Annotated in this window: 51 protein-coding genes, 3 tRNA genes and 2 pseudogenes (1 of these 56 running past the window's edge); 20 read left to right on the forward strand and 36 right to left on the reverse strand. The window is 53.9% G+C overall.

Annotated elements, in window-relative coordinates; genetic code table 11:
- From ACQE3Y_RS18830 to ACQE3Y_RS18985, 32 genes and pseudogenes are all read right to left on the reverse strand, one after another.
- A pseudogene (locus ACQE3Y_RS18830) lies at positions 1 to 214 on the reverse strand (type VI secretion system Vgr family protein); the annotation flags it as partial.
- Between the two features lie 110 nt (positions 215 to 324).
- Entirely contained in the window at positions 325 to 1,233 is a 909-nt protein-coding gene (locus ACQE3Y_RS18835) for a DUF3829 domain-containing protein (RefSeq protein ID WP_426982267.1), read from the reverse strand.
- A 70-nt stretch (positions 1,234 to 1,303) separates the two neighbouring features.
- A complete protein-coding gene (locus tag ACQE3Y_RS18840; protein WP_426982268.1) occupies positions 1,304 to 2,749 on the reverse strand; it encodes a serine/threonine protein kinase in 1,446 nt (481 codons plus the stop codon).
- A gap of 27 nt (positions 2,750 to 2,776) precedes the next feature.
- The gene (gene tssH / locus ACQE3Y_RS18845) at positions 2,777 to 5,389 is read right to left on the reverse strand and encodes a type VI secretion system ATPase TssH (protein ID WP_426982269.1); all 2,613 of its coding nucleotides are present in this window, start codon (positions 5,387 to 5,389) and stop codon (positions 2,777 to 2,779) included.
- Between the two features lie 152 nt (positions 5,390 to 5,541).
- The gene (locus tag ACQE3Y_RS18850; protein ID WP_426982270.1) at positions 5,542 to 5,859 is read right to left on the reverse strand and encodes a hypothetical protein; all 318 of its coding nucleotides are present in this window, start codon (positions 5,857 to 5,859) and stop codon (positions 5,542 to 5,544) included.
- A 1-nt stretch (position 5,860) separates the two neighbouring features.
- On the reverse strand, positions 5,861 to 6,613 hold the full coding sequence (locus ACQE3Y_RS18855) for a DUF4225 domain-containing protein (RefSeq protein WP_426982271.1): 753 nt from the start codon (positions 6,611 to 6,613) through the stop codon (positions 5,861 to 5,863).
- A 33-nt stretch (positions 6,614 to 6,646) separates the two neighbouring features.
- Entirely contained in the window at positions 6,647 to 7,672 is a 1,026-nt protein-coding gene (gene tssG / locus ACQE3Y_RS18860) for a type VI secretion system baseplate subunit TssG (protein WP_426975130.1), read from the reverse strand.
- The gene (tssF, locus tag ACQE3Y_RS18865; protein ID WP_426975131.1) at positions 7,669 to 9,543 is read right to left on the reverse strand and encodes a type VI secretion system baseplate subunit TssF; all 1,875 of its coding nucleotides are present in this window, start codon (positions 9,541 to 9,543) and stop codon (positions 7,669 to 7,671) included. The genes tssG and tssF overlap by 4 nt, the downstream gene beginning before the upstream one ends.
- Positions 9,544 to 9,545: 2 nt before the next feature.
- The gene (tssE, locus tag ACQE3Y_RS18870) at positions 9,546 to 10,115 is read right to left on the reverse strand and encodes a type VI secretion system baseplate subunit TssE (RefSeq protein WP_250651743.1); all 570 of its coding nucleotides are present in this window, start codon (positions 10,113 to 10,115) and stop codon (positions 9,546 to 9,548) included.
- The gene (locus tag ACQE3Y_RS18875) at positions 10,108 to 10,938 is read right to left on the reverse strand and encodes a type VI secretion system accessory protein TagJ (RefSeq protein ID WP_426975132.1); all 831 of its coding nucleotides are present in this window, start codon (positions 10,936 to 10,938) and stop codon (positions 10,108 to 10,110) included. Before ACQE3Y_RS18875 ends, tssE begins: the two co-directional genes overlap by 8 nt.
- Before the next feature lie 19 nt (positions 10,939 to 10,957).
- The gene (locus ACQE3Y_RS18880) at positions 10,958 to 11,938 is read right to left on the reverse strand and encodes a hypothetical protein (protein WP_426982273.1); all 981 of its coding nucleotides are present in this window, start codon (positions 11,936 to 11,938) and stop codon (positions 10,958 to 10,960) included.
- A gap of 20 nt (positions 11,939 to 11,958) precedes the next feature.
- Entirely contained in the window at positions 11,959 to 12,753 is a 795-nt protein-coding gene (locus ACQE3Y_RS18885; protein ID WP_426975134.1) for a PP2C family protein-serine/threonine phosphatase, read from the reverse strand.
- Entirely contained in the window at positions 12,753 to 14,735 is a 1,983-nt protein-coding gene (gene tagH / locus ACQE3Y_RS18890; protein ID WP_426982274.1) for a type VI secretion system-associated FHA domain protein TagH, read from the reverse strand. The genes ACQE3Y_RS18885 and tagH overlap by 1 nt, the downstream gene beginning before the upstream one ends.
- Before the next feature lie 219 nt (positions 14,736 to 14,954).
- Complete coding sequence (locus ACQE3Y_RS18895) at positions 14,955 to 15,770, reverse strand: lysozyme inhibitor LprI family protein (RefSeq protein WP_426975136.1); 816 nt, start codon at positions 15,768 to 15,770, stop codon at positions 14,955 to 14,957.
- A gap of 163 nt (positions 15,771 to 15,933) precedes the next feature.
- Positions 15,934 to 16,332 carry a putative T6SS immunity periplasmic lipoprotein gene (locus tag ACQE3Y_RS18900; RefSeq protein ID WP_426982275.1) on the reverse strand — a complete coding sequence of 133 codons (399 nt, stop codon included), beginning with the start codon at positions 16,330 to 16,332 and terminating at the stop codon, positions 15,934 to 15,936.
- A 147-nt stretch (positions 16,333 to 16,479) separates the two neighbouring features.
- Positions 16,480 to 16,809, reverse strand: a complete 330-nt coding sequence (locus tag ACQE3Y_RS18905) for a T6SS amidase immunity protein Tai4 family protein (RefSeq protein ID WP_426975195.1) — start codon at positions 16,807 to 16,809, stop codon at positions 16,480 to 16,482.
- 105 nt (positions 16,810 to 16,914) lie between these two features.
- The gene (locus ACQE3Y_RS18910; protein ID WP_250651736.1) at positions 16,915 to 17,397 is read right to left on the reverse strand and encodes an Hcp family type VI secretion system effector; all 483 of its coding nucleotides are present in this window, start codon (positions 17,395 to 17,397) and stop codon (positions 16,915 to 16,917) included.
- A gap of 922 nt (positions 17,398 to 18,319) precedes the next feature.
- Positions 18,320 to 18,553: a hypothetical protein gene (locus ACQE3Y_RS18915; protein ID WP_426982276.1), complete on the reverse strand. Its 234-nt coding sequence runs from the start codon at positions 18,551 to 18,553 to the stop codon at positions 18,320 to 18,322.
- Positions 18,554 to 18,801: 248 nt separating this feature from the next.
- Positions 18,802 to 19,212: a hypothetical protein gene (locus ACQE3Y_RS18920; protein WP_426982277.1), complete on the reverse strand. Its 411-nt coding sequence runs from the start codon at positions 19,210 to 19,212 to the stop codon at positions 18,802 to 18,804.
- A gap of 6 nt (positions 19,213 to 19,218) precedes the next feature.
- On the reverse strand, positions 19,219 to 20,238 hold the full coding sequence (locus tag ACQE3Y_RS18925) for a hypothetical protein (protein WP_426975140.1): 1,020 nt from the start codon (positions 20,236 to 20,238) through the stop codon (positions 19,219 to 19,221).
- A 282-nt stretch (positions 20,239 to 20,520) separates the two neighbouring features.
- The gene (gene tssC / locus ACQE3Y_RS18930; protein ID WP_250651731.1) at positions 20,521 to 22,020 is read right to left on the reverse strand and encodes a type VI secretion system contractile sheath large subunit; all 1,500 of its coding nucleotides are present in this window, start codon (positions 22,018 to 22,020) and stop codon (positions 20,521 to 20,523) included.
- Positions 22,021 to 22,022: 2 nt separating this feature from the next.
- Complete coding sequence (gene tssB, locus ACQE3Y_RS18935) at positions 22,023 to 22,547, reverse strand: type VI secretion system contractile sheath small subunit (RefSeq protein ID WP_085068116.1); 525 nt, start codon at positions 22,545 to 22,547, stop codon at positions 22,023 to 22,025.
- Positions 22,548 to 22,615: 68 nt separating this feature from the next.
- Positions 22,616 to 23,632 (reverse strand): type VI secretion system protein TssA, encoded by a 1,017-nt coding sequence (gene tssA, locus ACQE3Y_RS18940; RefSeq protein ID WP_426982278.1) that lies wholly within the window; start codon positions 23,630 to 23,632, stop codon positions 22,616 to 22,618.
- Positions 23,633 to 23,653: 21 nt separating this feature from the next.
- A complete protein-coding gene (gene tagF / locus ACQE3Y_RS18945) occupies positions 23,654 to 24,367 on the reverse strand; it encodes a type VI secretion system-associated protein TagF (RefSeq protein ID WP_426975142.1) in 714 nt (237 codons plus the stop codon).
- Between the two features lie 16 nt (positions 24,368 to 24,383).
- Positions 24,384 to 28,007: a type VI secretion system membrane subunit TssM gene (gene tssM, locus ACQE3Y_RS18950; protein ID WP_426982279.1), complete on the reverse strand. Its 3,624-nt coding sequence runs from the start codon at positions 28,005 to 28,007 to the stop codon at positions 24,384 to 24,386.
- A 3-nt stretch (positions 28,008 to 28,010) separates the two neighbouring features.
- Positions 28,011 to 29,249: a DotU family type VI secretion system protein gene (locus ACQE3Y_RS18955; protein ID WP_426982280.1), complete on the reverse strand. Its 1,239-nt coding sequence runs from the start codon at positions 29,247 to 29,249 to the stop codon at positions 28,011 to 28,013.
- Between the two features lie 21 nt (positions 29,250 to 29,270).
- Positions 29,271 to 30,614 carry a type VI secretion system baseplate subunit TssK gene (gene tssK / locus ACQE3Y_RS18960; protein WP_426975145.1) on the reverse strand — a complete coding sequence of 448 codons (1,344 nt, stop codon included), beginning with the start codon at positions 30,612 to 30,614 and terminating at the stop codon, positions 29,271 to 29,273.
- A 12-nt stretch (positions 30,615 to 30,626) separates the two neighbouring features.
- A complete protein-coding gene (tssJ, locus tag ACQE3Y_RS18965; protein WP_426975146.1) occupies positions 30,627 to 31,151 on the reverse strand; it encodes a type VI secretion system lipoprotein TssJ in 525 nt (174 codons plus the stop codon).
- A gap of 23 nt (positions 31,152 to 31,174) precedes the next feature.
- Positions 31,175 to 31,681 carry an SH3 domain-containing protein gene (locus ACQE3Y_RS18970; protein WP_250651725.1) on the reverse strand — a complete coding sequence of 169 codons (507 nt, stop codon included), beginning with the start codon at positions 31,679 to 31,681 and terminating at the stop codon, positions 31,175 to 31,177.
- Between the two features lie 921 nt (positions 31,682 to 32,602).
- Positions 32,603 to 33,283 carry a pyrimidine 5'-nucleotidase gene (gene yjjG, locus ACQE3Y_RS18975; RefSeq protein ID WP_426975148.1) on the reverse strand — a complete coding sequence of 227 codons (681 nt, stop codon included), beginning with the start codon at positions 33,281 to 33,283 and terminating at the stop codon, positions 32,603 to 32,605.
- 47 nt (positions 33,284 to 33,330) lie between these two features.
- Complete coding sequence (gene rimI / locus ACQE3Y_RS18980; protein ID WP_426975149.1) at positions 33,331 to 33,771, reverse strand: ribosomal protein S18-alanine N-acetyltransferase; 441 nt, start codon at positions 33,769 to 33,771, stop codon at positions 33,331 to 33,333.
- Entirely contained in the window at positions 33,740 to 34,153 is a 414-nt protein-coding gene (locus ACQE3Y_RS18985; RefSeq protein WP_426982281.1) for a DNA polymerase III subunit psi, read from the reverse strand. Before ACQE3Y_RS18985 ends, rimI begins: the two co-directional genes overlap by 32 nt.
- A 107-nt stretch (positions 34,154 to 34,260) precedes the next feature.
- Here ACQE3Y_RS18985 and rsmC point away from each other — a divergent pair, with 107 nt between their 5' ends.
- From rsmC to ACQE3Y_RS19005, 4 genes are all read left to right on the forward strand, one after another.
- Entirely contained in the window at positions 34,261 to 35,313 is a 1,053-nt protein-coding gene (gene rsmC, locus ACQE3Y_RS18990; RefSeq protein WP_426975151.1) for a 16S rRNA (guanine(1207)-N(2))-methyltransferase RsmC, read from the forward strand.
- Between the two features lie 132 nt (positions 35,314 to 35,445).
- Positions 35,446 to 35,532: transfer RNA gene (locus tag ACQE3Y_RS18995), tRNA-Leu, on the forward strand.
- Positions 35,533 to 35,566: 34 nt separating this feature from the next.
- A tRNA-Leu gene (locus ACQE3Y_RS19000) sits at positions 35,567 to 35,653 on the forward strand.
- Between the two features lie 27 nt (positions 35,654 to 35,680).
- Positions 35,681 to 35,767 (forward strand) — tRNA-Leu (locus ACQE3Y_RS19005).
- 196 nt (positions 35,768 to 35,963) lie between these two features.
- On the opposite strand, the gene ACQE3Y_RS19010 is transcribed toward ACQE3Y_RS19005, so the two are convergent.
- Positions 35,964 to 36,248: a DUF1435 domain-containing protein gene (locus ACQE3Y_RS19010; protein ID WP_426982282.1), complete on the reverse strand. Its 285-nt coding sequence runs from the start codon at positions 36,246 to 36,248 to the stop codon at positions 35,964 to 35,966.
- A 239-nt stretch (positions 36,249 to 36,487) separates the two neighbouring features.
- On the opposite strand from ACQE3Y_RS19010, the gene ACQE3Y_RS19015 reads away from it, so the two are divergent.
- From ACQE3Y_RS19015 to ACQE3Y_RS19040, 6 genes are all read left to right on the forward strand, one after another.
- The gene (locus ACQE3Y_RS19015; protein ID WP_426982284.1) at positions 36,488 to 37,576 is read left to right on the forward strand and encodes a diguanylate cyclase domain-containing protein; all 1,089 of its coding nucleotides are present in this window, start codon (positions 36,488 to 36,490) and stop codon (positions 37,574 to 37,576) included.
- Between the two features lie 385 nt (positions 37,577 to 37,961).
- Positions 37,962 to 38,756: a siderophore-iron reductase FhuF gene (fhuF, locus tag ACQE3Y_RS19020; protein ID WP_426982285.1), complete on the forward strand. Its 795-nt coding sequence runs from the start codon at positions 37,962 to 37,964 to the stop codon at positions 38,754 to 38,756.
- Between the two features lie 125 nt (positions 38,757 to 38,881).
- The gene (locus ACQE3Y_RS19025; protein ID WP_426975156.1) at positions 38,882 to 39,358 is read left to right on the forward strand and encodes a YbaK/EbsC family protein; all 477 of its coding nucleotides are present in this window, start codon (positions 38,882 to 38,884) and stop codon (positions 39,356 to 39,358) included.
- A 62-nt stretch (positions 39,359 to 39,420) separates the two neighbouring features.
- A complete protein-coding gene (locus ACQE3Y_RS19030) occupies positions 39,421 to 39,954 on the forward strand; it encodes a DUF2946 family protein (protein ID WP_426982286.1) in 534 nt (177 codons plus the stop codon).
- Positions 39,955 to 39,998: 44 nt separating this feature from the next.
- Positions 39,999 to 41,405 carry a PepSY-associated TM helix domain-containing protein gene (locus ACQE3Y_RS19035; protein WP_426975158.1) on the forward strand — a complete coding sequence of 469 codons (1,407 nt, stop codon included), beginning with the start codon at positions 39,999 to 40,001 and terminating at the stop codon, positions 41,403 to 41,405.
- 195 nt (positions 41,406 to 41,600) lie between these two features.
- A complete protein-coding gene (locus tag ACQE3Y_RS19040) occupies positions 41,601 to 42,155 on the forward strand; it encodes a histidine phosphatase family protein (RefSeq protein WP_426982287.1) in 555 nt (184 codons plus the stop codon).
- Between the two features lie 60 nt (positions 42,156 to 42,215).
- Here the strand turns inward: ACQE3Y_RS19040 and ACQE3Y_RS19045 are convergent, their stop codons facing one another.
- Together ACQE3Y_RS19045 and ACQE3Y_RS19050 are read right to left on the reverse strand one after the other, a co-directional pair.
- Complete coding sequence (locus ACQE3Y_RS19045) at positions 42,216 to 43,760, reverse strand: methyl-accepting chemotaxis protein (protein WP_426982288.1); 1,545 nt, start codon at positions 43,758 to 43,760, stop codon at positions 42,216 to 42,218.
- 124 nt (positions 43,761 to 43,884) lie between these two features.
- A complete protein-coding gene (locus ACQE3Y_RS19050; protein WP_250652663.1) occupies positions 43,885 to 44,817 on the reverse strand; it encodes a LysR family transcriptional regulator in 933 nt (310 codons plus the stop codon).
- A gap of 100 nt (positions 44,818 to 44,917) precedes the next feature.
- Here ACQE3Y_RS19050 and ACQE3Y_RS19055 point away from each other — a divergent pair, with 100 nt between their 5' ends.
- The 5 genes and pseudogenes from ACQE3Y_RS19055 to opgB all read left to right on the forward strand — a co-directional run.
- Entirely contained in the window at positions 44,918 to 45,307 is a 390-nt protein-coding gene (locus ACQE3Y_RS19055; RefSeq protein WP_426982289.1) for a tautomerase family protein, read from the forward strand.
- 156 nt (positions 45,308 to 45,463) lie between these two features.
- On the forward strand, positions 45,464 to 47,230 hold the full coding sequence (locus ACQE3Y_RS19060; protein ID WP_426982291.1) for an FAD-dependent oxidoreductase: 1,767 nt from the start codon (positions 45,464 to 45,466) through the stop codon (positions 47,228 to 47,230).
- A complete protein-coding gene (locus ACQE3Y_RS19065) occupies positions 47,220 to 48,059 on the forward strand; it encodes a class I fructose-bisphosphate aldolase (protein WP_426975163.1) in 840 nt (279 codons plus the stop codon). The genes ACQE3Y_RS19060 and ACQE3Y_RS19065 overlap by 11 nt, the downstream gene beginning before the upstream one ends.
- A gap of 90 nt (positions 48,060 to 48,149) precedes the next feature.
- On the forward strand, positions 48,150 to 49,649 hold the full coding sequence (locus ACQE3Y_RS19070) for an FGGY-family carbohydrate kinase (RefSeq protein WP_426982292.1): 1,500 nt from the start codon (positions 48,150 to 48,152) through the stop codon (positions 49,647 to 49,649).
- A gap of 147 nt (positions 49,650 to 49,796) precedes the next feature.
- Positions 49,797 to 52,076, forward strand: a pseudogene (gene opgB, locus ACQE3Y_RS19075) (phosphatidylglycerol--membrane-oligosaccharide glycerophosphotransferase); the annotation flags it as partial.
- On the opposite strand, the gene ACQE3Y_RS19080 reads toward opgB, so the two are convergent.
- Complete coding sequence (locus ACQE3Y_RS19080; RefSeq protein ID WP_426982293.1) at positions 52,063 to 53,133, reverse strand: LacI family DNA-binding transcriptional regulator; 1,071 nt, start codon at positions 53,131 to 53,133, stop codon at positions 52,063 to 52,065. The pseudogene opgB and the gene ACQE3Y_RS19080 sit on opposite strands and share 14 nt — an antisense overlap.
- 201 nt (positions 53,134 to 53,334) lie before the next feature.
- Between ACQE3Y_RS19080 and ACQE3Y_RS19085 the strand changes: the two genes are divergently transcribed.
- From ACQE3Y_RS19085 to ACQE3Y_RS19105, 5 genes are all read left to right on the forward strand, one after another.
- Positions 53,335 to 54,153 carry an ABC transporter substrate-binding protein gene (locus tag ACQE3Y_RS19085; RefSeq protein ID WP_426975166.1) on the forward strand — a complete coding sequence of 273 codons (819 nt, stop codon included), beginning with the start codon at positions 53,335 to 53,337 and terminating at the stop codon, positions 54,151 to 54,153.
- Between the two features lie 80 nt (positions 54,154 to 54,233).
- On the forward strand, positions 54,234 to 55,064 hold the full coding sequence (locus ACQE3Y_RS19090; RefSeq protein WP_426982294.1) for an amino acid ABC transporter permease: 831 nt from the start codon (positions 54,234 to 54,236) through the stop codon (positions 55,062 to 55,064).
- A complete protein-coding gene (locus tag ACQE3Y_RS19095; RefSeq protein WP_426982295.1) occupies positions 55,054 to 55,827 on the forward strand; it encodes an amino acid ABC transporter ATP-binding protein in 774 nt (257 codons plus the stop codon). The genes ACQE3Y_RS19090 and ACQE3Y_RS19095 overlap by 11 nt, the downstream gene beginning before the upstream one ends.
- Positions 55,827 to 56,897, forward strand: coding sequence for a Gfo/Idh/MocA family protein (locus ACQE3Y_RS19100; protein WP_426982296.1), 1,071 nt, complete (start codon positions 55,827 to 55,829; stop codon positions 56,895 to 56,897). Before ACQE3Y_RS19095 ends, ACQE3Y_RS19100 begins: the two co-directional genes overlap by 1 nt.
- A gap of 41 nt (positions 56,898 to 56,938) precedes the next feature.
- On the forward strand, positions 56,939 to 57,671 hold the 5' portion of the coding sequence (locus ACQE3Y_RS19105; protein ID WP_426982297.1) for an NAD(P)/FAD-dependent oxidoreductase. The gene runs 395 nt beyond the window's last position; only the first 733 of its 1,128 coding nucleotides appear in the window; it begins with the start codon at positions 56,939 to 56,941; its stop codon lies off the right edge, out of view.

Consider the following 57,671-nt stretch of genomic DNA (forward strand, 5'->3'; position numbering starts at 1 on the left):
TTTTGCCGTTGAGGTGCCGCGTGCCCGCCAGAAAGCGCCCGGTGGGGATGTCCAGCGTCAGCGGCTGGCCCAGCAGCGCGTGGCGGTCGGCGCGGGCGTCGGGGCCCAGCAGCGTGACGGTGAGTTCGAAGGGATGCGACAGCGCCTCGCGCCCCTCCAGCTTCCAGAAAAGCAGCCCCTCCTGCGGGAGCCGTGCGGTGATACGTTCAGACATAGGTGAGTTCCGTGCTCAGCGGGCCCGGCGTGGTGCCAGGCGGTGATAATAAGGAAATGGGTTTGTTTCAGGAATGCGGCCTCAGAAAGAGGCCGCAAGAAATCAGTTTATTAACAGCTACGATGGCTATTTAATGCATGTACCAGCGCGTTAAAGGGCAAAATAATATTCTCTTGAATGACCTCTTCGCCATGCGCCTGTTGATTTATGGCGGCATGCAATACAGAAATGTAATCGTTAGCCGTATCGATAATACTTTTACAGTCTTGCTCATCCCGCTGTTGAATTAATTTATTCCAGCCCGCGGAAAGTTGCTCTAACGTCTCAACTTCCTTGTTAAGGATTTTATCTTCAGCAGGCGTTCTGTCTTCTGTTAAATCACGCAGCGCCTGACGTGAAAGATAAACGATGCCGTTGCGATAATGCTCTACGCTATCTGCGGGTGAGTTCTCGTAGGCAATTTTTATCCGCTCGCTATTGGCAGCAGAAATGGCTTTTAAAAAAGCGTTCCGCTGCGTCAGCAGCGCGTTAAAGGCATCGACATATTCAGCATCACTGCGCCGTGCCAGCTCGCCATTATCCGTTAACCAGCCTTTATTTTTTTGATAATCGTATAGTTTTTCGCTGAGAGGAAGCAGCTTATTAATACTGGCCTGATAAGCCTGCGCCGCGCTGTCCAGCTGCGGTAGCGGGCCCGGCAGGCTTAAGCCCTTATCCAACCACTCATTGATATTGTGAAATATTGATGGATTGATCACGGTATAAGCTGTCAGCGGCACATTGGCTGTCAGCTGTGGCTTACTCTCCTGTTGATAGTGATACAGAGCCTCAGGCAAAGAGTAAAAATTAACGCTGTTTTCACTGTTTGCCGCTTTAATAAACGCGGTGAACTTATCGTTAATTTGAGTTTGTGCAGCAGATGCAGCTGAGTTTTGAGGTTTATCAGAGGATTGATCACATGCACTAATAAAAAGCGCCAGCGTTATGGTGATTAACAGGCGCCATGGATTATTTGCCATTTCCTTTCCTGTAATTATTTTTCCGGGGAATAAGTGGCCATCTTAAAAAAGAGGACCACTCTTTATTACCTTAGCTTTGCGGATTAATCAACCAGACGCCTGCACGATCCACGGTAATTTTCTGTTCACGCGATGTACCCTGATTGGTCACGGTAAATGTATATTCCCCTGGCGGCAGCTGAAGCGAGGCAAAGCCGTTGGGTGACGGCACCAGCGCCTGCTGATTGCCATTTAACGCCACATCGTCGCCCAGCCGCAGTTTAATATAAACCTGAGCAATCGGCTCCGGCGCAGGCGGCGGCGTTGCCGGTTGCGCCGCAGGCTGCGGCGGCGTGTCTGCTGGCGCGCTGTTGGTCGCCGTTTGCACTGGCGTGCTGACAGCAGAAGCCGACTCCGCGCTGTGCGGCTGTGCCGTCGCGGTGGTCGGCGTATCATCGCCGCTACCGGCGATCATCGCGCCAACGGCAATGCCGACCAACACCCCTGCCGCTGCCAGCCCTGGCCACATATAGCGTTTCAGCGGCGACGTAGCCACAGGCGCTGGCGCTTCCGGCTCTACCGGCACCAGCATAGTGCCTGGCCCTTCAAGATTAACATTCAGAATGTCGTTCAGATCGGAAACCGTCAGCTCCATTAGCGCGGCAAAAGCATCAATCGACTGCGGACGATCTTCCGGCTTCAGCGACAAGGCTTTATCAATCGCGTGCAGCAGCGGCAGTGAGAACCCGGCCGGGCGCTGTTCGGCCAGCGGCTGGTAGTTATCCTCAATACTGCGCACCACACTAACCGGCGGCGGCGCGCCGACAATCAGCGTATGCAGCACCGCACCCAGCGCATAGATATCGGTCCAGGGCCCCTGCTCGCTTTCATTATTGTCGCTGTACTGCTCAATCGGCGCAAAGCCGGGCCGCAGCATGGTTTCAGTCTCGTCAGAGAGATTGCCGATGGTCTGGCGTGCCGAACCAAAATCCAGCAGGACCGGCATCATATTTTCCTGGATCTGAATATTATCCAGTGAAATATCGCGATGCAGATAACCTTCCTGATGGATGGTGTTGATAGCGCCAAACAGCGGCGGCAACAAGCGACGGATCCAGGTTTCATTCACCAGCTCAGGGCGTTGAGCGGCCAGGCGCGACAGCGTGGTGCCGCTGTAAAATACCGTTCCCATATAGGCAGTATCGTTTTGCACCCAGAAGCGCAAAACGTGCAGCAGGTTCGGATGGTTAAAACGCGCCAGCAGCCGTGCTTCCTGAATAAAGCTGTTCAGCCCGGCATGGAACGTTTTGCTAAAGCGTTCGCTGCGCAGCACCAGATTAAGGTCATCGCTGCGTACCGCCAGCGAGGAAGGCATAAACTCTTTAATCGCAATGGTGCGCTCAAGCTGATGATCCCAGGCACGATAAACAATGCCGAAACCGCCGCCGCCAATTACTTCCCTAATTTCAAACTCATTAAAACGGTACCCAATCGGCAATGCGTTTGGCACCGTCCGGTTGTTATCGTGTTCTGCCATGTTGGACAACTCTCTGATAGCTAAAGCTTACGCCTCGAACTGACACTGAAACTCACCCTGGTCAAAACTGACGCGCAGGTGACGGTAGCGCTGATCATGTGCGCTGGCCGTGAGCAGAATCTGGCTCATTTGCGGCAGCAGCGTATTGGTCAGGATGGCATCGACCATGCGTCCGCCCGATTCCACTTCGGTGCAACGCTGGACAATCTGGCTGATCACGCTCTCATCGATTTGCGAGATGATACCGTGATTTTCTTCAAGACGACGCTGGATGCGTTTTAGCTGCAGGCGAACAATCTCGGCCAGCATTGTATCGCTTAACGGATAGTAAGGCACAACCAGCAAACGACCAAGCAGAGCCGGTGGAAAGACGTCCAGCAGCGGGCCGCGCAGCGCGGTGGAGAGCGCTTCCGGCTCCGGCATCAGCTCAGGATCGGCGCACATGGCGCTGATAAGCTGTGTGCCGACATTAGAGGTCAGAATAATAATGGTGTTGCGAAAATCGATATGACGCCCTTCGCCATCCTCCATCCAGCCCTTATCAAATACCTGGAAGAAGATCTCATGCACGTCCGGATGCGCTTTTTCAATTTCATCCAGCAGTACCACGCTGTAAGGGCGACGTCTCACCGCTTCCGTCAGCACGCCGCCTTCACCATAACCAACATAGCCCGGAGGCGCGCCTTTCAGGGTGGAGACGGTGTGCGCTTCCTGAAACTCGCTCATATTGATGGTAATAATGTTCTGCTCGCCGCCGTACAGGGATTCAGCCAGCGCCAGCGCCGTTTCGGTTTTGCCGACGCCGGAAGGGCCGCACAACATAAAAACGCCGACCGGTTTATTTGGATCGTCCAGCCGCGCGCGCGAGGTACGTACACGTTTAGCGATCAGCTCCAGGCCATGATGCTGGCCAATCACCCGCTCGCTGAGCGTATCGGCCAGGTTCAGCACCGCATCGATCTCATTTTTGACCATCCGCCCCAGCGGAATGCCGGTCCAGTCGGAAACCACCGCCGCCACCACGTTGGCATCAACCGCCGCGAACAGCAGAGGCGCTTCGCCCTGTAGCGTGCTGAGCGCCTGCTGTTTTTCCGCCAGCTGCTGCTGTAGCGCCGCCAGGTCATCAGCCTGTTCGCTATACAGCCGCGCGCGCAGAGCAATGATCGCCTCCACCAGCTCACGCTCCTGCTGCCAGCGTGCCATCAGCGCATCGCGTTCCTGAGTCAGCGTCACCAGCTGAGCATCTAACTGGACGATCCGCTCGCTAACCCCGGATGAAAGCCGGGCTTCGCGCTCAGCGATTTCATGTTCAATCTCCAGCGCGGCGATGCGATGCAGACAATCCTCAAGCTGCGGCGGCTGTGCGCCCTGGCTAACGGCAACGCGAGCGCAGGCGGTATCCAGCAGCGCCACCGCTTTATCCGGCAGCTGGCGCGCAGGAATATAGCGATGAGAAAGCTTCACCGCCGCGCTGACCGCTTCATCCAGCAGCAGCACATGATGATGCTTTTCCAGCGTGCTCACCGTGCTGCGCAGCATGAGCAGCGCTTTTTCTTCGTCGGGTTCGTGAACCTGCACCGTCTGGAAACGCCGGGTCAGCGCCGGATCTTTCTCAATATATTTTTTGTATTCTGCCCAGGTGGTCGCGCCGATAGTGCGCAGTTGGCCGCGCGCCAGCGCCGGTTTTAACAGGTTGGCGGCATCGCCAGTGCCCTGCTGCCCACCAGCGCCCACCAGCGTATGAATTTCGTCAATAAACAACACAATCGGCGTTGGGCTGGACTGCACTTCATTAATCAGCGCCTGCAGACGCGCCTCAAATTCGCCCTTCATACCGGCACCCGCCTGCAGCATGCCCATATCCAGCAGCCACAGCTGCACATCACGCAGCGGCGGCGGCACGTCACCTGCGGCAATGCGCAACGCCAGCCCTTCTACCACCGCTGTTTTACCCACGCCTGCTTCGCCGGTCAGCAATGGATTGTTCTGCCGACGGCGCATCAGAATATCCACCATCTGCCGGATCTCTTCATCACGACCGGCAACCGGATCGATTTTGCCTTCACGCGCACGTGCTGTCAGGTCCTGCGCATACTGCGCCAGCGTTCCTTGCTGCTGCGGTGCTGCCAGTGGACTTTCCGGCTGCGCGGCCGCCTGCTGCGCCTCTTTACTGTTGGCAAAAATCGCCTCGAACTGCTCCATCAGCAGATCGGCGCTCAGGCGGCTGAACTGCGGCGAAATGCTTTTCAGCACGTTGGCGAGGTTAAAGGTTTTTAGCATGCCAATCAGCAGGTGGCCGCCACGGATCCGGGTCACGCCAAATTTCAGCGAGCCGTAAACCCAGGCGCGCTCAACGGCACTGTCGATATGCTCTGAGAGATCAGAAACCGCGCTGGCTCCGCGCGGCAGGCGATCCAGCGCCGCAACGATATCGCGCGTCAGCGCTTCTTCATCAAGAGAAAAATAGCGGATCAGCTGCTGCAGATCGCCATCCTGATGCTGCATCAGCTGATGCAGCCAGTGAACCAGTTCAACATACGGGTTGCCGCGCAGCTTACAAAAGGCCGTCGCGCTCTCCAGCGAAGTAAATAATAGCGTGTCCAGTTTGCCGAACAGTACGGCGCGGCTGATTTCTGACATGATGATCTCTGACGGATAAGTTAAGGGTCTAAAATGAGAGTAAAATCTGAGATTAGAAAATCGATTATCAAAAGAGCTATTAATCCACTGATAAGCGATATATTTTTGCATGAACCCCGGATAATATTTAATTTTTCGAAAAAAAGATTACGCTATCTTACCCTTTTAAAAGGAAGGCAGTAAAAATAAAACAACATAAATATCAATGCACATATTCGCACAAACAAATTATCCTTTGGCATTGAACCAACAAAGTCATATAACGGGGAAAGGCCAAACTTTAAAACAAGATATTGAATTCCACCCAAGGTAAAAATAATTATAAACCCCAATAATTTACAGATAGCATTAGGATACGCATCCTTTCTTTTTAATATTAATAAAATCAACATTAAAATAAAAGAAAGCGCCATATAAAAAATCAAAACCCAGTCCTGGGGCTGGTCGATTATTACACTGTCATATGCCATGTCATTTCCCTTTAATAATACGCATTCCCGATAAGGTTGTAATATCTCCTGTTATTTCAACGACTAAAGGAATTGCACCCATTTCTTGCCAGCCTCGAATATAATCAGAATTAATATGTCGAAAAAGAAGATAACTATCTTGTCTGAGCACCATTCGTCCTAATCCATAGGCTGAAACGCCAATATCCACTAACGCATAGGCATTATCAGCAGCCCCTTCGCTGTATCCTAATCTGTTTACCAACTGATGATAGAATAAACGTGTATAACCTGTTTTATTTCTCCTGAAAATTAGCCAGTATCCATTTTCGTAAATATTATTCATACCATGGGTAATAAGTGGAGCACCGAAAGCAGCACAAGACATCCCAAAGGAAGCGGCACAGACTCCAATCCCAGAGAAAACTTGCGTCCCGCCGCTAACAAAACCAATCTGTTTAATAATAAGGTTAACCTTTTTACCCAAGGATTCTTTTTCAATCAGTACGTATTGATTTATTTTTTCTAACCTTAACTTTTCGCACTGAGCTTTTAGAAGATTAACTTCGTCATCAAGATATTTTATAGCCCCATTAATCGACAGGCAGTTTATTCTAACTTCCTCTCTAATTTTTGATATCAAAACCATAATTTCCTGTAAAAAATCATGCCTCACATCAAAATTATATAAATGCTGTAGCGCAACACTATTTGCATAGTCAGTTAACTCTGTTTCTTTTTTATTTAAAATATCCATTTTTTCATGGTTTTTCATATCGTCTCCTTGAATGAATTATAAATAAATTTTTTACCCCTCCGGGCTGAAGGTTAAATCGCCGCGCGGCTGGGGAATCGGCTGTTTACCGAGCCAGGCGCTGTAACCGAGACGTCCTTCGCTGCCGAGTACCATGCCTGGCACCTCATCGCTTGCCAGTAGCAGACGCACTTCCCAGACATACTCAATGCCCAGATACTGGCGTACCCAGTCGCGCAGCTCTTCCGCATGTCTCTCGCCGGGTAAAAACTGCTGATAACGCGCCAGCGACAATGGACCAATTTCGATGCGCAGCTTATGCTGCACGTCACGCACCGCCACGCCTAAAAAAGCGGATTCGCCAAGCCGTGACATCTGGCGCCCTGCACCCAGTCGGGCACGTTCGCGCTTATCCAGCGCCAGCCACTGCGGCAGATTTTGTTCGATGCGCACCGGCACGCCAAAGTAATGCCGCAAAATTTTTTCCAGCCCTTCCGCATCACGCGTGTGGCGGCTTAGGTGGCCCGCCAGCATTAGACGGGCATGCTCGCTTAAAGAGCCTTTCTTGCGCTGCGCGGGCTGACCCATGCCGATCAGGCTGGCAAGGTAACTGTCGAAACGCTGTCCATCCGCGCGATCGAGCGATACCGTGGGCTGCGCATCAGCCCATGCGCGATAAAACAGCAGCGTCAGGCGATGGTGAAACAGATCGGCAAAGGCGGTCAGGCTGGGATCCTGATGATGATAAAGACGCTCTCGCGCATGCTCCGTCATATGAATCGGCAAAGGCCCGTTAGGACCAAACAGGCCAAAACTCAGGATCGAAACCTCATGCAGCTCGCTATCTTTACGCGCGCTAACCGCTGCAAGCGTCGAAGGCGCAAAAGCCAGAGAAGGCGTCTGTCCGATACGCAGCGGCTCGTGACGCGGCAGCGGCGCGCGTCCCAGCGGATATTTCTCGCCGCCCTGCGCATCAATCCGTCGTAGCATCTGAAACAGATCGTAGCGCCACGGCGTCTGCATCAGCCCGTTCCAGAACCCTTCCGGCAGGCACTGTAAAATACGCACCGGCTTTGTCATATCAATGCCCTTTTGCCCATGCGCGGCGGCCAGTAACCCACCTCGCCGCGCTGCTGGCTGTTCAGACTCATCTCGGTAAAGCTGTTACTGGCAACCAGACGCGAAAAAAGGCGCTCCAGTACGCTGCCGAACAGCCACGGGCTGCTGCCCGAGAATGCCTGTTCATCAACGGTTAATTCAATGCCGATGCCGCGTGCGAAAACAATCGGCCCCGGCTCCGGCACCCGACGATTAACCGGCCGTAGCTGACAATGGCGAATGCCTTCAATCTGACGCGCAACGGAGGCTTCCGCCAGGTTCGCATACAATGCCAGCATCTGGCGCAGCGCAGCAGCGCCTTCGCCGTCATCACTGTCCATCAGGCTGAGATAGTTCATCTGCAAATGGCTGATTAAGCGCCAGGCCGCCAGCCCTTCTGCCAGCGGTTCACGCGGCGGCGTCGGCCCTTTACGCATGGTTAATCCGGCGGCAGGCACCGAATCGGGCAGCTTAAAGCCCTGCTGATCCTGTTGCAGCAGCATCAGCGGCAAATCACGGCTGGTACAGAGCACCTCGGCGGTGACATAACGCAGTTCGTCACGCCAGGGCGTATGTTGCTCATCCACCAGCGACAGGAAAACTTCCGAACCCACATAGCCGGTACGCGCGCCGTAACGCTGCGCATGTTCCGACAGGGTGCGCTGTTCGCGCCGCAGAGAAAAATAGGCGCCGTAGTCGCCGCTGTCGTGGCTGTAGGTACTCCAGAAGGGCCGGAAAATTTGCTCTTCACGCTGGCCTTCCAGCGTGCCGTAGAGTTTCTGTACCGAGTAAACTTCATAATCCAGCGGGCGAATATTATCGACCACTAAATGGTATTCATGGCTGCTTTCGCTAAGTTTCTGCCGTTCGGCCACACGCGGAAAAAGATTGATAACCGGCGTGCAGTGCAGCGCCAGATGACTGCTGTCCACCACGCGCTCCAGCGCAGGCTCCGCTTTATCAAGCAGCAGCACAATATCAAACTCACGCTCGCCGTTAGCCTGCGCCAGCAGCGGGCGCAGTTGACTGATGCTGATAAACTGGAAGCGCGCCGGGAAGGCAAAATATTCCTGCAGCAGGCGATAGCCGTCAAAATTTCGCAGATCGTCCGGCAGCAGCGCCTGATCCGGCGCGAAGCCCTCCTGCGTTAAGGCATTGTTGTTTAATACATGGCGGCGTGGCGTGGCACCAGCGGTCTGGCAGAAGATACCGACCGTATGCTGCATCAGCAGCTCCAGCAACTTTAACGCCTCGATATCGGGACCGCTCAGGAAAAAGTCCAGCCGATCGAAATCCATATGATCGAGCGTAGTGGTGCTTTCACAGCTCAGGCGAATACGTAGCGCACTGACCGCGCCGCGCTGGCTAAGGCCCATTTGACCCAGCGGAATATCCGCCGGGACGCCGCCCAGCTCTACCTGTTTGATGTTCAGCGGCAACAGCGTAACGTCATGCGCCGTGGTGTAGCTGCAGGTCACACCGTTTTTCTTCAGCAGCTGACTGTCCATCATGGTGCCGCGCGGCACCAGGAAACCGCGATTGATATCGCCCTTTTTACTGTCAGGATGCAGCTCGGCAATCGCCATTGAGGGCGTGGGCGCAAGATAGCCCGGGGCAATCATCTCCAGTAAACGCTGCGAAAAGCGCGGAAATTCCGCATCCATTTTTAGCTGGACGCGCGAGGTCAGAAAAGCGAAGCCTTCCATCATGCGCTCTACGTAAGGGTCGGCGACATCAATGCCGCGCATGCCCAGACGTCCGGCCACTTTCGGATAACGCTCCGCAAACTCTGCGCCCATTTCACGCAGGTACGCCAGCTCACGGTTGTAGTATTCGAGCAGTTTACTGTCCATGCTTAACCTACATCTTTTAACTCAAAATAGCCGTTTTCCAGATCCACGTCGGTGCGGAACAGAAATTCCAGCGGATAAGGCACGCACCACAGGCGCCCTTTGATTTCAATCGACAGCACGTTATGCAGATTGAGCGAGCGGGTATCGGAGATGCAGCGCACCTGCAAACCCTGCGGCAAGATACGCGGCTCAAAGTTAATAATGGCTTCGGTCAGCTTGCGCTGAATATCATGCCATTCGATATCAGACATACGCTGCCCGGCCAGCGGCGCAACGCCAAAATTCAGCACCGAGCGGCGAACCTGATTAAAGGGTGCCAGGTCATGCTGAGCTTCGTTATTAATGGTATTAAACAGCCACTGCAGATCGCGCAGCACGTGCCGTCGCAAGGTGCTGTGCGAGATCAGCCGCTGGTTAGCCGACTCCTGACTTTTACCCGGTTCATTATCCATCAGGCGGTCCAGCAGCGAAGGCTGGAGCTTATCGCGCACGTTCAGGGTCGATTGATCTTTACGGAAGCGATAGCCGCTGTGCAGCAGCTCAGCGCCATCACCGGAACGTGAGTTACTCATCGGCCAGATCGCTGGCAACGAAGGTCAGCGTCTCCAGGCTCAGCAGGGAAAACTCAGCGCTGTCATTCAGCCAGACCTTCTGCCCCTGGCCGATATAGTGCTGCTGCGCCTCATCCAGCGGCAGCCATTCGGTTACGCGCGCCAGACGCAGATCGTCCTGCGCCTGGGAAGCAAAAGGATAACGCACCGGTACCTGGCAAACCTGCTCAGAGCCATCCACCAGCCGTACCAGCGTATGGCGCCAAACCAGATCCGTAACGCTGGCAGGTGCCTGAAAACGCATCTCGGCAATGGCGCTAAAGGGCACCCAGAAATAGCCACCGCTTACCAGCAGTTCACACACCGGGCCGAGTCGGCCATCGCCGTCGGTCAGCCAGGCGAAAGGCTCTGCCTGCTCACTGCCCTGCACCCGCGCGCTGCCTGGATTAAGCGCGGCGGCCTCAAGCGCACCGTTACGCAAATCATCCGCCTGCGCCCGCTCGCCCTGAATATCCGCCTGCAACGCGGCGAATAGCTGTTCAGCCCAGCGATAAGCTTCGCCTGGCAGACGCGGTTGAGCCTGCCCGGCAAACACCGCCGCACGCTGCTGCTCTCCCTTGATCGCCTGTTCCAGCAGCGTAACCGTCGGCTGCGCCTGCGGTTTCAGCGCCGCCCAGGATTTCAGTTGGGTTTGCGCCCGTGTCCAGTTACCTGCCAGGCACAGCAGCTGGACAAAAGCTGCACGCAGATCGGCGTTGGCCGGGGCCGCTTTAATTTGCGCTTCAACGCGCGCCAGCGCATCATCCAGCGAGCCGCCTGCCAGCAGTTGTTGTAAAGAGTGCATAGCGCTTCCTTTTTGCGAGTTATTTAATGGTGCGCCAGGCGCCTGCGGCTGGGTCTTTCAGCTGCGGATGCAGCTCTTGTACCAGCTGAATGGTTAAAGGCGCATCGCTGAGATAAGGCGCCCACACTTTACGTACTTCGTTCAGCCGCGCCTTTAACGCCCCTTCATCACTGGCTTCCGCCTGATTCATCTGTACCGCTACGGTGCCGGTAGCCTGCCAGCCGTTAAAATCATTTGACCACGGCAGAATCAGCCAGCTCTGAGGCGAGCGTTCGTCAGTCAGCACCATGCGCTCGTTATTGACGGTGGTCATTTGCAGGCCGCGCTTGTCGCTTTTTGCTGCCAGACCGATAACCGGAAAGCCCTGTAGGAAGGTGACGGTGATATTTTTCGCTGCGCCATGGCCCACGCGCGTCATCTGCGCCTGCCCGCTCAGCCAGCCATCATCGGCACACTTCACGCCCTCTTTTGTTGGCACAAACAGCGCGCTGGAGCGATCGCCGTCACGCCACCAGGTACGAAAATGACAGCCGTCAAGCAGGCTGAACTGCAGCCAGGGTGTGGTATCTGCCGGAGGAGAAAGATCTTCCGGGTTAATCACTGTCTCTGCTGGCGCGGCTGTTGGGGTTGCCGCAGCCGGTTCCGGCGGCGTGACGTTTACCTGCCAGTTGCTGGCCTTTGCTGCGCTGCCTTTTGCCAGCAGGGCTCCGCTGGCATCTTCCATCTGCCAGTTAAGCGTTGTCAGCTTGCTGCACTGTTTTGTTTGTATCAGCGCGCCGACCTGTGGCAGAAACTCCTCCAGCACCGCTGGCGATTTATCGCCTTTGGCAACGATACGTAGCGACAGCTGGCGCGCGCACCAGTCGGCGGGTTCCTGGCTTTTGACGTTATCGATCCATACGTCCAGTTTTTTAGAGGGTGAAGAGGCAAGATTGTAATTATCCGCCCAGGCGCTGGAGGCCATTAACAGCGTTAACGCGCCGGTTAACCAGTATTTCATAAGGGTCCCTTGAGAGTTATTTAATCGCGAAGCGGAATAAACTGCGCCGCTTCAGAGAGAGAATGCAGCAGCGTAGTATCCTGAGGCGAACCCACCCAAACCGCCATCGCGCTGTAGTTATCCTGCTCGCCGTCTGACTGCTCCTCGCTGTTTTTCAGCGCCTGATGCATTAGCGTCAACCACTCTTCCGGCGTATTAACCATATGCAATGCCTGCTGCATCTGCTGATGCGACACGCCGTGCCAGAAGCCATCGGTACACAACAGAAACGCATCGCCATCTTCAATCGGCACGACATCGCTGTAGCTGGCATCGCGCCCTTCGTCGCCCATTCCCAGTGCAAAATAGAGCAGGTTGCTGTTGATACCTTCCGTCTGATGTCCGGCATCCTTCATCTGCTGAATCAGGCTGTGGTCGGTGGTGACGTGATACAGGTAGCCGCGTCGGAACAGATAAAGGCGGCTGTCGCCCGCATGCGCCCAGTAAGCCAGCTGATAATCACGATCGATAAACAAACTGACCAGCGTGGTGCCCATGCGGCTGTAATCAGGCTCGCTTTTCTGCTGCTGACGGATCGCCCGGTTGGCATTATTGATGTATTGGCGAATTTGCTGCGCATCCAGATGCGCATCGCCATCGAACTGGTCGATAATGGTGTTGCGCGCCAGCCTGGCGGCCAGATCGCCGCCGGGAAAACCAGCGACGCCGTCACAGACCACGAAGCAGGCCGAACGCTCTCCTATCATGTCGCCCGTCTGATCCTGATTGCTCTCGCGGGCGCCCTGATTCGACATTGAGGCAATGGTGATATTCATTATTCGTCCGAGGCGGTCTGTGAATCTTTATACTGGTTAACTTCCATATCGTAAGCGTGCAGGAACGCTTCGCCGAACAGCGTATGGAAGTCGTCTTCAATTTCACCAGCCGTTTCGTTATAGCGACGGTTAAAGTGCTCCCACAGCGCCGCCTTACGGCTGCCGGGCAGCGAAAGGCGCGAAGTCACGCCTTCCTGACGCGCTTCCTCTTCCAGCTGCTGTGGATTAAAGGATTGCAGCATCGCAGCAATAATTGCGCGGATACCGGCAATCATCCCTAGCTGATGCGCCTGCAGATCCACCAGCGCATCGCGTACCGCCTGTTTCGGCGGCATAAAGCCCGGCATACGGCTGCCGAACATCTGCATCAATACAGTTTTACCGGATGGCAGCAGCTTGAACGGGTTATTGGCATCATCCAGGATAACGGTCATATCCGCTTTTACACCGCGTTTCAGGATGGAGCGCGAGGACAACAGCGCGACCGTTCCCTGCGAAAACATGCCCAGCATCTGCCCCAGCTGCTGCATATTTTCCCGATCGAAATGCGGCGTCGGCTGCATATCATTCAGCCCCATACCATCCAGCAGCGCCTGCAGCAGTTCACCCTGCAGCGCTTCTCCGCCGGAAGAGGCATTGTGCTGCTGACTGTTGCTGTTGCTGGCAACCGGATCGATACGCAAGCGCCCTTTCGGCGGTGGCGTAACGCTGCGCTGAACCGCCTGCGGCGTCGGCAGAGTGATACCGCCATAATCGGGGACGTCCGGCTGTGGCGGAGCCTGATTAAACAACGGTGAAGATTCAATGCTGTTTGGCTTATCCGCGGGCAAATCGGCAAACAGTGGCGAGGCGCTGAGCGCGTCATCATCGGCTTTTACCGCGTCGTTAAAGTCGGCATCCCGGGCGGCTGTTTGCTCATCGGCAAACAGGGAAGAAACGCTGGACGCGTTTTCCGCAGGCGCTGCATCAGGGTTGGCCCCGGCGGCAGGCGGTTGGTCAGCAAACAGCGGCGAACGCGCGATGTCATCGTTATCGCCAATCAGATCCTGCTTTCCGCTCTCTGCCGAATGCGTTTCGGCCGTTGCAGGCTGCTGCGTGCCGGACATTTCATCATCGGGATGCGCTAACGGCACTGCGCTGCCCATCATCAGGCCCAGCGGATCGTCGCTGTTGATTTGCGCTGGCGTGGACTTACCGCCGCCAAACAGCGCCAGCGGATCAAGCTCATCCGGCTTCGCCTGCGGCTGCGCAGCTTTATCAGCGGCAGGCTGAACAAGCGTGGTCGGCGTGCTGTCGTTGAAAATGCTGTCTGATTTAAACAGTTCATCCTGATTAAACAGCGCATCTGGCGTCTGGCTGCGACGGTCGAGGCTCAGCGGCTCACTGGTTTTAAACTGCGCCAGCGGATCTTCCGGGTTACGGTTTTCTGTTTGCACAGCCGTTAATGGATGTTCCGCGGCCGCAGGCGCGGCGGGTTTTATCCGGCTGGTGGAGATACTGTCAGCAATAGAAAACTCTTTTGCCAGACTATCCCAGATTTCGCTGGGGATCGCCGCTGTGCCATCGGCGGCCTTTGCAGGCGGCGTTGGCTGAGCCTGCGGGGCGGGTGCCTGTGGCGCAGGACGGGCAACCAACGGCGCAACATGTGCTGCAGGCTGAGCAGTGGCATTCAGATCGTTAACCAGCAGACGGTACTCATCAATGCCCAGGATATCGCCATCCTGTAACTCGACCTGACGGCCCCGCTCCAGCGGAATATCATTCAGCTCGACACGCGTCACGTTGCCACGATTGGTGATCCGGCATTCGCCGTCGGCGGTGATATGTACAATCGCCTGCAGGCGGGAGATGGTACGGTCATTATCGGGCAGCACCAGATTGTTATCGACACCACGGCCGATGGTGCCGCCGGGCGGTAAAAAGTCACAGCTGCTCTGCGGCGGCTGATGTCCCGGTTTATTCGTTATAATCGTAAAGCGCATAACGGTTTCCTGCGTTTGAGATATTCGGCATACAAACCACGCAGGTCTCGGCGAAACCGGCGGGGTTTATACGAAGAAGTTAAATAAGCAATAATTCAATCGTTCAATGGCTGATAACGATTGGATATCTGGAATAAAGTTCATTGTAAATAAAGGAATCAGGCTCGTCTGTAAGGCAAATATAAACAGCGCTGACGAGCCGTTTTTCCTGACGGATACTTATTTAGCGCTTTCCACCAGATCAGTTACGCGCCTCACCATTTGTTGCTTAATACAATTTTGCTCGCCCTTACAGGCGTTTCTTTCAATAAGCCATCGCTGCTGCTCACTTTTTAGTGCTGCTAATTTAGCTGTAACATCCACACCGGTGTTCTTAATTTGATGTACTGCCATTTGCCAGGCATCATTAACGCTGTGATCCCAACTGGCTAAATCAAAAGATGCACAAATGGCCTTTTCAGTTGTGGTTACCGATTTTTGGCAATTAAAAGAAGGCGCTGCAGGCGCATCGGCTGGCAGTTTTTGTAAGGCAAGTAATGTATTATCGTCCCAATTAGTCAGGATCGTTTGTTTGTCCAGCTTTACCAACCAGTTATCAGTAGCTTCGCCTTTAGGCCCAAGCATGCCTTTCCCGCATTGAACAAAGACTGGAGTTACCTTATCAGTACCCTGCAATTTTAACGAATAATTATTTGATAGATCTTTACTGCTCTCTGCTCCGATTGTCGAGGCCAGAAGCTTATTTAATGTGATTTCAGGCTGTGCCTTTAATACAGGCTGCTCACAGCCATGATTAAGTAACGGTTCGCCAGTAATATAATTGGTGGTAAACATCAACGTACGGCCAACCAGCGTCGGGTCATTCATTATAATAGATGGCCGCATTGTTTGCTGCGTATTAACATAAACTCTTTTTATCTGCCATTTACCAGCCAATAGCTCAGCGTTGTTTTGCTCAGCATTTGCTGTGAAGCTAAAAAACAGAGCGCAAACTAACAGAGACTGCGTAAATAAACGCTTTAACTGGACAATCATAAAAATTATTTTCCTTTAAGGCGCTAAACGAAAGGCTGTATCTCCGTATGTGGCATACTTTTCAATAGAGTCATTAGTAATTTATATATTAACTCCCTGCTACCAATAAGCTGTATAGTTTCGAGCAGAGAGATCCTTAGTTAAAGTTTGATTCTCAATCGAACTATTTCTCCAAAAAAAGGTGCCCTTGTTCATTTTTCCCCAAAATAAAATGAGTGGAGTAACGTTTTTCCAGAGAGCTCTCCTTTTTAATCTTGACCGCCACATCATATTCGCCAGGCAACCATTTTATTTCATTCCAAAAAATACACTCTCCAGCTATTACTTTCTGTCCTTGAGTAGCTTCCTCGGATAGTATTACTGTTTCCCATGAATCACCGTTGTGCAATGAAATGTAGGGAGTATCAACTTTTAAAATAATGTTATGATTATTTTCTTCAGGGGCAGTGAAACATAATCTCCCTTGTTCAACCTTTACCGGCAAAGGGTGATAAAATGGCCGTTCCAAATGACACCCCGAAAGAAATATTGCGAGCCCCAGGTACAATACTTTGATATTCATATAAAAGACTTTTTATCGCCAGATTTCATTAACATTTATTTCAAGCATATTGTTATCTTTACTTTTACATTATCTGTGCGTAGTCAAAAACTCGAAATTAAACTTCACAAGCTTTTATTTATAGATGTAATAATAACCTCCGCCATCTTAGCCATCTTCTTTTCCTTTATATTGCTTAACGATATTTTCCAGTTCAGAACTATGATAAACATCGATACATTTAGCTAAGGTCATTGGCTCGCCGGACTGACTGGAATATGTTTTTGCAAGAAACTCATCTACCAGCTTTCTTACTGCACTATGAGCAGCTAAAGAGTAATCGCCAAACTCCAGATAACCACGTGCCGCAGCAGAAGCGTCATCTTTAACTTCCTTACTATTATACCCTTTAGCAACACAGACGCTTAAAGCATAGTTTTTTATGTATTGTTCAGCACTGTATTCTGATTTTGCATTAGCTCGCATTGAAAAAAGCATAGTTGCAAGACAGATAAAGAAAATCGGAAATGACGTATTCACTCTATTCCTTTCAACAACGCTATCCATAAATATACCCGCCCGTAAACGGGCGGGTGAAAGCTATTACGCTTCTTTGTTTTCTTTGATGTTCCAGCCAGCGCTGCTTTCTGCGCCTTTACCGCCAGAAGAAGTCTGCTCCCAGTACTGCTGTTTAACTTTCGCAGCCTGGAATGCATAGGCAACGCCTACCAGATCGCCATTATCAGAACCGGTATACTGTACGGAGGTAACCAGCACATCTTCCAGCGTGATTTTGGTATATTCAACTTGCTGGCCGCCGGCTTTACATACAGACAGTTCAACTTTGGTCAGGTGCTTACCGCTGGCACAATGCTTCAGAATCGCAGTAGTAGACTTGTCGATCAGCGCGTTAACGTGCAGATCGTTAAAGTTCACTTTACCCGCGCCGCCGCCGCCGCCAACAGCCATGTTGCCCGGCTGGGATGCGCCCCAGGAGAAAGAAGTGATGTCGGTCCAGCCTTTGTGGTTGGAGTCCTGAGACTCACCGGTTACACCGTCAACCTTCAGGAACATATCAATAGCCATAATTATCTACTCTTTATTGGTTAAAGTTGCTTTCGATAAAGCAGTGATATGGCAAACAGGAAAGCATGGGGCTGAATAAAACAGTCCATATTTTACCTCTGCCTCGTTTCTGCCTGCTCTCAAAGAAAGCAGGCAAAATTTTAATTAGGGAAATATTAATTTCAGGCAATAAAGCCATTTTAAGAATACACTGCACACTAGGTTTATTAAGAAATGACGGTTCAATTAAATGATATATTTCTAGTAGTGATAAAATATGCTATGTAAGAACCCAAGAACAAGCGAAATAACAAAAAGGAATGCTTGTATAAAGTGAGCTCGTCGCCAACTCCGCATCCATGCAGTTTTTTCTTTTGGAAGATTATGCATATACTCATAACATGCCTTATCAACAAGCTTTCCTTTTTCAACATACATCTTTTTATCTTGCAGCAGCCTAACAAAGAATGCTATTTTCAAATAATAAAGAACGAACCCAAAATCACTACTTAAATTGCTAATAGAATCAATATAAAGCCCATTCCGCCTGTATTGTTTAAAGAAATCCTCATAATTATTTAAATGCTTTTTATATAGATAGTATGTATAAATGGTAGCAATAAAAAAGAAGATTACGAAAACGACAACAATTAAGAATAAAAAATATTCCGCACTCATAGAATTAAACGCATAAATAATTTATTCCTACTACCCCTTGCTAATAAGCCCCATAAAAATCAAACAATCAACTTAATCTTCTCTGCTAAATAATATATAGCGATAGACACACAGCTTAACATCAATAATATAAATACATTTATTAGTGAGCAGATCAGGTTATCACCCCAGTCAAATATAAAAGTATAATAACCTATAACAGAAAAAAACAATGCAAATGAAAATAGCATTAAAGTATAAACAAAAAAAATATTTAATAATTAAATTAAACATGTGTAATCCCAGCTAAAAATGTATCAAATATTTTTTTATCTATAGCACCATGACTTGCCTGGTAATTGATAGCCTCAACAAAAGGATTTAAATTTTCTTCGACTAAGAAATAGAGCAAATCTAAATGTCCGGCCCCACGCAATTGATTATGTATTCCTGGATTCAGATTACGAAGCTCATATGACGTATAAATTGACTTAGTAATTGAAGCACCAACACTTAACATACCAGTAATACCTGCCGAAGCAAGGAATCAGGGGATTATTTTAGAAAAAACAATGAGATTAGCTCATTAACAAATAACATTTTAAAAGCCATCCTAAAGCGTGACATCCCCTGCAGCATCACTCCCGCGTGGGATTTCAAAAAGTATCAAACCAATTTTTTTTAAAAAAATTTATCATCAGACGGCTGAAGATAACGAATGATAGAATCTTGCTGTCCGTATCCAAATATTAAAGTTAAAACTTGCAATCACAGCCCCATGCTTTTCAAAATAAAAGCAAGAAGCACGATAAACAGTAAACAAGCAATACAAAAAAACAAAATTAAAAAGTATTTTTTCATCCATAAAAAATCATCGGGACTGCTAATAAGACATTTCCTTGCTTCATAGTCAATCATGCGCCCATCTTTTATCTTAAACGTTTTTCCTTTAAGCATTATTTTTAATAGGGAAATTCTAAACCCTGCGCCCCAAATGCCCAATTGCTCGTAAAAACCATAGTCGCCCGGTTTTAAAATCCCCTTACTTTCAAGATATTTAAAGGCAGCATTTATTTTTGGGAGATTTCGTTTGGTAAAAAAAAACAAATATACTAAGCCGCTAATAAATGCAATTGTAAATGACAACTGAAGGTAAATAAACACCTTAATTAAATTCAAAATAAATCATTCTCCATTAAAAATTAAATAGTTAATACCATTACCTACAGCGTCTCCGGCATACCCGCCTAATTCCCCACCAACATAGCTTCCTGCAGCAGTAACTACTATGCCACAAGCAATACCTCCCACGGCAGCTGTGGCAGCGCCTATTGCCACACAAGTAGCCCCCATAAATGTACTCGCTGTAGCTCCGCCAATTAACCCTCCCCCGGTGCTTAACGAGAAATTACTATATTCTTTTACAGCAGCTTTTTTACATTCATTCTCTCGTCCTATATGACAAGCTTCTAATATTTTATTATTGGTCCCTAAGAATGAAAACCCCAATGAAACCCAGCCACCAGCTTTCATAAATTTAGCGGCGCGCGCTGCATTATTTATATAGTCTGAATATCCTTTTATAGCGCCAACCCCAGCCTGACTCCATTCATAAACAATAGACCGACTAGATAAGCCTAAAGCATGTTTGATATTATCATAAGATTTATGCTTTATAGTTACACGTGTTATTTTATTTAATAATGGTTTTATTTCATTGAAAAGAGCTTGTCTTTTTATAAAAAACTGCTGACTTATAAGACTTCCTTGTGTCTGGTACTGATTCTGATACGTCAACTCGATTTCTTTTAAAAGATATTCTATTTTTTTAAAATATCTTTCACTGGCATCAGAAAGTATGCCTGTAGTCTTATCGCCAATGCTTGTCAAAGCAGCAATAGTATCATAATTACTGTGCAGGAAGTCAGCAACGCTATTTTTCTGAGGTAATAATGCGATATTGACTTTTTTCTTTGCTTTCTTTAGTTCATTTAACTCACAAGTTTGGTTAGCATTCCTGGGATCTGCAACAATAAGAATCTGTCCGGGCCTTAAACATGGAGTATCGCTATTAATTTTTAAAAAAAAGTCAATAGCATCTTTATTTGCACTATTAAAAAGCTTATGCGCTTGATGTATTAGTGTACCTTGCTCCTGAACAACACAAAAGCCTGGCTGCATCTGAGAATTTTTAAAATTGCTCATATTACCCCTCTTCGAAATATTTATAGTTCCCAATTATGACCACATAGCCATTTACTATTGTTTTAGCACTTAAAAAACCCATTTAATATAAATTACAAATTAGATAATTAACCTTCGCAATTCATAATACACGCCTCGGTTTAAATTAAGGTTTCTCAGAAGTGCCTGTAAAGGCACTTACAACAGCAAAAACGAAAACTAATTAACCGCAAAGCAAGGTAATAACCTGCAAGCGCTAACAAACTTACTAATGTGTCGGCTCCGTAGAGCCGACTAATTTATTTACGCATCATTGGTTTTCAGTGACGGCAGTTTGGAAACCAGGCGCAGCGATACGGTCAGACCTTCCAACTGATAATGCGGACGCAGGAAGAACTTGGCGGCGTAGTAACCTGGGTTATCTTCAATCTCTTCCACCAGCACTTCGGCTGAAGCCAGCGGCTTGCGGGATTTGGTTTCCTGCGAGGAGTTGGCCGGGTCGCCATCCACATAGTTCATTACCCAGTCGTTTAGCCAGCGCTCCATCTCTTCACGCTCGCGGAAAGAACCAATCTTGTCGCGCACGATGCACTTCAGATAATGCGCGAAGCGGCAGCAGGCGAACAGATAAGGCAGGCGGGCAGCGAGACGGGCGTTTGCCGTAGCGTCCGCATCATGATATTCCGTTGGCTTCTGCAATGACTGTGCACCAATAAAGGCGGCGAAGTCAGAGTTCTTGCGGTGCACCAGCGGCATAAAGCCGTTTTTCGCCAGCTCAGCTTCACGACGATCGCTGATGGCGATTTCGGTCGGACATTTCATATCCACGCCGCCGTCGTCGCTGGGGAAGGTGTGGCACGGTAAATTTTCTACCGCGCCGCCCGACTCTACGCCGCGAATAGACGTACACCAGCCAAACTCTTTAAACGAGCGGTTAATGTTGGCAGCCATGGCATAAGCGGCGTTGGTCCAGGTGTAGTTGCCGTGGCTGGCACCGTCGGTCTCTTCTTCAAAATCGAAGCTGTCTACCGGGTTGGTGCGAATGCCATACGGCAGGCGCGCCAGGAAGCGCGGCATCACCAGGCCCAGATAACGCGCATCTTCTGATTCACGCAGACTGCGCCAGGCAGCATATTCGCTGTTCTGGAAGATTTTGGTGAGATCGCGCGGATTGGCCAGCTCCTGCCAGGATTCCATCTGCATCACGCTCGGCGCGGTGCCCGCGATAAACGGACAGTGCGCCGCCGCACCAATGCGCGCCATTTCGCTTAGCAGCTCTACATCCTGCGGGCTGTGATCGAAATAGTAATCGCCTACCAGGCAGCCAAACGGCTCACCGCCGAACTGACCATACTCTTCTTCATAGATTTTCTTGAAGATAGGGCTTTGATCCCAGCCCACGCCTTTATAGCGCTTCAGCGTGCGGCCCAGCTCCTGTTTAGAGATGCTCATAAAGCGAATTTTCAGCATCTCATCGGTTTCAGTATTATTGACCAGATAGCTCAGACCGCGCCATGCGCCTTCCAGCTTCTGAAAATCTTCATGGTGAATAATCTGGTTAACCTGACGCGACAGCTTTTCATCAATTTCCGCAATCAGCGCCTGAATAGTGCGGTAAGCATCGTCAGACACGGTCACGCTGTTTTCCAGCGCCTGCTGCGCCAGGGTTTTTACCGCGCTTTCCACTGCGGCACGCGCCTGGTCGCTTTTCGGACGAAACTCTTTGTTCAGCAGCGCGCTAAATTCATCCTGATCCCAGGTTTGCTGCGCCTGCTGTAGCTGTTGTTGTGATGGATTGCTCATTGTTACTCCTCATCACCTTTAACGGTTTCTTCAGATTTCGGCAGATGGCCCAGCGATTTCAGCAGCGTAGGATCCTGCAAAATTTTGGCAATCAGCTCTTCCGCACCGTTTTTGCCATCCATATAGGTCAGCAGGTTAGAGAGCTGAGTGCGCGCTTCAAGCAGCTTGTTCAGCGGCTCAACCTTACGCGCCACCGCATCCGGCGAGAAATCTTCCATGCTTTCAAAAGTCAGTTCGACATTCAGCCGTCCTTCATCGGTCAGCGTATTATCCACCTGGAACGCCACGCGCGGCTTTAGCGCCTTCATACGTTCGTCGAAGTTATCGATATCGATTTCCAGAAACTTACGCTCATCAACGCCCGGTTGCGGCTCTGCTGGTTTACCAACCAGGTCAGCCATTACGCCCATGATAAACGGCAACTGAATTTTGCGCTCGGCGCCATAGATCTCTACGTCGTATTCAATTTGCACGCGCGGCGCGCGGTTACGGGCGATAAATTTCTGCCCACTGGATTTAGATGCCATGAGGTTCTCCATCGGATATGCGCGGTAAAGTCAGCAGCGGGCACGCTGCCATATAAGGGGTTTGCTGCTTAATCGCGGCGACCAAAAATGTTTTCAAGTTGATGCACGCCATCGGGTGCCAGGTCGCGAATGATCTCCATAAAATCGAGTTCAATGACGCGCTGAACGCGATCGATCATTAGCGGAGCGGGATGGCTGGGTTCGTAACGAGAGAAGTATTGCTTTACCTTTTCCAGCATTAACTGCGCTTCAGCACGTGACGTGATTTCGCTGCTGCGCCAGTCGGTTTGCGAACGCGCCGGTGCGGCAGGCGCGGTGTTACCAGCGGCAGGCTGCGCGGAAGTGTCTGCATTACCTGGCATCAGCGTGCTTAAATCCGTGGCCAGGCAGGATTGCGCCACCAGATTCACCATTTTTTGCAGCTGTTCCATCTCTGGCACACCGCTTTCACCCAGGTGTTCCGCCAGCGTTTCCCGAATAGTTTGCAGGCGCTCACTTATCTGTTGAATCGCTTCAATGCCGGGCTGATCGCCTCTGGCCAGTTCATCATTTAAGCGCGCACGTCCGCCGGGATAATCGGCCACGTCCGTTTTGCTGCCATCCAGTAAAGAGCAGGCGTCGCGTAAAGAGATTTGATCGGCGGCGGTACGCAGAAGCGGAGCCTGACGCAGTGCGGCAGTCAGCTCAGATTTATCACCCAGCGCCGCCAGTGCGTTAATGCGATAGAAGGGATCGCGTTCGCCATACTCTTCCAGCAGCGGATAGAGCGGCTCCCAATAAAGCAGCAGCGCCTGCTGAATCAGCTTCAGCCCGCTGGCGTAGCCCGGAAGCCCTTTCATATGCGTCCATGCGTGAGTAAGTGCTAACATCACGCGCAGATCTTTCGTCCGTGCCAACAGTCCGGTCGCCAGCCGTTCCACTTTGTTCCAGTCGGCAGGCTCGGCAGGAATAATGGTGTCGCCAAATTGCTGCTCCGCCTTCCCTTCGCTGGCCTGGTTCATCGCCATATAGTCAGCGTCATATTCCAGATTTTCGCCGCACGGTTTTTCACTGCTAACCGGAGCAAGTAACGCATCGATATTCATCGTTATTCTCAAGTCGGAAGATTATTCAAACATGGGCGGATAGAGCCCATGTCGGCCAGGTCTGGCTCCGCCTGCCGGGTCGAACAGCAGCGAAAAGAGCTGACCGGTAAAATTGCCGCTGTGCAGGTGGGTATAAAGCGGATAGTTGTCGGCCTGATTGGTCCACCAAAAGCTGGTATAACGCTGTGGATCAAAACAGTCGGCCACCTGCTTCCAGCTCAGGTTGGTGGCGATATCGCCATAGCCAATGACATCTAAAATATCCGAGTGCGCGGTCTGACCGGCAGGGTCCTGCGGCGTAGGGATGGCCAGCAGCGCCCGATCGAGCTGTTCAGCAGAGTAGACGTTATGCACCGCATGCATCAGAGTGCGTCCCAACTGCTGATACCATTCGCCCGCCATTGCCAGCCGCCCCGCTGACCATTCGGCTGGCGTAAAGCTGAACAGAGCACAAACAGGATACTGACGGCCTACGCTATCGCGCGCGGGCAACAGACATCCCATCTGCACCAGCTGGCTGCCCAGCATGGGCGGTACCACAAAATTCCATACCGGCGCTTTCGCGAATCGGTGCGGCTCACCGGGACGCTGCGCTTCATTTTTTTGCCAGTTCAGCAGCCCTATCTGAAACCAGTGGGTCCACTGACGGGCTAACGCATCAGGAAAACGGCGCTGCAAAAAGTCACCGGCGCTGGGCAATTTCCCGTACCAACCGATCGCAGGAGAGTGGCTCATTATCATTTCCTTGCGGTTATGGGCATGCGAAACCAGGAAGCTGGAACGGGTTCCGAATACTGTTCGGGGTAAATTCCAGGGTTATGCGGTGTCCATCGATATTGAAGGTTGCCTGACGGCTAAGGCTGTTGCTGCCCGAGGTCAGCTGCGCACGATCGAAAAAGCGGTTCAGCGCCCAGGCGCCGTTGGTAACCAGCGTAGAGGTAGTGCCATCCACCAGCCCCAGTTGCATACGCACCTGACGCGTGCCGCCGTTACCGGGCCAGCTCATCAACTGCACCGCCTGCGGGCCGTGGCTGTAACGCAACAGCTGTCCGTCAACATCCAGCGTCAGGTTGAGAATGTTGTTATCCATACGCACCGTGCGGATGGTGACGCGGAACGAAGGCGTAGTGGCGCCGTTGGCAAAGAAGGCGTCACGAATGCTCTGCGCCTGCTGGAAAGGACGCAGTAACCCTTCGCCACCCGGCAGGCTTTTACCATCAATGCCCGGCATAAAACGCCAGCTTGCATGCGTGGTATCCACTTTCGTCGCCAGATTATCGCGGAAGAAGCTATCCATAAGCCCGGTGCCTGGAGCAAACATGCGTGCCAAATCGTCCGGTGTGACTTCACTTCGGGCCGAACGCACCAAAGGGTAACGACCGGCTATCGCCTGGCGGCAGAAGCTGCCGACCTCAACGTTAATGCGCTTGCGTACGTTTTCCATATCACGCCGCTGCGCATCACTGCTGGCACCCACGGCCATGTTGGTAAACATATTTTGCAGCGATCCCGGTAATCTGCCGGCGCTCGCCTGCAAACGGCTGATCGCGTCACCCGGCGGTGGCGGCATTCCGCTATTGGCCGCATCCTGTACCGCCGTTAAATAGCGATAAAGCTCGTCGATCTGTTTGAGGAAATCATCAAAGACGATGGTTTTTCCGCCCTGCTCCAGCGGCTGAGCCAGTTCGATAATCGGCGCGTAATGTTCGGTCACGCGCTGCTCTGGCGTCTGCTGCTGGGTCGCGGCTCCCTGAGCGGGCTGGCGAGAGCGGAACAGCGCCTCCAGCGTGCGGGTCGCGCTATTGCCTTTTTTGTCCGCCTGCTGCGGATCTTTTTCCGCTGGCAGACGCTCCAGCATCAGCATGTGGCTGAGGTTAATAACCAGCTTACGTAACGGCGAACTGTTGCTGGAAAGCAGGCGCGCACTGTTAATGCGCTGCGACAGATCGGCACTATTGTTCAACTGAATATCGGTTAGCAGATTATCCCAGTGACGGATAAAATCGCTCATATAGAGCTGACGCACGGCGTTATCGGTTTGTGCTTTATCCTCATCCGCCACCGCACCGCCTAATACCCACGCATCATCCTGATGCAATGCCGCTGTTACCGCCGCAATATTTTTATCGAAGTTGTTCCAGTAACCTTGCGGCGTATAAAGGCCGGGAATGCCTTCGCTAATCGCTTTGCCGCTTTTGCGAGTAAACACTAACTCACTTTGCGGCCCGCCCAGGTCGGCAAGTGAAACCGACGACAGATTTTCATCCTGTTCCAGCAGACGTCTGAGGCGGCCATAAACCCGGCCAGACAAGGGCATCTGATTAATCAGCGCCTGCTCGCGCTTTACCAGCGCCTCATCCCGGGCATAAGGCGAGGCCTGAATCTGCGTTTCCAGCAGCTGCGCCAGATGTCGATCCAGCTGAGCGATCTGCGTCTGAGTAATGTTTTGTGGCAGGTTGCGCCGCACGTTCAGCATGACCCAGGCATGCAGAAATTTACCATCGTAGTGCTGCGGCTGATAAAGCATCTGATACGCTTTTAACGCTTCATAGCTGTAGTCCGCATCGCTGCCATTATCGTTGCGTAACCAGCTGGTAATCAGTTGGGCGACCTGTGGCAACAGCAGCTGCTTTAACGATTTTTGATAAAGCGTCTGGCTGGCATCACTGACCTCGACGCCGCGATAAAGCCCCATGCGACGCGTTATCGGTGGATCGTTAAGATCAAACGCCTGGCTTTCCGGCAGTGCCAGCACGCTGTCCAGGAACGGCAACAGAGCAAACAGATCGCTTTCGCCACTGGCCTGCAGATTTTTGCTCTGCGCTTCGACGGTTGGCACTTTCGCCTGCACTTCCTGCAGATAGCTTTTATTGTTGCCGTAGCTGGTGAACCATAGCAGCGAAACCACAATCAACAGCGCCAGCAGAGCAGCGTAGCCTGACCACAGCACGGCGCGGTTGCGCAGCTCCCACCAGCGGTTGCTGCCGGCCAGCCCCGCCTCCTGAAAGATTACGTTGGTCAGCAAATCCTTCAGGAAGAAGCTCTGTCCTTTGGCTGCCGGAATCGGCGCCTCTTTCTGTACGCTATTCCAGGCCCCGCTGTTACCGCCCTGCTCATCCACCTGCGGCAGATGCAGCGCGCGGCTCAGCTCGCCCATCACGCGATCGAAAGGCAAGCCTTCCTGCGTGCCGCTGGCAAAATAGATGCCGCGTGGCGAAAACTGGGTTTCAAAATTGGATCGGGCGAACACCATGTTGAGATAGTCAGCCAACAGCGGACGCAGTGCAGCAAACTCCTGCGGGAAAAGATAACTTTCTGCGCGTGCCTGAGCGTCGCTTTCCATAATCAGCGTATCCGCCAGACCTGCGTCAAGGCGCTGTTGCAGCAGCGCATACTCCTGCGTAAAAGCGCTGGCTAAATCAAAGTCGGCCTGCTTTGCGCGCTCCCAGGGAAAGGTAAAGCCCCAGATTTGCTCGCGCTGCGCTTTGTCCAGCTTAGAAAACCAGGCACGGAATCCTTTTAACAGATCCGCTTTGGTCACCAGCACGTAGACCGGAAAGCGAATGCCCAGTTGTTCATGTAGCTCCATCAGGCGCTGGCGCAAATTGATCGCCTGCTGCTGTGAAGCCTCTGCCGACTGAGTTAACAGATCGGAAACGCTAATGGTGACAATCACGCCGTTAATCGGCTGACGACCACGATACTTGCGCAGCAGATCGACAAATTTTTGCCATTCGCTGGCATCCTGCGCCTGCTGGCTCTCCTGCATGGTGTAACGACCAGCGGTATCCAGCAGCACCGCCTCATTAGTAAACCACCAGTCGCAGTTGCGGGTGCCGCCAATGCCGCGCAGCGCCGTTTTGCCGAAGCGATCCGCCAGCGGAAACTGCAGCCCGGAATTCACCAGCGCGGTGGTTTTACCGGCGCCGGGCGCACCGATAATCACATACCAGGGAAGCTGATAAAGATACTGGCGGCTAAAGCGCTGCGCCCAGAACGGATTGCCACGGCCTGCGCGATTGAAGTGCGCTTTTTTTAATAGCTGAGAAGCCTCATCAAAGCGCTCGGCCAGTACCTGTTCTTCATTGGTCAGCCGTTTGCGATCACTGCCGTCAGGCTGCTCGCTGCTGCTCAGGCTGCCCATCAGCTTGCGGTTGATCCAGGCGTTATACAGGCGTGGCGCCAGGTTGCTGATACCCCACACTACATAGAGCAGGCCAATACTGATAAGACGATTCTGCTCTGACTCAAGCGGGCGTGAATCCACAATGGAAAAAACCGGCCCGATCACCCAGATAATAAAAGAGAGCGCGGTAATGCCGACAAAGCCCCACATCAACCGGCTGGTTATAATGGAAAACAAAATATTCAGCATCTGTTAGTTCCCTTGCTGCAGTCCATTCAGCTCCGCCCGCGTGTTGTCTGGCGAAACTAACAGGATGATCTCCACCCGGCGATTTCGGGCGCGGTTCTCAGCCGTGGTATTTGGCACCAGCGGATTGGTTTCGCCCCGCCCTTCTGCTCTGGCGCGCGCCGGTTGCGACAGATGCTTTTGCAGCATCTCCTGCACCGACTGCGCACGCGCCAGTGACAGCGCATAGTTAGAGGCAAAACGTGCGCTGCGAATCGGTACGTTGTCGCTGTAGCCAATGACCAGAATTTTCCCGCTGACGTTATCCATCGCCTGCGCCACACGGTCGATCACCGTTTCATAACGATCACGCACCGCAGTAGATCCAGAAGCGAACAGGCCATCGCCTTTCAGCGTGACGACGCTTTGATCCGCCTCGTCACGTACAGCTACCAGACCCTGTTCAATTTCAGGACGCAGGAAGGCGCGCAGATTAAGCACCGCAGGCGCGCGCGGCGCAGGATTATGAATCGTGACTTCCGGCAGCGGCGTTTGATACACCGAGGCCAGCACCGGGCTGGTGTAATCGCCCAGCCGCCAGTTGAGAATGATATAGAGCAAACAGGCGATAAAACCGGCAAGCGCCGCGCAGGCCCAAAGCGGCACCACCGGACGCCACATTTTGCGCATCACCGGGCGATCTTCCGGATGCGGCGACAAGGGCGCCGGGTAGCCGCCGCGCACGCCACGGATCATCTGCAGCAGACGCTGTTTGATGGTCTCGAGCTGTGAACGGCCATTGTCCAGCACGCGGTAACGCCCTTCAAACCCCAGCAACAAGCAGTAGTTAATCAGCTCCAGCAGGTAGATATGCTCACGCGGGTTTTGCGACAGCTTCGCCAGTAGCTGAAAAAATTTCTCGCCGCCCCAGGTTTCGTTATGAAAGGTGACCAGCAAACCGTTGCCGGGCCAGACGCCACGACTTCCCCACGGCGTAAGCGCCGCCGCCTCGTCCAGCGCAGTACACAGGCAATAGCGCGCACCGACGATAACCTCATAGGGCAGCCCGGCGCGCTGGCTGTTTTTTTCAAAATGCCTGACCTGATCGATCAGTCGTTGACGCAGTGCGGCCGGATCGTCATGAGATACGGAATGGCGAATCTGGGGAATTGCATTAAGCAAAGGGTTCGCGGCGGCGACCAGCGGGTTATTGCTGTTCGCCCCGGAAAAAGCGGCATCGCTGCCGGTGAAATGTCGTTCCTGCATGGTGAGCGCTCATTATTCGTTTCAGACGGACTGGCTGCGAATAGCCCAGAACTCCATATCCAGGCCGGGAAACTCACCGGCCAGATGAAGCGCAAACGCGCCCGATCTTTCCATCTCTTTCCATAGTTCGCCGCCTTTCTCCAGCTCGAAGTAGCTGTAGCCGGCATGCCAGGGGATTTGCGGCGGCGCGGTCGGCATGGCGCGCAGCATCATACCCGGCAGCTGAAGCTGCACCAGATCGCGAATTTTCGTTACCGGCGCCACTTTCATTTGCGCCGGGAAGTGGGTTTGCAGCGCCTCGGCAGGCACATTGGCGCGTACCGCCAGTACAAAGCCGAATTCGCGCACCATAGAGGATTCCGGCACCGTTGCCACATTCAGGCCGTGAGAGCGCTCGGTCAGCGGTAGCTGAATCGCGCTCTCTTCCATTACCAGCGACAGCCCCTGACGCAGCATCAGCATCAGTTTGCTAAAGCTGCGGGCAATATCGTCGTGATCGTAGACAGGCAGAGAAACATCCGGCGCTCGCTGTGGCGTCCAGCTTGCCAGCTCGCAGGCAAATGCCAGCCAGTGGCCGAACAGCTGTTCCGGATGCAGCAACGGTAAATTTTTCAGATGGGAGACCAAACCAAGATGATGATTCACTAACGCCAGCAGCATGAAATCGACCATTTCTGCGGTATTAAACCGCCCCGTCTGCTGCAAACGCTGGCCGATTTGCTGGCTGCGCTGCGCCAGCAGTCCATGCATATCATTCAAATAATCAAACAGCTGGGGATGGTTAATCGCATTAAGCATCGGAGGGATAAAGCCGGTGTCGAGCCGTAGCTGACGGTCGCTGCGCTTTTCAATCACGCGCGCCACGCCAATCGCCGTCCATTCCGCCGTCAGCTCGCTTTCCAGCATCAGTTTCAGGCGTAGCTTGCCGAACTGCACCGCCGCCGGGCCAACGGAAATAGCGTTAAAGTCATCGACTTCTCGTTCGAAGCTGAGATAGCGCGCCAGCGAATCCGCCGCCTCGCTAAAGATGACGTCTTCACGTCCACCGCGCCGCGCCGGTAAGGCCAGCACAACTTTGACATTGGTTTGGTTATCCGCAATCTCCAGCGGCGCGGGAGCCTGGCGCGGATCCAGAAAGGAAAAATGCGTACCGTCCGGCAGTAGGCCGCTGGCAGCACTCAAGGCAATTTTTCCCTGACGTAGCATCGCCTCGTCAAACTCCAGATCGGTAAAGCCCCACAGATAAGGTCGCTGTGTGGCTCCCCAGTCGCGCAGGGTGCTTTGCAGGTAGCTTTCCGACTGCTGAAAGTGATGCGGGCGCAGGAACATGCCTTCGCTCCAGACCACCTTTTCTGCTTTGTTCATAATGGCTTTCCGTTATTCAGGCGTTGACTCTGCTTTGCTCGCAAGATGTACGCCGCTATCGTCAGCAACGATCCTGGCCTGCAACGCATCCGCTTCCCTGTACCAGCCGTTGGTTGGCTCGCTCTCGTCCGCATTGGGCAGCGGCAGAGAAAGACGCCATTTTTTACCATTAAGCGACTGATACTCGGCCATAACGCCGATATAGCGGGCATCCGCTGTACGTTGACCGCTAAGGGTTTTATTCAGTTGACCTGGCAACAGGAAAAACTGCTCGCTAGTGAGCAGATTGCTACCCAGCACGGTTTGCGCGCTATTTTGCAGCGAATAAAAATCCGCAGACATAAAGTCGGCATCCGATTTCAATAACAGCACTCTGAACTTCAGCGGTGCCGAGTTATTGACGGGTGGGTGCGCCTGAAATAACAGACTGTAACGGGAGGGATCGTTGTGTGTAGATGACATACAGCCTGTCAGCAAGGTAAGCGCCGCCAGGAAAAGCGCCTGAATACTCAGGCGCAAAAAAGAACGTGGTTTCATAATGGGTTACCCATTAGAAATGATTAATCGATAATCCAGGTACCGCTGTTGCTGTTCTGGCAGGCTTTACTGTCGCCATCAACTGCAACGCAGGTTTTCTTCTTGCTGGCAGAGGTAGCGCGCACGCGCTTACGGCGCTGGTCAGCCTTGATGGTGTCATTGTACAGCTCGCTTTTCACCACGGCGCGCAGCGGCACATAGCCGATCAGCTGCTCCTGATCTTTTTCTGCAATCGCGTACCAGTTGTTTTCCACGCTGCCCAGCACGGTATAAGGCTGCGCATTTTCCAGCTGACGCACCAGCTTGCCGCCGAAGTCGGGACGGCTCATCACTGAAGCGTTATACAACGCGCGATACTCTTCATTAATCGGCGTAAAAGTTTTTGGCGGGGTGATCGCATGGCGATAGGTCAACGTAACGCCATCAACGGTGCTGGACACAATTGTGTCGTCCGTGACAGGCGGTGGCGACTTACAACCCGCAACGCTTAATACAAAAAGCAGACCTAATGCGATTCGAATTTTCACCATGATCCTCATGAAGTTATCTCAAGTAATTAACAAAACGGGAATAAGCCGCCAACTATAAACAGCGTTGCCCATCCAGAAGCAGAAAAAAAGCATAGCTATGGCTGGCCGTGCCAGATAAAAGCACAGCAAATAAGATTATCAGCTCCGACAGAGCCAGAAGAAGAATTTATACGTTAATAGGACGATACATGCCTGTTACATCGCAACAAATCTCAGATTTGAGCCATGCACAAAGAAGATTGGTTACCGGAAACACGTTTTACGCTCCCTGTCGGTGAGGGTTTGATGAATATCCCTCAACCATTATGGCTGCTCCCTACTTGCATTCCTGGTATTCTCTGGTGAAAAGTTCTGACTGACCGTGCTAAAAGCGCGTGGTCATGCATGCATGTCTTCATGCTGCTGAAAATCTGCGGCCGATGTCAGATAAGAAGAAAAGTGTTTGAAATTCAGCCTTAAGCTGATACTGGATTCAGCCATTGCTACCGCACGAGGTTGCAAAGCAAACCCCGGGTCTGGTGTTTTTTTATGTTCAGGCTGTCCTGTTTCGCGCAAGTTTACATAGTCTTTGCGATAATTCAACGAGCGCGTAGCAAAGGGTTTTATATTAGTAAAGTTTAACCAACAAGATTAAGGTAAATTCTGATTATTCTTAGCACTTTCCATAGGAATATTCCTACAAAATATCAGAAAATTTGTACTCGCATCGCAAAAAAGGTCAAGAATGGCTAAAAAATGGTCACTTCTGTACAATTATTTTTTTCACCTCTGGACCTGATTTCTTCTATTTTGTTTCTAACAAACCGGTTTAAAATGCGATAATCAGTTATTAATATTGAGTTAACTCAAATCAGCAATAAAAAAAGCGACCCACAGGTCGCCTTAGTAGAATTTCAAACTAAAAAATACTGGAATCAAAACTTAAGCAAATAAAATGGATTGCAGCTCCTGGAGCGAACTGACCTGCCAGTCAGGCGTAATCGCTGCGGGCTTTTCTCTGCCGTCCGCATTCAACCAGCAGGTCTTCAGGCCTGCATTAATGCCGCCTAAAATATCCGAATCAGGATTATCCCCGACCATCAGCACACGTTCAGGCGCGGGCCGCCCCATTTTTTCCAGCGCATAATCAAAAATCGCCGGATGCGGTTTGGCATGTCCCACCTGCTCGGAAATGACCAGCAGATCAAAGTAATCACGAAAGCCAGTACGCTGGAGACGCACTTGCTGCAATGCGGTAAAGCCGTTGGTGATAATGCCCATCTTCACCTTGCCCTTTAGCGCATTGATCAGGTTTACCGCCCCTTCCAGCGGTACGCATACTTCCGCCATGGCGCTAAGAAAACCGCTGTTTAACGCGTCCGGCGTGACGTTCAGCTTTTCCGCCCAGCCGTTAAAGCGCTGATGCTGCAGTTGCAATGCGGTGATAGCGCCGTTTTGATACTCTACCCACAAGGGTTTATTCACCGACTGATACTCATGGTAATCATCGGTAGTAAAATCAACGTTGTAATCTTTAAACAGCCGTTGCAGGCCGGTAAAAGCGTCAAAGTGAAACAATGTGTCGTCAGCGTCAAAAAGGATCCAGTCCCAGTTTTGTAGCATAGCTTTCTCCTGTTACGGCACGTCAGGAACGCTGCGGCGACCGCCTTTTACAGGCTGAGCGCCATAATCAGAGCATCTTCCCGCCCGTGCGTTGCCGGATAATAGTTTCGGCGCACCGAAACTTCATTAAAGCCGGTCTGTTCATAAAGCGCGATAGCCGCATGGTTGGAAGCGCGAACCTCCAGCCACAGCGTGAAAATATCGCGCTGCTGCAGCTGTTCAATCAGATGATGCAGCAACGCTTTACCCAGCCCCTGACGTTGATAAGCGGGATCTACAGCGATATTAAATAATGTCGCTTCATCCAGTACCCATTGAGTAATGGCGAAAGCAGCCATCTGGCTCTCAACGTCAAGCCGGTAGTTCAGATAACGTTCGCCCTGATTGCTGGCAAAGGTCGCTTCCGTCCAGGGAAAAGCGTGGCTGCGCCGCTCAATAGCGAGCGCCTGCGGAAGGTCATGCGGAGTGAGTAAAGAAATCGACGTCATATTCACAAATCTGTCGCCAGAGGGCACGCTTCGCCTCAGCATCAAAATAGAGCGCCTCAAGCGGCGGCGTGGAAAGTTGTGGACCCTGCTGCATAACCGGTGCTTCGGTTCCCAGCCGCCAGCTGGCGCAGGAGCGATCCTCAGGCAGCATAGCAAGCTGATCCGGCGTCACGCTGACAACCTGCTGTGGCGTAATCGCCAGCGCGCGCAGCACATCGCCCACCAAAGGATCCCCGGTTGTGGGAGGAATATCCGCCACGATCAGCAGGCGCGTCTCCGCCGGCAGCGTTATCGCAATCTCACCCTGTAACGCGCGCGGACGCCGCAGCTTATACTGCGTAATGCCCATTTGCTGTAGTAGCCAGTCACGTCTGGATGACATAGAAATTCCCGTTACGCCCTTATAATGCGCAGCTATGCTAGCAAACCCATCGAACATGCGCCAACAAACCACTATACTCTGCGCTCTGATTTATGAGGAGCTATCTGATGTCTGCTTTTACCCCGGCGAGTGAAGTGATCCTGCGCCACAGTGATGAATGGCAAGACCGCCGCGTGCTGTTTGCCGGCGATTTGCAGGATGACCTGCCTGCGCAGCTGGAAACCCAGCTGAGCCGCGTTCATACGCAATACTATCATCACTGGCAATCATTAAGCCGCAGCATGGGCGATCGTGCGCAGTTTGGCCTGGTAGCCACGGCGGAAGCGATAGCAGAGTGCGATACCCTGATCTATTACTGGCCGAAAAACAAGCCGGAAGCGCAGTTTCAGCTGCAAAACCTGCTATCGCTGCTGCCGCTGGAGAGCGATATTTTTGTTATCGGCGAAAACCGCAGCGGCGTTCGCAGCGCCGAGACTATGCTGGCCTCGTGGGCGGCGCTGAACAAAATCGACAGCGCGCGCCGTTGTGGTCTGTACCATGGTCGCCTGTCGCAGCAGCCCACGTTTGATGCAGACAGTTTCTGGGATGAATATACGCTGGATGACTGCACCATTAAAACGTTGCCGGGCGTGTTCAGCCGTGACGGACTGGATGGCGGCAGCGCACTGCTGCTCTCTACCTTTACGCCGCATACCAAAGGAAAAGTGCTGGATATCGGCTGCGGTGCGGGCGTTCTGGCGACCTTGCTGGCGCGTCATTCTCCTAAGGTGCGCCTGTGGCTGACCGATGTGGATGCCGCCGCGCTGGCCGCCAGTAAAGCAACGCTGGCCGCCAACCAGATCGAAGGTGAGGTGTTTGCCAGCAACGTCTATTCTGATGTCACCGGCCGCTATGACATGATCATTTCCAACCCGCCGTTCCATGAGGGGATGCAAACCAGCCTTGACGCAGCGCGCACGCTGATTCGCGGTGCGGCTCAGCATCTTAACAGCGGCGGTGAGCTGCGTCTGGTGGCGAACGCCTTCCTGCCCTATCCACAGGTGCTGGACGAAACCTTTGGTCATCATGAAGTGCTGGCGCAAACGGGCCGATTCAAGGTCTATCGCGCCGTCTGGGGACGCGATGCCCGCGCGATTAAGGCAGCTAACCGCGACAAATAAGTGCTTATTTCCCGGGGCGCTGCTGTTTTTTACAGCGATCGCAACGCCGCTAATAAATATCTGTTGACGTCCCCGGGAAAAATCTCCAGAATTCGCCTCCGTGGTTGCAGTGCTGCAAAGCATTGCCGGAATGCGAAGGTGGCGGAATTGGTAGACGCGCTAGCTTCAGGTGTTAGTGTCCTAACGGACGTGAGGGTTCAAGTCCCTCTCTTCGCACCAAAAACCACGAAAATTCATATCGCACAGCATCTGCGCGAAGGTGGCGGAATTGGTAGACGCGCTAGCTTCAGGTGTTAGTGTCTTAACGGACGTGAGGGTTCAAGTCCCTCTCTTCGCACCAAATGCGGTGATATGAAGACAATGTTATGCGAAGGTGGCGGAATTGGTAGACGCGCTAGCTTCAGGTGTTAGTGTCTTAACGGACGTGAGGGTTCAAGTCCCTCTCTTCGCACCAATATTGTCACTCTCTGGTTATCACCTCTGTTGCCTTCCCCAGGCCTTACGCCTTCGCTATCAGCGCAACTTATCTTCCCTGTTTTTACTCTCTGAAAGATTGCCTTTCGTTTTCGCATAAATTTCTTATAAAAAGCTATACCACCGCGATGTTAAGCGTTGCCGGGCAGCCCTCCTTAGCCACCTCTGTGCATTAACTATAGCCCGCCTGCATTAACCGATACCGCAGCCAGCGCGCCGGCCAGAGCGATACAGGAAGGCAGCAGGATATAGGGGCGTAGCCGATGATGAAACAGCATGCCTGCCGTAATCAGCAGCGCCGCCAGCAGCAGCCAGCGCCACTGACCAAATGAAAGATTCATCGATGCCACCAGCGGCATCAGCGCCCCGGGCAGAAGAACACTCCATGCGCTTCGCAACCGTTCCCCCATTACCCAGCTTACGCCCCACAATCCACAGGCTGCCATAATCGCCATCAGCATATCCGCCACCACCAAATGATAATGATTACCAGTATCATATGATAGCTTTTATCATTTTGCACTCTTCCTTTGTAGAATCTTTATACACGAAGATGACAGACCAGTTAGAAAGTGATAGATTGCCAGGATTGATCTGATTCCAGACACCAATAATAACTACTCAATACCCTTTCCAGAGTAAATTCATTTACTGTGGTAATGGCGCTTTGATATTTCAGGGCTGTCACGAGTGTATAAAAATGAAATTACAAACGTATGAAGAATTGCTGCACAGCAAATACCGCCTGTCGTTAATGCTTTATCTTTTTTTAAACATGGCAACATCACTTTTTTTTATGTTACCGATAAATAAAGGAGAAAATCTTTCATTCTCTTTGCCGGCAATGCTGATAGTTGTGCTGAGTTTATTGCAATTAGCCTTCTGGATCCTGAAACCTGAAAAAAAATGGCCGCTGTTATCTTTTACCGCTTTAATTATGGGCGGGCTCTGGTCATGGCTGATTGCGCATAAAAGCGAGCTGGTTTTTTATTTTGACGGTAGTTTTTTGCTGATTAGCCTGATGGCGGTTTTTTTTATCGGTACTATCTCCCTGAATGAACACCTGCTGGCGTTTTGCCTGCATATCGCGCCGCCTTCCCTCACCGTCATGCTGCTCGATCGCGGCCAGCATCCGCTGACGCTGCTGTTTACCATCACGCTACCGCTGCTCGGCTTTACGCTTCAGAGTTTGATGCAGCGTCGCAGCGACCATTTCACGCGACGCTTGCTGTTTCAACTGTATGAGGAGAAACAGACCTGGAGCGACCTGAGTATGCTTGATCCGCTTACCGGCCTTTATAACCGTCGCGGCCTGAAGAACCGACTGGAGAACCTTTTAGAGAACCAGACCGGCAGCCACTTCGTTATGCTGCTTGATATCGATAATTTTAAGTCCTACAACGATAACTATGGTCATGCAATGGGCGACCAGGCGCTGACGCGCGTTTCGGCAGCAATTCGTGATGCGGTACGCTCGCGGGATATCGTGACCCGTTATGGCGGTGAAGAGTTTCTGGTTCTGATGACCAATGTTAATGCTTCTATTGCTATGAAGCTGGCAGAGCGTATTCGCCAGTACGTGCTGGATCTGGAAATTCCCCATCGGTTTAACCATCGTGTATCCACACATGTCACCATTAGCGCCGGTATTGCCCCGATAATCGAAGAAGATTTTGAACAGGCATTGGCAAATGCCGATCGGGCTTTATATGTGGCAAAGAATCGCGGCAGAAATACTATTCTTTCCTGGGAAGAGCTTTGCGAAAAAAAGCTGATAACCGCCCGATAGTTCTAATTTAATGGTAAATTCATCATTTATTTGAGGGATTATTTAGCCATGATAAATAATCTCCCTTAATACAAATTAAAAATTAAAAAGCACTTATCCACTCAACCGCGCTAAATAAAAAATCAGTCAGCAACCAACAGAATGCAGGCACTTATTTTTACATTGGCATTTTTACATGCCGGTTGCGCATAGCGCAGAATGATTTTCTGCTTTTGCTAAAAACCTGACTTTTTATCTGGTTATATACGCCAGATCGCTGGAGACATCCTGTCGACAATACAGCGAAACCCCTACTTGCCACCTTATTCCTTCCTGGATACAATCAAGAACGATTATCATTTGTTTTCTTATCCCCATTTCGGTAGTGGATTACACAGGAAGCCCTATGGCCATCGTTACGCGTCAGGCTTATGAGTACGGTTCGTCTCCAGTGATCTTTATGCAGAGCGACAGTTCGCTGAGCGCTGCGCTGCATAGCCTGTTCAGCGAACACCGTTCCTGGTTCCTTGAGTTTATCACCCTGAATGACGCCGCTCCTGGCGATACCCTTATCCAGCCGGAATGGTCACAAAGCGCCCACTTTAATCAGTTGCTGGCGCGCTATGGCGATGAGATCTATCGTGAGCATGCAGATATGCCGCGCGAGGCCAAGCCGCTGCAATCTCTCTGGGCGCAGTGGTATTTTGGCCTTATCGTGCCGCCGCTGATGCTGGCGCTGGTAATGGAAAAACGCGCGCTCGACTGCTCGCTGGAACATTTTCATCTGCAGTTCCATGAAAGCGGCCGTCCGGCAAAGTTCTGGATCGATGTGCATGAAGATGAAGATGCACGCTACCTGAACGCCCATCAACGTATCGATCGACTTATCCAGAAGCATTTGATCCCTGCGGTCCAGGGCATCGAACAGCATGGCGAAATCAACGCCAAACTTATCTGGAATAATACCGGTTATCTGATGCACTGGTTTTTAGGCGAGATGAAAAGCTGGGTAGATGACGCCACGCTGCTTACCCTGGAGCATGCGCTGTTTTTCTCACGCCATTTGCTGGACGGCAGCGATAATCCGCTTTACCGCACCGTCATTCCGCGTGACGGCGCAATGCAGCGTCGCAGCTGCTGTCAACGCTATCGCCTGCCCGCCGTAGAGCGCTGCGGCGATTGCACCCTGAAATCCGTCTGATTTTCCCGCAGAGCAGGCGCGCTCTTTTCTGGTGCGGCGGCGCTTTACCGCCGCCTGACGTTTACAGATCCTCCCGGTTATGGCAGCTTTATCACCCCCGTTTTTATTGTGAAGAGCAACACAACATGAGCCTGGAGTCTGTACGGCACTACTTTGCCGAGCGAGCCCCTGAAATCGCCATCATTGAATTAAACCAGAGCACGGCAACCGTGGCTCTTGCTGCTAAAGCGCATGGCGTTGTGCCAGGACAGATTGCCAAGACCCTGTCGTTAAAAGTGAAGAATCAGGTCATCCTGATCGTGACCGGCGGCGACCTTCGTCTGGATAACCGCAAACTAAAAGAAACCCTGGGCACGAAAGCGCGCATGTTAACCACCGATGAGGTGCTGAACTGGACGGGGCATCCGCCCGGCGGCGTCTGCCCTTTTGGCCTTGAGCACCCTCTGCCGGTTTACTGCGATATTTCCCTGCGACGCTTTGCCGAAGTGCTGCCAGCGGCAGGATCGATTCATAGCGCAGTGCGGATTTCGCCAGAAAGAATGGCGGAGCTTACCGATGCCGTATGGGTGGATGTTTGCCAAAATGATCCGACTTCAGCTTAATTCGTTATTGCTGGGCGGATAATTCGCATACAATTACGCGGTTATTTTTTTCAGGATTTTTTGTGTCGCTGATCTCTTTCGCCATCGCCCGCAGCCGTTTCCCGGCATGGCTGGCGCTGCTGGCTATGCTGCTGCTGTTTGTCGCCCCGGTGATTTCAAAATCGCTGATGGCTCAACACGGCTATAGTTCGCTGATGATGGCGCATATGTCAGCAATGGCGATGAGTGAGCCCACAGAGGCAGAAGACGCGAGCCATGACCAGGGCTGCGCGGCAGACAGTGCCAGGCAACAAAGCCCGCCAGTAGCGGAACATGTTCACCATCATGCGGCTACAGAGATCGCCGCGCTCCCCTCCTTCGCCGATGTTTCCCATCACCGGCATTATCATATGTCGATGATGGACGACAGCGCCTGTGGTTACTGCGTACTGTTAATCCATCTGCCGCTGGACTCCGTTCGCCTGCCGCAGCTCTGGACGCTACTGCAAGAGGCCATTCCAGCCGCTCCTCTCCAGCTACAACCTTTTGTTGCCAGCTGGATCCCGATCTGGTTCCGACCGCGCGGGCCGCCGGTTAGCGGGTATTCACTCGTTTAACCCAACGCCTTCTCTACAGCCCGCAATCGGGCAAAGGAACCATTATGTCGGAAAAAATCGTGCCGACGGCCTCGGCACAGATTGAAAAAACGCAGAATGCACAGGCATTCCTGCAGCTTATGCGTCGGTTACATTTCACCATCGGCCTGTTTATCGGACCCTTTATTTTTGTCGCTGCGCTCACCGGCACGCTCTATGTGTTGACGCCGCAGCTTGAAAATTATCTTTATGCGCAACAGCTAACGACCAATGCGCCAGGCCCTGCCCAGCCGCTGTCAAAACAGATCGATGCGGCGCTGCGTTATACCGGCAGCCAGGCGAAAATTGCCGCCGTGCGTCCGGCATCAAGCGATACGGAAACCACGCGCGTGATGTTCCGCTTCGCGGAGAGCGCGCCGTCAGAAACGCGGGCGATATTTATCGATCCCAAAACGCTGGCGGTACGTGGCGATCTCACCGTCTACGGCACCAGCGGGATTTTGCCGCTGCGTACTACCCTGGATTATCTTCACCGCAGCATGCTGCTGGGCGATCTGGGGCGTAACTATAGCGAATTAGCCGCCAGTTGGATGTGGGTGGCCGCGCTGGGCGGCACGCTGCTCTGGGCAGTACAGCGCACGCCGCGTCGCGTCAGAAAAGAAAGCGCCTCACGTACGCAGCGCCTGCTGCGGCTACGGAGCTGGCATAGCTTACTGGGCGTTGCACTGCTGATCGGGATGCTGTTTCTCTCTGCCACCGGCCTCACCTGGTCACGCTGGGCCGGTGATAATATCAATGTGCTGCGCGCGCATTATGGCTGGCTGACCCCGGCGGTAAATACGCAGCTTGATAGCAGCATGCCGCCGATGATGATGGATGAACATGCTGAGCATCATGGGCATATGATGCATCACACGCCGGATATGCCGTTAAGCGCCGCCCAGTTTGATGGCGTGCTGGCCGCCGCGCGCACCAGCGGTATTGATGCGGCGAAGCTGGAAATCCGTCCCTCTTATCAGGCCAACAAAGCATGGATTGTGGGTGAAATCGATCGTCGCTGGCCAACGCAGGTGGATGCCGTGGCAGTGGATCCCCATACCTGGCGCGTTACCGATAAAATTGAATTCGCGAATTTTGGCCTGCTGGCAAAGCTGACGCGCTGGGGCGTTGATGCGCATATGGGCATTTTGTTCGGCGTTGCGAATCAGCTGGTGCTGGCGCTGTTTGGTCTGGCGCTGTGCGTGCTGATTGTGCTCGGCTATCGTCTGTGGTGGCAGCGCCGTCCCGCGCAGCCGCAACAGCATCCGGCGGATACGCTGATTCAGGCCTGGCAGCGCATGAGCCTTAGCCTGCGCTTGTTGCTGGCGGTGGTGGTAACAGCGCTGGCCTTTAGCCTGCCGGTCATGGGCATCAGTCTGCTGCTGTTTTTATTGCTGGATGCCTGGCGCTGGTATCGCGCGCAGCGGGCGTAACGCGGTGGCAGGCTGGCGTGCGACCAGCCTGCTTTGCATGCTGCAACTCATCACGCCTAAGCTGAGGCTGCGATCCTGAATGGCCTGGCGCAATGACAGCTTGATGACAGGAAAAGTTTTGTAGAAATTATTAACGCAGCCTGGCGAATCACGTGTATTTCAGAGGTCTACAGGAATTAAACATCCAGAGAATCTATGCCGATTATTTTAATGCGTCACGGTAAACCGGGCGGCCTTTCACCTCAGCATCTTTCTGCTAAAGCGATGGCGCAATGGATCGCCAGTTATGACAGTGCGCTCATCAGCGATATGCCACCGCAGCGCTGTATCGACCTCGCCGCACAGGCAGAGATCATCGTTGTCAGTCCGCTGCCGCGTGCGTTGGGCTCGCTGGAAAAACTGGGCCTGCGCGCCACGTACACTGACGCCATATTTCGGGAAGTTGCGCTGCCTGCGCTACCGCTGGCGACGCCCGCGCTTCCACCCACGCTGTGGCTCTCTCTGCTACGTCTGCTGTGGCTGTGCGGCTATTCCGGCTCGGTAGAATCCTTTCGCCATGCGCGTCAACGCGCGAGGCTGGCCGCCAGCCAACTGATTAGCCTGAGCGAACAGGGTACTGTGTTGCTGGTGGGTCATGGAATTATGAATAAGCTGATTGCGCGCGAATTACGTCGGCAGGGCTGGCTGGCAGAAAAACATGCCAGCAGCCGCTACTGGAGCAGCGCGGTTTATCACCGCGGCTTTTTGTAAAGCCAGGACCAAGACATTCTGCCCTCTTCTCCCGGCAGGGAGTTTTAGCAGAACAGCGGCTTAACGAAATACATCGACCGCTTCTACCAGTCGATGCGCCTGATTTTTCATCCGCGCCGAGGCCTGCGCGCCCTCTTCTACCAGCGAAGCGTTGTGATGGGTAATGCGATCCAACTCTTCTACCGCTTTGCCGACCTCGCTCAGGCCAGTGCCCTGCTCACGCGTGGCGGTGCTGATCTGTTGCAGCAGCTCCGTCACGTTCTGCACTTTTTCCACGATATCGGCAATGGTTTCACCGGCCTGATGCACCTGACCGGTGCCAGACGTGACTTTCAACGCGCTGGCAGCGATTAAATCACGAATTTCACTGGCGGCGCTGGCGCTACGTTTTGCCAGATTCCGGACTTCACCAGCCACTACCGCAAAGCCTTTACCCTGCTCGCCGGCACGCGCTGCCTCAACCGCCGCGTTCAGTGCCAGAATATTGGTCTGGAAAGCGATGCTGTCAATCAGGCCGGTAATAGAAGCGATCTGCTGTGAACTTTGCGCGATTTCATCCATTGTGCCAACCACCTGCTTCATCACTTCGCCGCCCTGCACCGCCGCTTTGCTGGCGGTCATCGAATAATTATTCGCCTGCCCGGTACTTTCCGCATTGCTGTTAACCGTGGTGGTCATCTGATTCATGGTCGCAGCGGTCTGCTGCACGCTGGCTGCCGTCTGTTCGGTATGGCTGGCGATTTTTTCATTGCCCTGCGCCAGCTCATCGCTGGCCTGATGCACGCTCATGACCTGATCGCGCACATCTTTAACCAGCCAGCGAAACATCAGGCCCAGCTGCCCTACTGCCCGCAGCGTCATGCCCACTTCATCGACCCGGTCAAAATGATCAACCTGATGAGACGCGCCGGTCGCCACATCCAGCGCCTGCCTGCATACCCTTTCCAGCGGCCGGGAAATTTGCCATTCCAGCCAGCCGCAGGTGATAAAAGCCATCAGCAGCGCCAGACCGCTAAAGGCGGCAAGCGCGCCGCCCTGCAATCCGACGGTTATCGCGCTAAGCGTCATGCTCAGCCAGCAAAAGGCAACGCCGCTGCGAATACGCCAGCGCAGCGGCATCGTTTTCAGCCATGAAAGCGGACTCAATGCACCGCTACGCAGCAGCAGCCCGTGATGCAGCCGCCAGCCGCGCAGTTTACCGTGGCGCATCTGCTGATAAAGCGCCTCCGCCGCGGCCACTTCCTGCTCGTCTGGCTTGATACGCACTGACATATGGCCGGTAATTTTACCGTTACGGATCACCGGCACCACATTCGCCCGTACCCAGTAGTGGTCACCATTTTTACGACGGTTTTTCACCAGTCCGGTCCAGGGCAGCCCCTGCTTCAGCGTTGCCCACATATCGGCAAAAGCCGCTTTCGGCATATCGGGATGGCGCACAATATTATGCGGTTGCCCATGAATTTCATCGCGTTCATAACCGCTGACGTCAACAAAGTCCTGATTAGCATAGGTAATATAACTTTGCGCATCGGTGGTGGTCATGAGCGTGATGTCATCGTCAAGCTGCCATGCCTGTTGCGTAACGTGAGATTGGGTAGTCATAAGACAAGCCTTGTCCTGAATGTTGGAGGTCTAATTGTTTTTCGCAGGGAATTCATCGCACTCATCGGCAACCCCCTGTAAAACTTTAGAAAAGATGCACATTCAGTGTGGGCAACTGTGAAGCTTATCCCACCGTGCCCGTTTGAAAACGCTGCCGTAGCCACTGGCTCAGTTCGGTCACCGCGCGTGGCACCCGCGCCGCCCACGGACGTACGATCCAGACGTGGCGGGCAAACGCACCCTGGATATGCCACTGCGGCAATATCTGACGCAAACGGCCTTCCCCCAGCGCCTGACGTGCGCTGAAATCGGGCAGCATGGCGATTCCCAGACCATCCAGCGCCGCATCACGGATCGATTCGCTGTTATTGGTGGCAAACGGGCCGCTGACATTTACCACCATTTCCTGCTGTGGCTGTGCCGGATCGCTAAAGCGCCAGCGCGGCAGTTCAGTGCCGCGCGGGTAATAAAGGCAGTCATGCTGGCTCAGTTCCTGTGGATGCTGCGGCTCGCCGTGCGCCGCCAGCCAGGCGGGAGAGGCCACCAGCAAGGTCTGCGTTTCGCATAAAAGCTGGGCGACATGGGTTTCCGGCAGCGCATTGCTGTGGCGGATCGCCAGATCGAACCCTTCGCTGGCAAGCGATACCAGTCGATCGGTTACCTCAAGCTGAATGCGCAGCTGCGGATGCAGGCGCAAAAAGTCCCGAATATGCGGCTGAAGCTGCTGACGGGCGAAGGCTACCGGCGCGGTTATTCGTACCAGCCCGCGTAATGGGCCGCTGCTGTCGCGCACGGCGTAAAAACTCTGTTCAATTTCCGCAAAGGGGGCGCGTAGTTCCTGCACCAGTTTCTCACCCGCCTCGGTCAGTCGCACGCTGCGCGTGGTGCGCTGTACCAGCGGGACGCCCGCCAGCATCTCCAGCTGTTTAATTTTCTGGCTCATTGCCGCTTTGCTGACTTCAAGCCGCTCCGCCGCCCGGGTAAAGCTTCCCTGCTCTGCCAGCACCGTAAGCCAGTGCAAATGTAGCCAGAGTGCATCAGTTTTCGTATTCATCAGATTGTTCAAAATAGTAAACAATGCGTTCAACTATAGCGCTTTTTCTCCTTTAAAAGCGCGTGCAGGATAGGGATCCAACCACGCGATAACGGAGAAAAGCATGCCATTACTGCAATTTGATCTGATTGAAGGACGCTCTGAAGCTGAACTGAAAACCTTGCTGGATGCAGCGCATCGGGCAGTGCTGACCGCGTTTGGCGTACCGCCGCGCGATCGTTATCAGATTGTTCATGAAAACAAAAGATTTCAATTGGTCTTTGAAGATACCGGGCTTGGCCTGACGCGCAGCGACAACCTGGTGATGGTACGGGTCTATACCAGCCCGCGCAGCAGTGAACAAAAGCAGCATTTTATGGCCGAGCTGGCCCGCGAACTGGAAAGCAGCTGCGGCGTGCGCGGCAGCGATCTGATGATCAGCTTTATCACCAATGAAAAAGGCGACTGGAGCTTTGCCAACGGTGTCGCGCAATACCTGACCGGTGAGCTGTAACGATCAGGCAGGTTTACAGCATATTATCGATCCGGCTCACAGTTACGTATTTTAAGCCGCTGTTTTTTTGCCCTCTTCTCTCCCGGCGAAAATAATTGCAGAAGCAAGCCGTTAACGCTGAGCCTGCACAAATCGTGGCGGGCAGAGGAGAGAAGAATGCGGAAACAGGAAGTGGTGGTGAAGCGCAGCCGACAGGAAAAACTTGCTGCGCTGCGCCAGCATAATCGCGTGCCGGTGCTGGTTGTCGGTGGCGGCATTAACGGTATCAGCACCTTTCGTGAGCTGGCGCTGCAGGGCATCCCGGTGGTGCTGATCGAAAAGGATGACTGGTGTCAGGCCGCCAGCGGCGCACTGTCGCGCATGATCCATGGCGGTCTGCGCTATCTGGAAACCGGCGAATTTGATCTGGTAAAAGAGTCGGTACAGGAGCGCGATCGGCTGCTGAAAAATGCCCCTCACTATGTTTCTCCGCTGCGTACCACGGTGCCGATCGATAGCTGGGGCGGCGGGCTGATTAACGCCAGCAAACGCTTTCTGCGCCTCGGCGAAAAGCCGACCCGTCGTGGCGTGCTGCTGATAAAAACCGGCCTCGCGCTGTACGATCTCTACACGCGGCAACAGGGCAGCATGCCGCGCCATCGCCTGAACAATACCGCCGAAACCCGCGCCCGCTGGCCCGGCTTTGCCGTCTGGGTGAAATACAGCGCCACCTATTATGATGCGTGGATCAAAGCGCCGGAGCGGCTTGGCGTCGAGCTGGTGCTGGATACGGAACAGAGTAACGCCGGGGCGCTGGCGCTGAATTATGTCAGTCTGGTGTCAAGCGACGGCGAGCGGGTAACGCTGCGTGATAACCTGACCAACACGCTTTTTACCCTTGAACCGCATGTGTTGGTCAACGCTACCGGCGCCTGGATCGATCACCTCAACCAGCAACTGGCCCCGGCCGATCCGCGCCGCCTGATTGGCGGCACCAAAGGATCGCACCTGATCATCGACAGTCCGGCGCTGCTGGCAGAGCTGCGCGATGAAATGGTCTATTACGAAAATCAGGATGGGCGCGTCTGCATTATGTTTCCGTGGTACGGCAAAGTGCTGGTAGGATCCACCGATATTCGCGTCGACGATCCGGAAAATATCGCCTGCACGCCGGAAGAGCAGCGCTATATCCTGGAGTCGCTGCACTTTATTTTTCCACATATCAACGTGAGCGCTGAAGATGTGGTGTACACCTTCTCCGGCGTGCGTCCGCTGCCTGCCAGCGATACGGAAATCAGCGGTCGCATAAGCCGTAACCACTCGCTGGTTTATTTCCCGCCGGATGCCAGCCACGATTTTTCTATCCTGAATCTGGTCGGCGGCAAATGGACCACCTTCCGGCGCTTCGGCGAACAGGCGGCAGATCGGGTATTAAAGCTGCTGGGTGAAAAGCGCCGACGCAGCACCGTCGATATGGCGATTGGCGGCGGTCGTAATTTCCCCTGCCATGAACGTCTGCCGATTTGGATCCGCGAGCTTAGCGATAAATATCAGCTGGCGGAACCGCGTGTGGCTCAGCTGGTGGATCGCTACGGCACCCGTGCCGAACTGCTGCTGCGCCTGATTGCCGCAGAGGACGAGCAGCCGTTGCAGCATCATGCCGACTACAGCGATACCGAGCTGCGCTGGCTGATCCATGAAGAACAGGTGGTCATGCTGGAAGATTTACTGCTGCGCCGAACCGCGCTGGGGATCTCTGGTCAGTTGACGCCGCCGCTAATGGCGGAGATCGCCCATCTGATGGCGCAGGAAATGGCGTGGAGCGACGCCTGTCGCCAGCAACAGCTGGAGATGACGCTCTCCCGTCTGGCGCGCCTGCATGGCGTCTCCGGTCTACGTTTAGCTTGCCAATCCCAACCCGCAGGAGTGTTGCATGTCGGTTAGCGCTAAAGTGCGGCTGAATCGCCTGTTTAAGCAGGGAAAATGCCTGGATGTGGCGATCGACCACGGCATCGCCAATGAACCCGATTTCCTTGTGGGGCTGGAGGATATATCCAGCGTGATGCGTAGCCTTATCGCCGCACAGCCGGACGCCATTCAGGTTAACTACGGTCAGGCCGATCTGCTCCAGCAGGCTGCTACGCCGAAACCGGCGCTGGTGCTGCGTACCGACGTCGGCAACGCCTATAACGCCGCGCGCCATCGGGAAATGTGGGCGGTGTTGCACAATCCGGAAGAGCCGATTCTGGCGGCGCTGCAGTTGGATGCGGCGGCGGTAGTGGTGAATCTCTACCAAATCCCCGATGAACCCGGCATCTTTCGGCAGTGCGTGGAAAATATTGGCCGCCTGCGTCACGCCTGCGATAAATATGCCATGCCGCTGATGATTGAGCCGCTGGTGATGGCGGCGCAGGGTCAGGGGCCAGCCTACGGCTCGCTGGGCGACGCAGCGCAGATAGTGCCGCTGGTGCGGCTGGCGCGTGAACTGGGGGCCGATATCATCAAAGCCGATCCCACAGAAAACGTGGAGGATTTCCACCGTGTGGTGGAGGCCGCGCGCTGCCCAACGCTGGTACGCGGCGGCGGCAAAGGCGAGCTGGGCGCGGTGCTGGAAAAAAGCGCGGCGCTGATGGCCCAGGGCGCAGCGGGCATGGTTTATGGCCGTAACGTTTATCAGCACGATAACCCAACGCGTGTGGTTAAAGCGCTGATGGCGATTATCCATCAGGGCGTCAGCGGCGCGGAAGCACTGGAGATCTACCGCCAGGCCTGACGCCGCTCCGGCGCTTAAGCAGTGCGCCATCGCATCGCCAGAAGGTAAGCGAAACAGTTCGCTTGCCGCCTGTAAACGCGAGGTATTCAGATGAGCCATTGCTTACTCGGCATTGATGCCGGCAATACCATGATCAAAGCCGTGCTGTTTGACACCAGCGGTCAGGTACTGTCGGTGGCGGGCTGCGCCGGAGAAACCCACCAGCCGCAGCCCGGCTACGCCGAACGGCCAGTAACCGATGTCTGGCACGGCGTGCAGCGGGCGGTACGCGACTGTCTGGCACAGGCGGGCGATGCTGCCCGACGGGTGATCGCCGTCGGCGCGGCCGGACACGGCAACGGCCTTTACGCGCTGGATAAACAGCAGCAGCCGCTGCTGGGCATCCAGTCGATCGATATGCGCGCCGCAGGCCTGGTTAGCGAGCTGGAGCAGCAGGGGAATGCGGCGCTTATCTGGCAACGCGCCCTGCAAAAGCCCTGGCCTGCCGCCACGCCGGTACTGCTGCGCTGGTTGAAGCAATACGATCCGGCGTGTTATGCCCGCATCGGCCACGTTCTGTGCGCCAAAGATGTTATTAATCATTTTCTCTGCGGTGCTGTCAGCGCCGACTATTCGGACGCTGCCGGTGCTGGTCTGATCGACTATGCGCAACGCGGCTATAGCGCATCGTTGATGGCGCTGTATGGCGTGGAGGAGGCGCTGGCGCTGTTGCCGCCGCTGAACGAATCCTGTGCGGTAACAGGCCGGGTGACGCCACAGGCAGCCCGTTTAACCGGGTTGCCGGTTGGCATTCCGGTGGTAGCGGGCATTTTCGATGTGGTGGCGAGCGCGGTGGGTTCAGGCGTCGTGAGCTGTGGCGAAGCCTCGATTGTCGCCGGAACCTGGAGCATCAATCAGGTGGTGGTCGAAAAGCCGGAATATCGGCGTCCGGTGTTTATGAATTCCATTATTGAACGCGATCGCTATATGGCGATCGAAGCCAGCGCCACCTCCGCCGCCAACCTTGACTGGTTTGTACGTGAGTTTGATGATGGCCGGGGCGGCCAGGGCGCGATACGCAGCAGCGATCTGGTGGCGCAGGTCAGGCCTGATATGCAGCTGCCGCTTTATCATCCTTACCTCTATTCCGGCCGTAAAGCCGGCCCCGCCAGAGCAGGTTTTTACGGGCTTGGCGGCTGGCATACCCGCGCCGATATGCTGTTTGCGCTGTTTGAAGGCGTAACCTTTGCACATCGCGCCCACATTGATCGCCTGCATGCCGCTGGAATAGCGTTCAGCCAGGCTACCCTTTCCGGCGGCGCAGCGCGCAGCGCCGTCTGGCCCCAGATGTTTGCTGACGTGCTGGGCATTCCCATTCGCGTCGCGACCTGTATGGAGACCGGCGCGCTGGGTGCGGCCATTTGCGCTGGGGTCGGCGTCGGCTTATGGCCGAACCTGACCGCTGGCGTAACCCAGGCAGTTCAGCTTAATCCCGGCGTGCTGCTGCCGGATGAGGCGCGCCATACTTTTCACTCAAAGCGCTATCAGATGTTTAAAAAACTGGAGTTAGCCATGGACGATCTCTGGCATGAGGTCACGTCCGATGTCTGAATTTGCGCGCTCCGCCCGACAGTTGTGACTTCGCGTATTGCAGGGATATGACAGTCAGGATAGATTGAAAAAATTCTGTGATATCCCTGATAAAGAAAGCGAGCCTGGCGCCACTCATGTCGCCCGTTTCCGCATGAGGAAATCCCGTTGTCTGAACTCTTTTCAGTCATTTTATTTGTGGCATCCATTGCCATTTATGCTTACAAAGCCGGACGAAACACTTTTTGGTACCTTTCCCTGCTGCTGGTGCTGGGATTGTTTATCATTCTCAACGCCACGCTCTACGCCAGCAACTATTTTACCGGCGAAGGGATTAACGATGCGGTGCTCTATACCTTAACCAACAGCCTGACCGGCGCGGGGGTCAGTAAATATGTGCTGCCCGGCATCGGGCTGATACTGGCGCTGTTTCTGGTGTTCTGTCTGCTCTCCTGGCTACTGCGGCGGCGCGGCGATCGCCCGCACCATTTCGGCTACAGCCTGCTGGCGTTGCTGCTGGCGCTTGCCTCGATTAAAACCACGCCCGCTTTTCAGCAGGTCGCCGACCTGTTCGTCTCGCAGACACCTGGCGACGAATCTGACTTTGCGCAGTGGTATCACGAACCGCAGAAGCAGATCGCTAACCCCAAATTCAACCTGGTTTATATCTATGGTGAAAGCCTGGAGCGCACTTATTTTAACGAGCAGGCATTTCCTCAGCTGGCGCCGGAGCTAAGCCGCCTCAGAAAGCAGCAGGCGCTGGATTTCGCGCAAACCGAGCAGCTGCCGGGCACCGAATATACCATTGCCGGTATGGTGGCTTCGCAGTGCGGCATTCCGCTGTTCGCGCCCTTTGAAGGCAACGCCTCCGCCTCGCTTTCCAGCTTTTTCCCACAGAATACTTGCCTTGGCGATATTTTAAAAAATTCCGGCTATCAAACCTGGTTTATCCAGGGCGCGGATCTGCGCTTTGCCGGAAAAGATACTTTCCTGAAATCGCACGGCATCGATCATCTCTATGGCTTACAGGAGCTAAAAGATCGGGTTGCGGACCCCGCCTATCGCAACAACTGGGGCTTTTATGACGATACGGTGATGGATGAGGTATGGCAAAAGTTCGAACAGCTGTCGCAGCAGAAACAGCGGTTTGCACTCTTTACCCTGACGGTAGATACCCATCATCCTGACGGCTTTATTTCCCGTAGCTGCCAGCATAAAAGCTACAGCTATGAAGGTAAGCCCAACCAGTCTTTCAGCGCCGTGGCCTGTAGTCAGGAGCATGTTGCCCGGCTAATTGAGCGCATTCTGGCATCGCCGTGGGCCAAAAATACCCTGATTGTGGTCTCCTCCGATCACTTGGCGATGAACAACACCGCGTGGAAATACCTTAACGCCCATCAGCGCGATAATCTGTTTATGGTTATTCGCGGCGATCGCGCACAGCCGCAGCTGTTGAGCATGAAACGCAGTTCGCTGGATAACGGCGCAACGGTGCTGGATCTGCTGGGCGGCGATAAGGCCATTGCCCTGGGACGCAGTTCGCTGTCGGATCGCTCGCTGTCGGAGCAGTTTGAGATGAAGAAAAAAGTGCTGGAATGGAAGCCGGATGTGATCCAGCTGTGGGGCTTTCCAAAACGTATCGAGCGCTTTCGCGTGGACCAGCAGAAAAACAGCATCAGCTTCTCCGGCGCGCACTTTAGCCTGCCGCTGCTGCTGAAAATCGGTAAAGACAAAGTTGAGCCGCTGCCGGAAGGCGAATATGCCGCGCCGCTGCGCTACCAGCTGGCTGACTTCGCCGCCGAAGATAAATTTGTCTGGGTGGATCGCTGCTTTAAGATGGCACGCCTGTGGCAGCCTGCGCTGGCCATATCCACCGACCTTTGCGTGGCGCAGGGGCAACTGGGTGCGCAGCCGCAGGTTCAGCATATTGATAAGGCGAACTATGAAAGCACGGTCAATATCCCTCAACGGCCGCTGGATAAGCAGCGCTGGCAGCAGAACGTTGCCGCGCTAAAAGTCGCCGACAACGATATTCGCTATCAGGCCGACAGCTTTAAATTCGACGTGCCGGGCGCGCCGCTGGCGGTGAAAGCGTTTAGCGGCATCTCCCGTTCTGAAAGCTGGGGGCGCTGGTCCAACGCCAACCTCGCGCCGGAGGTGACAATTGAGTACGCCCGGCCGCTGCCGCCAAGTTTTGATCTGGTGATCCGGGCAAAAGCGTTTGGACCTAATGCCCGACATCCGATCCCGGTTCGTGTAGGCGATCAGCAGCAGATGCTAACGCTGGGCCATGAAGTCAGCACGGTAACGCTGCGCTTCAATAATCCTGCAGGCAGCCGCCAGCTGGTGATCGCCCCGCCGGAGCCGGAGCTTTCTAATGAAGGCAACATTATCGGGCAGGACCCACGCAAACTGGGGATCGGTTTGGTCGACATCAAAGTGGTGCCGGTCCGGTCGAACCCCGACGCAGATAGCGCGTCTCAAACTGCGGCATCGGACCAGGCTCTTCGCCACGGATCTGCGCAATAATCCGTCGTGCCGCCTCGCAGCCCATCTCATAGACGGGCTGCGCGATCACCGACAGCGGCGGCGAAACGATCTCCGTCCAGGGGAAATTATCGTACATTACAAACGACAGATCCTGTGGAATGCGCAGGCCGCGCAGATGGAACTCACGTAGCAGCGCCTGAGCAATCAGGCTGTCGGAAGCGATCACCGCCGTGGGCGGCGCGGCGTCATCAAACAGCTCGCTGACGATACGCGCAACAGCCGCATCATCCAGTGCATTGGGTTTGATCAGCGCCGGAATAAAAGGCACCGCCGCCACGCTGAAGGCGTGCTCCATCCCGGCGATACGCTGGGCAACCGGCGTCAGCCCCATATCTTCCGGTCGGCGATAAGGTTCGCTGGAATTCATACTGGTGACGTAGGCGATGCGTCGATGCCCGGCCTCCAGCAGCTCCTGCGTTGCCTGCTGCGCTGAGCGGGTAAAATCGACGCCGATCACTTCAACATCCAGATCGTAAACCGCCCGATCAAACAGCGTGAGCGCCCGCCCTTCCGTCAGCACCTGAGTTAAATGCGCATTATCGCTGGCGGCTGAGCTACTGGGGGCGACGATAATCCCATCCACCCGCTTTTCCAGCATAACGCGGACCGCCTCCTGCTCAATGCTCACCTGCTCATCGCTGTTGCTGAGGATAACGTGGTAGCCCGCCTGGCGCGCTACGTCCGAGATGCCGCGTAGCGCCAGGCCGAAATGCGGGTTTTCAATATCGCCCACTATCACGCCCAGCGTATTAGAGCGCCCGGTATTCATGCTGCGCGCCAGCTCATTGGGGCGATACCCCAGCCGCTCAGCCGCTGCCAGCACCCGCGTCATTACCTCGTCGCTGACCGCGCCGTAACCGCCCAGCGCCCTTGCCGCCTGCGCTTTTGATACCCTTGCCTCACGCGCTACATCGGCAGCGGTAGGCGCTTTCATTCGCATCATTTTACTTGTCATAATTAATTCGAATCACAGGTTGAAGGATCGATCGTTGACGGCTCTGAAAGGCTGTGCTTAATATCACTGTAACTGATTTGAGACCGGTCTCACAAGCGGACTTCTCACTAATCAGCACCTGCATTGAGACCGGACTCATACTAATTAAACGTCCCCGGTTTCAATAGTCGTTGATGTTTAGACAACAAAAACGGACTACTTATGAAATCGCACAACATCCTGTTCAGAATGGCCGTTGCGCTCATCGCCTCGGCTTCAATCGTCACTCTCTCCATCCCGGCCAGCGCGGCGGATAATAACCCTTATGGCCTGATTGAACCGGGTCATATGCGCGTTGCCAGCCTGGGCGATGCGAAACCCTACACCTTTACCGACGCCGCAGGCAATTTTACCGGCTTTGATATTGAGTTTTTTACCAACGTCGCTCACAGGCTGGGCATAAAACAGGTCGATTTTATCGGTCAGGATTTCTCCGGCATTCTGCCTGCGGTGGCGAACGGTCAGTATGATGCGGGCGTGGCGGCGATTGGCATTACGCCGGAACGCGCCAAAACCGTGGACTTCACGACCGGCTATCTTGCCGGCTATCTGTCGGTGCTGACGCGCAGCGACACCGGTATAAAGAGTGTCGATGCGCTGGTCAAACGGCGGCTGGGCGTGGTGCAGGGTACGCTGCAGGAGAGCTATGCGGTGAAGCATTTCCCGCAAACCGACCTGGTGCGTTTTCCCGATAACAATGCCGCCATCTCCTCGCTTAATAACGGCACGCTGGATGCGGTTTTCCTTGATTACGAGGCAGCCAAAAGCTACGCCGACCGCTTCAAACTGGTTCATGCGGCAGATATTCCCTCTTTTGATGCGCCTGCCGGCATCGCGATTGCTAAACAGAAACCGCAGCTAAAAGCCGCGCTGGATAACGCGATCAAAGAGGCGATGCAGGACGGCACCTGGAAACGTCTCTATGAGAAGTGGTTCCCGGGCTCACCGATGCCGAAACAGTACCTGCCCGACGCACAATAATACCGCCTGTTTAGCGAATAGCCCGATCCACCGGGCAGGGATATTTACATCCCGGCCCCTAAAAAAAGCGAGTGCTTACTATGGACCTGTTCGAGATTCTGTCGCGTACCTTCTTCGATTTCCCCTCGATGCTGGCTGTTTTCCCCCAGCTGCTGGGAACGGGGTTAATCAATACCTTGATCATCTCTCTTGCCGCCACGGTGCTGGGCACCACTTTTGGCCTGATTCTGGCGTTAATGGCGATTTCCCCTTCGCGCTGGCTGCGTTTGCCGTCGCGCATCTATACCGATCTGTTTCGCGGCCTGCCATCGATTTTAACCATCCTGCTGATTGGTCAAGGGCTGGCGCGCTTTAGCTATCAGCTGTTTGGCCCTACGCCCTATCCGCTCGGTATTTTCGCCCTTAGTCTGATCGCCAGCGCCTATATGGGCGAGATTTTCCGCTCTGGTATTCAGAGCGTGGAAAAAGGTCAGCTGGAAGCGTGCCGCGCGCTGGGCATGAGCTATGCGCGAGCGATGGCGCTGATCATTATCCCGCAGGGCATTCGCCGCGTGCTGCCTGCGGTGGTAAACCAGTTTATCTCCATTATCAAAGATTCTTCGCTGGTCTATCTGCTTGGGCTGATGGTGGGTCAGCGCGAACTGTTTCGCGTGGGGCAGGATGCCGCCGTGCTCACCGGCAACCTGTCGCCGCTGATGCTGGCGGGCCTGTTCTATCTGGCGATCACCGTGCCGATGACGCATCTGGTCAATGTGATCGATGAGCGCTATCGCAACGGCGGCCGCCGCGCCAGCACCCCGCAAAGCGGGCTGAAAGAAGTTGATGAAGTGCAACAGCACAGCGGAAAAGCGCTGGAGACTGGACGACCCGCCCCTCTCACCCGCCATCGGGAGCAACAGTATGCTGAATAATGCCTTAGCCGCAGATCCCCAGCAGGAAGCGGCATTTCACGGCGCCAGTCTTGAACTGCGCAACCTGACGCTGGCCTATGGTGATCTCGAGGTGCTGCGCAACGTCTCGCTACAGATCCCGGCGGGCACCACCACCTGCATTATCGGTCCCTCCGGCTCAGGTAAATCCACGCTGCTGCGCGGTATCAACCGGCTGCACGAGCCGAAAGCGGGCGATGTGCTGCTTGCTGGCCGCTCGGTGCTGAAAGATAAACCGGACGCGCTGCGCCTGCGCATCGGCATGGTGTTCCAGCATTTCAACCTGTTTCCCGATCATACCGCGCTGCAAAACGTGGCGCTGGCACCCTGGAAGATCAAAAAGCTACCGAAACAGCAGGCGATGGCGATTGCTCGTTTGCGGCTGGATGAAGTGGGGTTAACGCAGCGCGCCGATCATCGACCGCGCGATCTTTCCGGTGGCCAGCAGCAGCGTGTCGCCATTGCCCGCGCCCTGGCGATGGACCCGGAGGTAATGCTGTTCGACGAGGCGACGTCGGCGCTCGATCCTGAACTGGTGAAAGGCGTCCTTAACCTGATGGCGGACCTTTGCCAGCGCGGCATGACCATGGTGGTGGTTACCCATGAAATGGGCTTTGCCCGCAAAGTTGCCGATCAGGTGGTGTTTATGGATGAAGGCGAAATCGTGGAAACCGGCACGCCGGAAGCGATCTTTGAACATCCGCAGTCGGCGCGCCTGCGCCGCTTTTTATCAGAGGTACTGTAATGGCGTTAATACAGGGAAAAATTCGTACTGCGGTGGTGGGATTCGGCATTTCCGGTCAGGTGTTTCACGCGCCGTTGCTCGCTGCCGATGCGCATTTTGCGCTGGACGTTATCGTTACCGGCGATGCTGAACGCCGGGCGCAGGCCCGACAGCGCTATCCGCAGGCGCGGCTGGTAGCGAGCTGGGACGCGTTGTTACAGCTGATTGATGCGGGTGATGTTGAACTGGATCTGCTGGTGCTGGGCACGCCGCCGCAGGGACATCGCACACAGGCGCAAGCTGCCATTGCGCGCGGATTGCATCTGGTGATTGATAAACCTTTTGTTCCGCACAGTCGTGACGGCGAGGCGCTGCTCGCCGCCGCCCGGGCTGCCGGGACACTGCTGACGGTGTTTCAAAACCGCCGCTGGGACGGTGATTTCCTGACGGTGAAAAAGCTGCTGAGTCAGGATGCGCTGGGCGAAATCCGCATTTTTGAATCACGTTTTGAATGGTGGCGACCGCAGGGATTCGGCAACTGGCGCGACCACGCAACTATCGCAGAAGGCGGCGGCCTGCTGCTGGATCTTGGCAGCCATCTGATCGATCAGGCGTTACAGCTCTTTGGCCCGGTGGCCGACAGCTACGCCGAGCTGGCGCGCCATACGCAGCCCGCGCTTTCCGATGCCGACGAAGACAGCTTTGTGTCGCTGCTGCACGTTAACGGCGTGCGTACCCGGCTGTGGATGAACGGGCTCGCCGCGCGCCAGGGACCGCGTTTTCATCTGCTGGGCAGCCAGGCAGGCTTTAGCAAATGGGGACTGGATAATCAGGAGCCTGCGCTGGCGACCGGCATGACGCCGCTGGATGCCGCCTGGGGCCTGGAAGAGTCCAGCCGCTGGGGCACGCTGACCCGCAATAACCAGGATCGCATTATCGAGACCGAGCGCGGCGACTATCCCGCTTTCTATCGCCAGCTGGCGAATGCATTACTGGAAGGTGCTCCGCTGCCGGTAGATGCCGCAGAGTCGCTGGCGGCGCTGCGTCTGATTGAAGATTTACATACCCGTTACGCCGTCCGCACTGCCTGAAACGGACAGCCTGTTTTCTTATCTGAACAAGGAACATCGTGATGTCACTGAAAAATAATCAGAAACCTGTGGTGGTGATTGGCGGCGGCGCTATCGGCGTCTCCAGCGCGGTACATCTGCTGCGTCAGGGTGTGCAGGTAACGCTGGTTACCGAAGCGGCGCTGGGATCCGGCGCATCGGGACGCTCCCTTTCCTGGCTCAATTCCGCTGGAGAACGTGCGCGTGAATATCATGCGCTGCGTATGGCGGGCATCGATCGCTATCGCACGCTGTTTGCCCACCATCCCGATCTCCCCTGGCTGCGTTTTGACGGCGGCCTTTACTGGGCTGCGGATGACGATCGCGGTACCCAGGCGCGCCACGCATATGAAAAAGCGCATGGCTACGACTCTGCGCTGGTCAGCCCGGAAAATATCGATGCTTTTACGCAGAATATTGCGCCGCAGGCAATGGCTAACAGCGCCATTTATAACGCCGGTGAGGGCTGGGTGAGCCTGCCGCATCTGATTGGGTGGCTGATGGAAGAATTTCATCAGCGGGGCGGTCAACTGATTGAGCATGGCGGGAAGGCCACGGTGAAAACCGATGCCAGCGGACGCGTCTGCGGCATCAGCACCACGCGTGCCGGTGAGCTGTCGGCAGATAAAGTGCTGGTGGCCTGCGGGCCGCAAACGCCGGAGGTGGTTGCACCGCTTGGCGTCACTATTCCTGACGGCTCACCGGTCTCAATGCTGGTCACCACCGATCCCGTTGATAAGCCGATTGAAGTGGTGA

The organism is Pantoea sp. FN0305 (assembly GCF_050113845.1).
GTDB classification, from domain to species: domain Bacteria; phylum Pseudomonadota; class Gammaproteobacteria; order Enterobacterales; family Enterobacteriaceae; genus Mixta; species Mixta alhagi.

Bases quoted from the DNA above. Each gene is read 5' to 3' on its own strand.
- ACQE3Y_RS18925 (WP_426975140.1), bottom strand. From the start codon at position 20,238: ATGAGCAATTTTAAAAATTCTCAGATGCAGCCAGGCTTTTGTGTTGTT.
- fhuF (WP_426982285.1), top strand. From the start codon at position 37,962: ATGGCCATCGTTACGCGTCAGGCTTATGAGTACGGTTCGTCTCCAGTG.
- rsmC (WP_426975151.1), top strand. From the start codon at position 34,261: ATGTCTGCTTTTACCCCGGCGAGTGAAGTGATCCTGCGCCACAGTGAT.
- tssA (WP_426982278.1), bottom strand. From the start codon at position 23,632: ATGAATATCGATGCGTTACTTGCTCCGGTTAGCAGTGAAAAACCGTGC.
- ACQE3Y_RS18885 (WP_426975134.1), bottom strand. From the start codon at position 12,753: ATGAATATCACCATTGCCTCAATGTCGAATCAGGGCGCCCGCGAGAGC.
- ACQE3Y_RS18835 (WP_426982267.1), bottom strand. From the start codon at position 1,233: ATGGCAAATAATCCATGGCGCCTGTTAATCACCATAACGCTGGCGCTT.
- ACQE3Y_RS18915 (WP_426982276.1), bottom strand. From the start codon at position 18,553: ATGTTAAGTGTTGGTGCTTCAATTACTAAGTCAATTTATACGTCATAT.
- tagF (WP_426975142.1), bottom strand. From the start codon at position 24,367: ATGAGCCACTCTCCTGCGATCGGTTGGTACGGGAAATTGCCCAGCGCC.
- tssJ (WP_426975146.1), bottom strand. From the start codon at position 31,151: ATGAAACCACGTTCTTTTTTGCGCCTGAGTATTCAGGCGCTTTTCCTG.
- tssM (WP_426982279.1), bottom strand. From the start codon at position 28,007: ATGCTGAATATTTTGTTTTCCATTATAACCAGCCGGTTGATGTGGGGC.
- tssH (WP_426982269.1), bottom strand. From the start codon at position 5,389: ATGTCAGAAATCAGCCGCGCCGTACTGTTCGGCAAACTGGACACGCTA.
- ACQE3Y_RS19010 (WP_426982282.1), bottom strand. From the start codon at position 36,248: ATGCTGATGGCGATTATGGCAGCCTGTGGATTGTGGGGCGTAAGCTGG.
- ACQE3Y_RS18955 (WP_426982280.1), bottom strand. From the start codon at position 29,249: ATGCAGGAACGACATTTCACCGGCAGCGATGCCGCTTTTTCCGGGGCG.
- ACQE3Y_RS19035 (WP_426975158.1), top strand. From the start codon at position 39,999: ATGTCGGAAAAAATCGTGCCGACGGCCTCGGCACAGATTGAAAAAACG.
- ACQE3Y_RS19045 (WP_426982288.1), bottom strand. From the start codon at position 43,760: ATGACTACCCAATCTCACGTTACGCAACAGGCATGGCAGCTTGACGAT.
- ACQE3Y_RS18895 (WP_426975136.1), bottom strand. From the start codon at position 15,770: ATGATTGTCCAGTTAAAGCGTTTATTTACGCAGTCTCTGTTAGTTTGC.
- ACQE3Y_RS18875 (WP_426975132.1), bottom strand. From the start codon at position 10,938: ATGCACTCTTTACAACAACTGCTGGCAGGCGGCTCGCTGGATGATGCG.
- tssE (WP_250651743.1), bottom strand. From the start codon at position 10,115: ATGAGTAACTCACGTTCCGGTGATGGCGCTGAGCTGCTGCACAGCGGC.
- ACQE3Y_RS19015 (WP_426982284.1), top strand. From the start codon at position 36,488: ATGAAATTACAAACGTATGAAGAATTGCTGCACAGCAAATACCGCCTG.
- ACQE3Y_RS19100 (WP_426982296.1), top strand. From the start codon at position 55,827: ATGGCGTTAATACAGGGAAAAATTCGTACTGCGGTGGTGGGATTCGGC.
- ACQE3Y_RS18970 (WP_250651725.1), bottom strand. From the start codon at position 31,681: ATGGTGAAAATTCGAATCGCATTAGGTCTGCTTTTTGTATTAAGCGTT.
- tagH (WP_426982274.1), bottom strand. From the start codon at position 14,735: ATGCGCTTTACGATTATAACGAATAAACCGGGACATCAGCCGCCGCAG.
- tssK (WP_426975145.1), bottom strand. From the start codon at position 30,614: ATGAACAAAGCAGAAAAGGTGGTCTGGAGCGAAGGCATGTTCCTGCGC.
- tssB (WP_085068116.1), bottom strand. From the start codon at position 22,547: ATGGCATCTAAATCCAGTGGGCAGAAATTTATCGCCCGTAACCGCGCG.
- ACQE3Y_RS19055 (WP_426982289.1), top strand. From the start codon at position 44,918: ATGCCATTACTGCAATTTGATCTGATTGAAGGACGCTCTGAAGCTGAA.
- ACQE3Y_RS18905 (WP_426975195.1), bottom strand. From the start codon at position 16,809: ATGCTTTTTTCAATGCGAGCTAATGCAAAATCAGAATACAGTGCTGAA.
- ACQE3Y_RS18855 (WP_426982271.1), bottom strand. From the start codon at position 6,613: ATGAAAAACCATGAAAAAATGGATATTTTAAATAAAAAAGAAACAGAG.
- ACQE3Y_RS19025 (WP_426975156.1), top strand. From the start codon at position 38,882: ATGAGCCTGGAGTCTGTACGGCACTACTTTGCCGAGCGAGCCCCTGAA.
- tssC (WP_250651731.1), bottom strand. From the start codon at position 22,020: ATGAGCAATCCATCACAACAACAGCTACAGCAGGCGCAGCAAACCTGG.
- rimI (WP_426975149.1), bottom strand. From the start codon at position 33,771: ATGACGTCGATTTCTTTACTCACTCCGCATGACCTTCCGCAGGCGCTC.
- yjjG (WP_426975148.1), bottom strand. From the start codon at position 33,283: ATGCTACAAAACTGGGACTGGATCCTTTTTGACGCTGACGACACATTG.
- ACQE3Y_RS19095 (WP_426982295.1), top strand. From the start codon at position 55,054: ATGCTGAATAATGCCTTAGCCGCAGATCCCCAGCAGGAAGCGGCATTT.
- tssG (WP_426975130.1), bottom strand. From the start codon at position 7,672: ATGACAAAGCCGGTGCGTATTTTACAGTGCCTGCCGGAAGGGTTCTGG.
- ACQE3Y_RS19085 (WP_426975166.1), top strand. From the start codon at position 53,335: ATGAAATCGCACAACATCCTGTTCAGAATGGCCGTTGCGCTCATCGCC.
- ACQE3Y_RS19090 (WP_426982294.1), top strand. From the start codon at position 54,234: ATGGACCTGTTCGAGATTCTGTCGCGTACCTTCTTCGATTTCCCCTCG.
- ACQE3Y_RS18880 (WP_426982273.1), bottom strand. From the start codon at position 11,938: ATGAAATACTGGTTAACCGGCGCGTTAACGCTGTTAATGGCCTCCAGC.
- ACQE3Y_RS18850 (WP_426982270.1), bottom strand. From the start codon at position 5,859: ATGGCATATGACAGTGTAATAATCGACCAGCCCCAGGACTGGGTTTTG.
- ACQE3Y_RS19070 (WP_426982292.1), top strand. From the start codon at position 48,150: ATGAGCCATTGCTTACTCGGCATTGATGCCGGCAATACCATGATCAAA.
- ACQE3Y_RS19080 (WP_426982293.1), bottom strand. From the start codon at position 53,133: ATGACAAGTAAAATGATGCGAATGAAAGCGCCTACCGCTGCCGATGTA.
- ACQE3Y_RS18840 (WP_426982268.1), bottom strand. From the start codon at position 2,749: ATGGCAGAACACGATAACAACCGGACGGTGCCAAACGCATTGCCGATT.
- tssF (WP_426975131.1), bottom strand. From the start codon at position 9,543: ATGGACAGTAAACTGCTCGAATACTACAACCGTGAGCTGGCGTACCTG.
- ACQE3Y_RS19060 (WP_426982291.1), top strand. From the start codon at position 45,464: ATGCGGAAACAGGAAGTGGTGGTGAAGCGCAGCCGACAGGAAAAACTT.
- ACQE3Y_RS19040 (WP_426982287.1), top strand. From the start codon at position 41,601: ATGCCGATTATTTTAATGCGTCACGGTAAACCGGGCGGCCTTTCACCT.
- ACQE3Y_RS18910 (WP_250651736.1), bottom strand. From the start codon at position 17,397: ATGGCTATTGATATGTTCCTGAAGGTTGACGGTGTAACCGGTGAGTCT.
- ACQE3Y_RS18985 (WP_426982281.1), bottom strand. From the start codon at position 34,153: ATGTCATCCAGACGTGACTGGCTACTACAGCAAATGGGCATTACGCAG.
- ACQE3Y_RS19065 (WP_426975163.1), top strand. From the start codon at position 47,220: ATGTCGGTTAGCGCTAAAGTGCGGCTGAATCGCCTGTTTAAGCAGGGA.
- ACQE3Y_RS18900 (WP_426982275.1), bottom strand. From the start codon at position 16,332: ATGAATATCAAAGTATTGTACCTGGGGCTCGCAATATTTCTTTCGGGG.